32 protein-coding genes (1 of these 32 cut by a window edge) are annotated in these 44,829 nt (G+C 72.2%); 12 read left to right on the plus strand and 20 right to left on the minus strand.

Features of this window, described 5'->3' with window-relative positions; genetic code table 11:
* Together NFX44_RS24780 and NFX44_RS24785 are read right to left on the minus strand one after the other, a co-directional pair.
* Positions 1–832, minus strand: the 5' portion of a protein-coding gene (locus NFX44_RS24780) for a sugar ABC transporter permease (RefSeq protein ID WP_315974629.1). It extends 167 nt beyond the left edge of the window; the window shows 832 of its 999 coding nt (coding positions 1–832); the start codon lies at positions 830–832; its stop codon lies beyond the left edge, outside the window.
* On the minus strand, positions 829–2,115 hold the full coding sequence (locus NFX44_RS24785; protein WP_262285991.1) for an ABC transporter substrate-binding protein: 1,287 nt from the start codon (positions 2,113–2,115) through the stop codon (positions 829–831). The genes NFX44_RS24780 and NFX44_RS24785 overlap by 4 nt, the downstream gene beginning before the upstream one ends.
* Before the next feature lie 239 nt (positions 2,116–2,354).
* Between NFX44_RS24785 and NFX44_RS24790 the strand changes: the two genes are divergently transcribed.
* From NFX44_RS24790 to NFX44_RS24800, 3 genes are all read left to right on the plus strand, one after another.
* Positions 2,355–3,059, plus strand: a complete 705-nt coding sequence (locus NFX44_RS24790; RefSeq protein ID WP_262285992.1) for a VOC family protein — start codon at positions 2,355–2,357, stop codon at positions 3,057–3,059.
* A gap of 182 nt (positions 3,060–3,241) precedes the next feature.
* Positions 3,242–3,673, plus strand: coding sequence for a RusA family crossover junction endodeoxyribonuclease (locus NFX44_RS24795; RefSeq protein WP_262285993.1), 432 nt, complete (start codon positions 3,242–3,244; stop codon positions 3,671–3,673).
* A gap of 47 nt (positions 3,674–3,720) precedes the next feature.
* The gene (locus NFX44_RS24800) at positions 3,721–3,996 is read left to right on the plus strand and encodes a hypothetical protein (RefSeq protein ID WP_262285994.1); all 276 of its coding nucleotides are present in this window, start codon (positions 3,721–3,723) and stop codon (positions 3,994–3,996) included.
* 45 nt (positions 3,997–4,041) lie between these two features.
* Here NFX44_RS24800 and NFX44_RS24805 read toward each other — a convergent pair whose 3' ends face one another.
* Positions 4,042–4,737: a hypothetical protein gene (locus NFX44_RS24805; RefSeq protein WP_262285995.1), complete on the minus strand. Its 696-nt coding sequence runs from the start codon at positions 4,735–4,737 to the stop codon at positions 4,042–4,044.
* 724 nt (positions 4,738–5,461) lie between these two features.
* Between NFX44_RS24805 and NFX44_RS24810 the strand changes: the two genes are divergently transcribed.
* Entirely contained in the window at positions 5,462–5,989 is a 528-nt protein-coding gene (locus NFX44_RS24810) for a L,D-transpeptidase (protein WP_262285996.1), read from the plus strand.
* Positions 5,990–6,392: 403 nt separating this feature from the next.
* Here NFX44_RS24810 and NFX44_RS24815 read toward each other — a convergent pair whose 3' ends face one another.
* From NFX44_RS24815 to NFX44_RS24840, 6 genes are all read right to left on the minus strand, one after another.
* Positions 6,393–8,255: a BTAD domain-containing putative transcriptional regulator gene (locus tag NFX44_RS24815; RefSeq protein WP_262285997.1), complete on the minus strand. Its 1,863-nt coding sequence runs from the start codon at positions 8,253–8,255 to the stop codon at positions 6,393–6,395.
* Between the two features lie 418 nt (positions 8,256–8,673).
* On the minus strand, positions 8,674–8,967 hold the full coding sequence (locus tag NFX44_RS24820) for a barstar family protein (protein ID WP_262285998.1): 294 nt from the start codon (positions 8,965–8,967) through the stop codon (positions 8,674–8,676).
* A gap of 1 nt (position 8,968) precedes the next feature.
* Positions 8,969–17,599 (minus strand): DNRLRE domain-containing protein, encoded by an 8,631-nt coding sequence (locus NFX44_RS24825; protein ID WP_262285999.1) that lies wholly within the window; start codon positions 17,597–17,599, stop codon positions 8,969–8,971.
* Positions 17,600–17,702: 103 nt separating this feature from the next.
* Complete coding sequence (locus NFX44_RS24830; protein ID WP_262286000.1) at positions 17,703–18,635, minus strand: rhomboid family intramembrane serine protease; 933 nt, start codon at positions 18,633–18,635, stop codon at positions 17,703–17,705.
* 430 nt (positions 18,636–19,065) lie between these two features.
* Entirely contained in the window at positions 19,066–19,857 is a 792-nt protein-coding gene (locus tag NFX44_RS24835; RefSeq protein WP_262286001.1) for a DUF4184 family protein, read from the minus strand.
* A gap of 22 nt (positions 19,858–19,879) precedes the next feature.
* The gene (locus NFX44_RS24840) at positions 19,880–20,578 is read right to left on the minus strand and encodes an HAD family hydrolase (protein ID WP_262286002.1); all 699 of its coding nucleotides are present in this window, start codon (positions 20,576–20,578) and stop codon (positions 19,880–19,882) included.
* A gap of 211 nt (positions 20,579–20,789) precedes the next feature.
* Between NFX44_RS24840 and NFX44_RS24845 the strand changes: the two genes are divergently transcribed.
* On the plus strand, positions 20,790–22,127 hold the full coding sequence (locus NFX44_RS24845) for a hypothetical protein (RefSeq protein WP_262286003.1): 1,338 nt from the start codon (positions 20,790–20,792) through the stop codon (positions 22,125–22,127).
* 39 nt (positions 22,128–22,166) lie between these two features.
* Here the strand turns inward: NFX44_RS24845 and NFX44_RS24850 are convergent, their stop codons facing one another.
* Positions 22,167–24,869, minus strand: a complete 2,703-nt coding sequence (locus NFX44_RS24850) for a glucosidase (protein WP_262286004.1) — start codon at positions 24,867–24,869, stop codon at positions 22,167–22,169.
* A gap of 42 nt (positions 24,870–24,911) precedes the next feature.
* On the opposite strand from NFX44_RS24850, the gene NFX44_RS24855 reads away from it, so the two are divergent.
* The 5 genes from NFX44_RS24855 (at position 24,912) to NFX44_RS24875 (ending at position 32,350) form a co-directional block, all read left to right on the plus strand.
* Positions 24,912–26,855, plus strand: coding sequence for an amylo-alpha-1,6-glucosidase (locus NFX44_RS24855; RefSeq protein ID WP_262286005.1), 1,944 nt, complete (start codon positions 24,912–24,914; stop codon positions 26,853–26,855).
* A gap of 131 nt (positions 26,856–26,986) precedes the next feature.
* Positions 26,987–28,312, plus strand: a complete 1,326-nt coding sequence (locus NFX44_RS24860; RefSeq protein WP_262286006.1) for a glycosyltransferase family 4 protein — start codon at positions 26,987–26,989, stop codon at positions 28,310–28,312.
* 76 nt (positions 28,313–28,388) lie between these two features.
* A complete protein-coding gene (locus NFX44_RS24865) occupies positions 28,389–30,410 on the plus strand; it encodes a serine/threonine-protein kinase (RefSeq protein ID WP_262286007.1) in 2,022 nt (673 codons plus the stop codon).
* Positions 30,411–30,611: 201 nt separating this feature from the next.
* The gene (locus NFX44_RS24870; protein ID WP_262286008.1) at positions 30,612–31,421 is read left to right on the plus strand and encodes a metal-dependent hydrolase; all 810 of its coding nucleotides are present in this window, start codon (positions 30,612–30,614) and stop codon (positions 31,419–31,421) included.
* Between the two features lie 5 nt (positions 31,422–31,426).
* Complete coding sequence (locus NFX44_RS24875; protein WP_262286027.1) at positions 31,427–32,350, plus strand: amidohydrolase family protein; 924 nt, start codon at positions 31,427–31,429, stop codon at positions 32,348–32,350.
* 61 nt (positions 32,351–32,411) lie between these two features.
* Here the strand turns inward: NFX44_RS24875 and NFX44_RS24880 are convergent, their stop codons facing one another.
* A complete protein-coding gene (locus tag NFX44_RS24880) occupies positions 32,412–33,644 on the minus strand; it encodes an MFS transporter (RefSeq protein WP_262286009.1) in 1,233 nt (410 codons plus the stop codon).
* A gap of 73 nt (positions 33,645–33,717) precedes the next feature.
* Between NFX44_RS24880 and NFX44_RS24885 the strand changes: the two genes are divergently transcribed.
* Positions 33,718–34,596, plus strand: a complete 879-nt coding sequence (locus tag NFX44_RS24885) for a LysR family transcriptional regulator (RefSeq protein ID WP_262286010.1) — start codon at positions 33,718–33,720, stop codon at positions 34,594–34,596.
* A 9-nt stretch (positions 34,597–34,605) separates the two neighbouring features.
* On the opposite strand, the gene NFX44_RS24890 is transcribed toward NFX44_RS24885, so the two are convergent.
* From NFX44_RS24890 to NFX44_RS24930, 9 genes are all read right to left on the minus strand, one after another.
* Entirely contained in the window at positions 34,606–34,938 is a 333-nt protein-coding gene (locus tag NFX44_RS24890) for a TfoX/Sxy family protein (RefSeq protein ID WP_262286011.1), read from the minus strand.
* A gap of 94 nt (positions 34,939–35,032) precedes the next feature.
* Positions 35,033–35,794: a hypothetical protein gene (locus tag NFX44_RS24895; RefSeq protein WP_262286012.1), complete on the minus strand. Its 762-nt coding sequence runs from the start codon at positions 35,792–35,794 to the stop codon at positions 35,033–35,035.
* Positions 35,795–35,842: 48 nt separating this feature from the next.
* Entirely contained in the window at positions 35,843–36,445 is a 603-nt protein-coding gene (locus tag NFX44_RS24900) for an NTP transferase domain-containing protein (protein ID WP_262286013.1), read from the minus strand.
* A 150-nt stretch (positions 36,446–36,595) separates the two neighbouring features.
* Entirely contained in the window at positions 36,596–38,302 is a 1,707-nt protein-coding gene (locus NFX44_RS24905) for a bifunctional 3'-5' exonuclease/DNA polymerase (protein WP_262286028.1), read from the minus strand.
* A gap of 32 nt (positions 38,303–38,334) precedes the next feature.
* A complete protein-coding gene (locus NFX44_RS24910) occupies positions 38,335–39,288 on the minus strand; it encodes a carbohydrate ABC transporter permease (RefSeq protein ID WP_262286014.1) in 954 nt (317 codons plus the stop codon).
* A gap of 13 nt (positions 39,289–39,301) precedes the next feature.
* Positions 39,302–40,243, minus strand: coding sequence for a carbohydrate ABC transporter permease (locus NFX44_RS24915; RefSeq protein WP_262286015.1), 942 nt, complete (start codon positions 40,241–40,243; stop codon positions 39,302–39,304).
* Between the two features lie 22 nt (positions 40,244–40,265).
* Positions 40,266–41,681, minus strand: coding sequence for an N-acetylglucosamine/diacetylchitobiose ABC transporter substrate-binding protein (gene ngcE, locus NFX44_RS24920; RefSeq protein WP_262286016.1), 1,416 nt, complete (start codon positions 41,679–41,681; stop codon positions 40,266–40,268).
* A 25-nt stretch (positions 41,682–41,706) separates the two neighbouring features.
* Positions 41,707–42,456, minus strand: a complete 750-nt coding sequence (locus NFX44_RS24925) for an SIS domain-containing protein (RefSeq protein WP_262286017.1) — start codon at positions 42,454–42,456, stop codon at positions 41,707–41,709.
* Positions 42,453–43,415 (minus strand): MurR/RpiR family transcriptional regulator, encoded by a 963-nt coding sequence (locus NFX44_RS24930; protein WP_262286018.1) that lies wholly within the window; start codon positions 43,413–43,415, stop codon positions 42,453–42,455. The genes NFX44_RS24925 and NFX44_RS24930 overlap by 4 nt, the downstream gene beginning before the upstream one ends.
* A 153-nt stretch (positions 43,416–43,568) precedes the next feature.
* Here NFX44_RS24930 and NFX44_RS24935 point away from each other — a divergent pair, with 153 nt between their 5' ends.
* Positions 43,569–44,555 carry an N-acetylglucosamine kinase gene (locus NFX44_RS24935; protein WP_262286019.1) on the plus strand — a complete coding sequence of 329 codons (987 nt, stop codon included), beginning with the start codon at positions 43,569–43,571 and terminating at the stop codon, positions 44,553–44,555.
* Positions 44,556–44,829: the final 274 nt, after the last annotated feature.

A 44,829-nucleotide genomic window follows, 5' to 3' on the forward strand; every position in this document is an offset into this window, starting at 1 on the left:
AGGTCTCGTTGCCGCCGGCGGTGAGCACGAAGATGTTGTCGAACACCCGGAACGCGTCCAGGGTGCGGAACAGCAGAGCGACCAGGATGGCCGGCTTCATCACCGGCAGCATCACCTTGGTGAACCGCTGCCAGGCCGTCGCGCCGTCGGTGGAGGCGGCCTTGAGCAGGTCCTCCGGCACCAGCGCCAGCCCGGCCATGAGCAGCAGCGCCATGAACGGGGTGGTCTTCCAGATCTCGGCCAGCATGATGATCGCCAGCGAGCTGGCCCGCTCGGTCAGCGGGGCGCTGCCGTCGAACAGGTTGGCCAGGTAACCGGTGCCGGGCGTCCAGGCGTACCGCCAGGAGAAGGCCGCGACCACCGTCACGATGCCGTACGGGATCAGGGCCGCGGTGCGGACGATGCCGCGGCCGACCAGGGTCCGATGCATGATCAAGGCCAGGCCCATGCCGAGCACCAGCTCGACCACCACGGTGACCACGGTGATCAGGGCAGTCACCCCGAGCGCCGTCCACCAGAACTGGTTGGTCAGCACGGTGGCGTAGTTCTCCAGCCCGACGAACTCGCGCTCGTCAGGGAAGCGCAGGTCGAAGCGCTGCAGCGACAACCAGACCGAGTAGAGGATCGGGTAGGCGGTGACCAGCACCATGACCAGCGCGGCCGGCGCGCAGAGCAGCCAGCCGAGGCGCCGCTCGGCGCGCTTGTTCTCGCTCAGCGGCGGCTTCGACCGGCGGTGGGCGGCCCGCTGGGCGGGCACGGCGGCGTGCCGGCCGGAGGCACGCTCGGCGTCCGCCGCGACCTCGGCGCCGGCGGGCGTGGCGTTGACGCTCACGGCAGAACCCCCTTCGACTCGAGGGCGTCGGCGATGGCGTCGCGCAGCTCGTTGGCGGTCTGCTCGGGCCGGATCGCCGACGGCGGCGACAGGATCGCCGACATGACCGTGGAGATGCTCTGGTACGCCGGGGTCAGCGGCCGGACCGCCGGCTCCTTCAGCTCCTCCAGGATGGTGTCCTTCATGGGGTACGCCTTGTCCATCTCCGGGTCGCCGTAGACCGCCTCGATGGTGGGCGGCACGCCGTCGTTGACCGCGGAGAACTTCTGGTGCTCGGCGTTGCGGATGCACTTCGCCGCCTCGAAGGACTCCGTCGGGTGCTTCGAGTACGTGCTGACCGCCATGTTGACCCCGCCGATGGTGACCTTGCTGGGGGTGTTCGCGTCGATGCCCGGCACCCGCGCCCACTTGACCTTCTTCGCCAGGTCCGGGTTGGCCTCCTGCATGGCCGGATACACGAACGGCCAGTTGACCTCGAAGGCGCCCGCGCCGGACTGGAACTCCAGCCGGACCGGGTCCTCGGTCGCGTTGCTGAACGACGGCGAGGTCACGCCGGAGGTGGCGAACTTCTTGAGCTGGTCGAGCGCCCGCACCGCGCCCTCGTCCATCGCGGCCTTCTCGCCGTCGTCGCTGAGGATCTTCCCGCCCGCGCTCTCCGCCAGGGTGTTGTAGAGGACGACCAGGCCCTCGTACTGGGCGCCCATGGTGAGCACCTGGTGGGGCTTGCCCTGCTGCTTCAGCTGCTGGGCGGCGGAGATCATCTCGTCCCAGGTCTTCGGCGGTTCCTGGACCAGGTCGCTGCGGTACCAGAGGAGCTGCACGTTGGTGTTCTTGGGCGCGGCGTAGAGCTTGTCCTCGTAGCGGGCGGTGTCCAGCGGGCCGGCGAGCGTGCCCTGCTCCGCCTCGGTCTTGTCCTGGCCGGTCCACTCGCGGATCCACTTGGCGCTGGCGAACTCCTGGGTCCAGGTGACGTCGAGGCCGAGCACGTCCATCCCGGTGTCCTGCGCCGCGAGCCGCCGCACCATCTGCACCCGCTGCTCGTCGGCCTGCCGCGGGAGCACCCGGTAGACGATCCGGTAGCGGCCCTGGGCCTGGGCGTTGCAGTCGTCGACGACCTTCTGCAGGTTCTGCTCGGGCGGGTAGTACAGGTTGATGGTGGGCGTGCCGCCCTCACCGCCCGATCCGCAGGCGGCCAGCGGGGCCACCAACGCGAGTGCGGCGGCTGCCGCCGCCGCACGCCGGGCCGGCCGCCGCCGTGGGGCCGTGTCGGGGTCTGCCGTCATCGCCCTCCCCCTTTCTTCGGCGAAGAACCGGGGAGTCACCCGTGCCCCGGCGCACGGCGAGACGTCGGGGCACCGTGATCGGGCGGGCGCCCCGGGACGTTTCGTGGGCCGGACAGTGCCCTGCCTGCGACGCTGCGAAACCTGACGGTCACGAGACGGATACGACAGCCGCCGCTGGGGGGCGGATCACCGGCCGCGGCCCTCCCGTGGCTGTCCGACCCGGGCGGCATGATGGCCGGATGATCGCGCGCTTCAAGGACCTCTGCATGGACGCGGCCGACGCCCACCGGCTCGGCGGCTTCTGGGCCGGCATCCTCGGCGGGGAGCTGGTCGACACGGGCGACGGCGACGCCCGGATCGACCCCCGCGCCGCCGCCTCGCCCGCCGAGTCGATCTGGGTCAACACGGTGCCCGAGCCGCGCACCGGCAAGACCCGCGTCCACCTCGACCTGCGGCTGGCCGGTCCGGAGCCGGCCGCGCTGCTGGCGGCCGGCGCGCGACTGGTCCGTGAACCGGACGCGGAGATCAGCTGGTGGGTGCTGGCCGACCCGGAGGGCAACCAGTTCTGCGCGTTCGCGCCGCGCGAGGGCGCCCGGCCGGGCGTGTTCGAGCTGGTCGTGGACAGCGCCGACCCGGCCGCCCAGGCCACCTGGTGGGCGCGGGTGACCGGCGGCCGGGTGGAGACCACCGCCGAGGGCGCCGCGTCGCTGGTCGGCTCGGCGGGCTTTCCCTGGGACCGCTGGGTCTTCGACCCGGTGCCGGAGCGCAAGCGGGTGAAGAACCGGGTGCACTGGGATGTGGCGCTGACCGGCGCCGAGGTCACCCCGCTGATCGCGGCCGGGGCAACCCTGCTGCGCGAGCCCACCCCGGCGACGTCCTGGTGGGTGCTGGCCGACCCGGAGGGGAACGAGTTCTGCGCCTTCCCGACCCGTCCCACTCCGTGAGCGGCGAGCTACCCGGCGTGCGGCCGGTGGACTAGCGTTTCGGTAGCTCCGCAGCCAGCGCGTCGCCGTCGAAGTCGATACGCCTCCGGCCGACCCCCAGCCCGTCCGATCGGTTGGTTCTCGCGCGAACTCCCTTCTGCGGTCCCACCGGTTGGGCAGGATTCCCACGAGGAGGTGCCGTCGTGCAGGACACCCGCGCTCTCGCCCTGACGTTCGAGGTGAGCGGCCTGCCCCCGGTCAAGACCGAGGCCCTGTCCATCTTCGCCGCCGGGCACCGGCAGGCGACGAGGGTCCGCGCCCTGCTCCAGGCCGCCTGCACGGCGGCCCAGCGCACGGGGTGGACTCCGCTCACCGGTCCGGTCGAGGTGGACGTGACCCTGCGCTGCCCGCCCGGGCACCGCACCTCCGACGCCAGCACGCTGGTGGGCGGGGTCTGCGCGGTGCTCCAGGACAAGAAGCGGGTGGCGAACATCGGCCTGGCCCACCTCGGGGTGCTGGTCGACGTCGCCCTCTGGTCGGACGACCGGCAGATCCGCCGGCTGTCCTACGTCGAGGAGCCCGCCGAGGACTTCTCGTACCAGGTCCGGGTGGCGGCCGTACCGACGATGGTTTGACCGACGATCACGGTGGGGTACCGCGGTCGCCGACGAAGGGAGCGCCGATGCCGGAGCCACATGTCACGCTCGACCCGAGCGGGCTCGATCCCGTGCAGCAGAAGCTGCGCGGTCCGCTGGAGGAACAGCTGACCTCGGCTTTGCAGGCGGCCGCCGACCGGGTCCGCGCCGACTACGCGGGTGAGCCCGTGGAGGAGGTCTGCCGCCGGCTGCTCGACGAGACCCGCGCCGGGCTGCACCCGGACATCGCCGCCGGGTTCAACCCGGACATGGACGAGTTCTGCCGGGTCGCCGTGGCGATCGTGCGCGGCGAGGTCGGCTGACGCACGCGCACCCGATCGCGCCGGCCGTCCGGTCGGCGCGGCCGGTCAGCCGCGTCGCACGTCGACCGCGACAACGTGGGTGCCGTCCGGGCGGGTGGCCTCGCCCAGCCGCACCGGCAGCGTCCCGCCGGCCGGGGGCTGGAGCCCGAGCCCGAAGCTGAGGTGGCCCTCGAAGTCGCCGGCCGCGGCCCAGCCGCGCAGGGTCGGGTAGCCGATCCGTGCCGGCGGCAGGACGGCGGTGCCGGCGCCGCGCGTGTCGTGCGCCTGCGCCGGGTCGAACCGCACCGACAGGTACGCCGTCCCGGGCAGTTCGACGGGCGCGCCGCGGCCCTCCGTCGACACCTGCGGGACGTAGCCGACCTGGTAGGACGGCGTCGGGCCGCGGAAGGCGAAGGTGATGCGGCTGAACCCCTCGGTCGGATGGTCGCCGACCCGCACCTCGACCAGGACCGGCAGCGGCTCCCCGGGCGCCGGGGTGACCGGCACCCGGACCTGGTGCGCCACCCGGGCGGGCGTGCCGGGCACCGCCCAGTCGTAGGTCACCCGCCAGGCGCCCTCGACCGGCGTCCCGCTGGTGGGCACGGCCGGGGTGCCGGCGGGCGTGGTCGCGGCAGCGGTTGCCGGAGCGGTCACCGGCGCCGGCGCGGTCGTCGGGGCCGCGCCGTCGTGGTCGGTCGTCGTACAGGCGGCCGCGAGCAGCACGACCAGGCCGGCGAGCAGCGGTACGCGCTGAGGTGTCATGGCTCAGTGTCGCTCCTCCCGATGGCACGCGGCCAGGGCCGAACGCCTGGTCTGCCTGGACGCCTCCGGCGGATACCGGCTACCGCCGCTGGTCCGGAATCACGCGGCCGAGCTGTCCGAGATGCGCGCGCTGCACCCGCTGCCGGGTCTGCTGAGGAGCAGCATAGCAAGAGTGACGAAGGTCAATTCCATAGGCGGCGTGTCGGTGTAACGGAAATGCTGCGTCGAACGCCCCTGCGCTCAATCCCTGAGGAGCGGTTGACGCAGTGTGATCAGTCAACGATCCCTGGCGTACACAACCCTCAAGTCACCAGCGTGACCGATCAGGACATTGCCATTCGGGCGATGCCCCCGCCAGGCGTAATCATTTTCCGCCCGCTAGCCTCGCGTCATGCGGGGATCGTTAGCGGTGGTGTCGTTGGTCGGCCTGTTGGCATCGGGGGCGTGCGGCCCCGCCGCCCAGCCCAGCCCAGAGACGGCTACGCCGCCCGCTCCGATCGTCAACTTCGCGGATCCGCCGTCGGCCGTGGGTTTCGGGAGGGCGCCGTCCGCGTCCCCGTCCCGGTCGCCCTCACCGTCACCCTCCCGCTCGGCCGCACCTGACAAGAAGGTCGGCGCGACGGCGGCGAGTGCGTCTGCCGCCGCCGTCAACGAGGGCCCGAAGTGGCTGACCACCAAGGTTCCGTCCGGCACCCGGCAGGCGATCGTGGTGGACGGTACATCGATGAGCACCAGCTACGCCAAGCTCTCCGCCTACCAGCGGACCGCGAACAGCGGCTGGCGCCGGGCCTACGGACCGGTGTCGGCGAGGATCGGTTCGGGCGGATTCACCTGGAGCCACCAGGAAGGCGTACCGACCACGCCGATCGGCGTGTTCACACTGCCGCTGGCGTTCGGTTGGGCCGACCCCGGCACGAAGCTGCCCTGGCGTACCGCGACAACTGACTCCGTATGGGTCGACGACCCGGAGTCGAACTACTACGACACCTGGCAGACGGCACCGGCCAACGGCAGGTGGACCTCCGCGGAGCAGCTGCACATCAGCCTCTACCAGTGGGCCATCTGGATCAACTTCAACCCGCAGCACACCCCCAACGACGGCAGCGCGGTCTTCCTGCACCTGCTCGGCTCGGGAGCCACCGCCGGATGCGTCGCCGTCGACCAGACGAGCCTGCTGTGGCTGCTGGACTGGATCGACCCGGCCAACCAGCCGCGGATCGTGATCGGCCCGGACAGCGCGATCAACCAGTAACTGGACCGTGCCGTTCGCGCCCACGGCGGTAGCGCCGTCCAATCCTCGTCACGCATTGTCCGCAACATGCCGACGACTGCCTCCGCGGAGGAGAAGGGCAACTCCTCCACGAACTCACGCTGCGGCTCTGCTTCGGGTGCTCCACCGCGCCCTTCGGCCGTACGGGCCACCTTGCGTCGAGCCAGATTGGAGTACCTCAGCTACTTCGGTGGCACCGGCGTCGCTGCTCAGCTGGTGAGCTCCAGCGACTTGGACACCACCAGCGCGAGCAGCAGCACCGTCACCTCGCCGCCGACCGTCCCGGCCCCGGTGCCGCACGCCGGCAGCGGCATCTTCCTGCACGAGTTCAGCCGCGCCGAGGGCAACCGCTGGCGGCGTCGTCGACCAGCCCGGCGCCCCACACTCAGCGCGGCACCGGGGGCTGGACCGCTGCGGCCGCCGGGTCGGTCCCGGGTTCCACCCGCCACGTCGGCAGCGGGTGCAGCGTCGGCATCGTCGGTAGTTCGGCTGCGTAGTCCCGGACCAGATGGGGCAGCCGGTACGTGCCGGCGGCGTCCAGGTAGACCAGGTGGGCGTCGAGCAGCTTCTCCAGCGCCTGCCACACCCGCTCGGCCGGCACGCCGAGCCGGGCCGCGGTCTCCTCCGGCGGCAGTACCGCCTCCGGTTCACCGCCCAGTAGCGCGAACACCTGCCCGACCAGCTCGTCGTCGGCACGTACGGCGGCGAAACCGAGGTCGATCCGCTGCCGCATCGACAGGTCGTCCTCAGCCAGCAGGTCGAGCCGGCGACGGGGATCGCGCAGCTCCGCCACCAGACCGGCCAGCGTCTCCGACGGCCGCGCGGCCAGGCGGAACGCGACGGCACGCAGAGCCAGCGGCGACCCGCCGCACAGCCGGAGCAGTTCGCCGGCGGCGACGGGGGCAGCCGCCAGCCGCTCAGCGCATCCGAGCGCAGCCAGCAACGCCCGCCCGTCCTCGACCGGCATAGGGTCGAGATCCACCCGAGGCACGCCGTCCAGACTACGCAGGTGGCGCTGGGTCACGACGATGAGCGCCGAGCCGGGCCCGGCTGGGACGAGCGCGCGCACCTGCGCGGCGTGAGTGACGCCGTCCGCCACGATGAGGATCCGGCGCTCCGCCAGAAGCGACCGCACCCGGCCGGCCCGCTCGCAGGCCCGTTCGGGAATCGCCGCACCGTCGACGCCGAGCGCCCGGAGCACTCGCGCCAGCACCTCGTCTCCGCTGAAGGACGGCTGATAGTGCAGGTCGACGTAGACGTGACCGTCCGGGAAGCGGACGGTAACGGCATGCGCCGCCCGCACCGCGAGGGAAGTCTTGCCGCTGCCGGCCGCTCCGCTGATGACTGCGGCCGCCGAGGCGGGAGCCGACAGTGCCGCCAGCACCTCGGCGTGCTCCCGAGTACGTCCGACGAACGCTCCCAGCGCCGCCGGCAGCTCCCGGGGCACGGGCGGGCCGCCGCCCCGCTTCACATCCTCCCGGACTGCCACCGTGGGGGACGGCGCCTGGTGCGAGAGCTCGAGCGAACGGTCGAGGACCGCGCGGTGCAGGCGCTGCAACTCCTCCCCCGGCTCGATGCCGAGTTGGTCCCGCAGGGTCGCTCGCGCATCCCGATAGGCGACCAGCGCCGCGGGCACATCGCCTCGGCGGTAGAGCGCCACGATCAGCTGCCCCCAGCTCCGTTCCCGCAGCGGGTGGGCGGAGAGCAGGCGGCGGAGCTGGGGCAGGACGGCACTGTGCGCGCCGACCGCGAGCTGCGCGTCCATGAGGTCCTCGAAGACCTGGAGCCGCTGCTCCTCCAGGCTGGCCCAGTGGTTGTCCAGCAGGGTGCCGCGAGACAGCCCGTCACCGGCCGTCCCGCGCCACCGGTCCATCGCCGAGGTCAGCGCGTCGATGGCGCCGGCCGGGTTGCGCTCGCTCAACCTGGACCGGCCCTCTTCGGCGAGCCGCTGGAAGTCGGTCACGTCGAGCTCGCCCGGCGCGAGACGCAACTCGTACGCCTGTGGCCGGGCGAGCAGCCGGTCCCCCACCGCCTGGCGGAGGGCGGCGGCGTGCGAGCGGAGGTTGGCCACCGCGGACGAGGGCGGGTCGGACCACACCATGCCGGCCAGTCCGTGCAGCGACACCGGCCGGTTCGCCTCCAGGGCCAGACCAGCCAGGACGGTGCGGCGCTTCGCCGCCCCGGGCGTCAACTGCCGGCCGTCGACCCACAGTTCCATCGTGCCCAGTAAACGGACGTGAATCTCCATGCGTCCTCCCCCGTCGGCCATGAGCGCTGCTCACGCTAGGCGACCGGCCGCGCACGCAACAAGAAGGATCGTTATGGATAATGAGTGACGAAAGTCAATGCGAAACGCCGCGTGTCGCTGTAACGAGAAAAGAGCGGTGAACGCTGCGAGCCCGCCTGAAATTCGGGCCCAGGCCGTATAGCCATCGCCTGTCACCGTCCTCGCCACGAACCTGAGGGACGATCGGCGTGATCTGATCAGTCTACGGTCCGCCGACGGACGGGCCAATCGGCCGACCGGGGGGCCGCCCCAGCTTTTCGCACCTGACGGACGCGCGGAACCGTGACCGATCAGGAACATCGCCAGCCTCAAGAGGGCCTTCGCCCGAGGAAGCCGCTGCCGCCGAGCCCGCGTGGCGGGCCCGGCGGCAGCCGGGGTTTCAGTCCGTGATCACCAACTCGAAGCGTTCATCGTCTTCTCGTCGTCGATCCCGCTCCTCGGCTCTTCGCAGGATCGCCACGATCCTCTCGAAATCGCCTTTTCCCATCCCTTTCCTACTGACACCTGCATGCGTCCAGATCAGTCGCACCGGACGCTCGACGTCGAAGCTCACGCGGTCCCAGAGAGCGTCCAGGTTCTTCCCGTAATAGGGCCCGAAGTCAAGCAGTCGAGCTATCTCGGCATGAAACTCGGCTTCTGACCTGACTCGCCGACCATCCAACTCAACCTGCATGTCACTTCCAGTTCGGGAGCTGATAGAACGACCCGTAATGATCAGCCGTGACAAATGCCAGGCCGTCGTTCGAATATACCAAACGGTTACCAGGCTGCTTCGCTCGGCTCATCGTGTTCTTGAGGCCCACATCTGCCTCATAATAGACGCGGCCGGGTGCCGACGGCAGCAGCCTGGTCGAATTCTCATAAATGTCGCCACCGATCTGGGCGCCGGGCACGTAATTGTTCAGCGCCTTCCCCGGCTTGTATCCGGCGGCCTCCGCCGCAGTCTTGGTGACGTAGTTACCCGGAAGTTTGCCTGTCGCCCTCAGGGACTCGATCAACGGGTTAGAAGCCTCCGCCACCCCCAGCTGCGCTACGTAGCGGGCATGAGCAGCGGCGTTGGTGGCTCCGCTGGCGACTTCCTCCGTCTTGCCGGCCTTTCCGGCCCCACCACCGAGGAACAGGGTTGCCAGGTCGAAGACCGCTCGGCCTGCCGCATGCGCGTCCCTGCCGTTCTTGATGTCCTCCTCATAGGGCTGCTTGATCCCGTTCCAGAGCTGCCCCGGGTTCTTGATCGCGTCACCACGCGCTTCCGCTCGTGCCTTCGTCTCGGCTCGCGTCTGCTCGGACACGAACGGGCTGCTGCCGATGAACACGTCGTAGCCGAGCTGACCTAGCCCGCTTGCCGCGTCCTTTGCGCCGTCGACAAAACCGCTGCCGAAGCCCGCGAGGTTGTCGACGAACTCGTCCCAGGAGTGTCCGTCGATCTCGATGGCGCTGATGGGGTTGCCGCCGCCGAAGGCGTACCGGTTGCCGGTGAACGGGTTGAGGCCGAGGTTCATGTCGGCCAGGGCGCCGTTGTAGCTGTCCCGGGACAGGAACCGGTTCAGGCCGGGGCTGTAGTCGCGGAACCCCATGTCATACGAGCCGGAGTTCTGGTCCCACCGCTTGGCGTTGAACCGGTACGCGTTGTACGGCTCCTTCGTCGGATCCTGCGCGTCCGGCTTGTCGATGCCCGTGAACTGGGCGTCGTCGTTCTTGCCGTACGCGGTGTATCCGTAGGTGGCCTTCGTGTCACCGGTGTCGTCGGTCAGCTGCTCGACATCGGTGTGCGGGTCGTAGCCGTAGTAGGCGTTCTCCGCGGTCCCGTCGTCCTTGTGCGTGATCTGGGACAGCCGCTGTCCCCACGGCGAGTACTGGTACGACTTGGTGAGCTTGCCGGCGACCTCCTCGTCCAGCACCTCGCCCGACAGGCCGAGGTAGTTGAAGGTGGTGGTCTTCTCCTTCGCGCCACCGGCGTCGGTGGTCTTGGTGGCGGTCCGGTCCAGCGGGTCGTACGTGTACTTCGTGGTCGACGTGCTCGTGCCGTTGTTCTTGCGGTTCTCGACGACGTGGTCGAACCCGTCGTAGACGTTGCGCTCGAGAATCGTGCCCGCGGCGGTCACCGTGTCGAGGCGCCCGAACGGGTCGTAGTTGTACGACGAGCTCGCACCGCCGGCGCTGGCGGTGAGGAGCCGGTTCCGGTCGTACTTGAACGTCGTCGTGGTGCCCTTGAGGGTCTGCTCGATGACGTTGCTGTTGGCGTCGTGGATGTAGGTTTCCGTGCCGGCGGCGTCCCCGGTCTTGGTCAGGGTGGCCAGGCGGTCCCGCGGGTCGTAGGTGTAGGTGCTGGTGGTGTTGAGGTACGCCGAGTGGTTGTCGGCGTTCATCTTCCTTGCGACGTCGCGGCTGCGGTTGCCGTTCAGGTCGTAGGTGTAGGTGTGCTCCGACACCACCGTCGCGTTGGACTTCTTCTCCACCTGGGTGTTCAGCAGCCCGTCGAGGTAGTACGTGTAGTCAACGGTGTTGCCGTTGCCCTTGGTCTCCCGCAGCTTCTCGCCGCGGTCGGTGTAGGTGAAGGTGCTGGTCTTCCTACCCGGATCCGTGGCGGACTTGCCGTTCACCACCTCCGACACCAGGTCTCGCGGGTCGTAGGTGTAGCCGGCGTACTGCTTGTCGTGCGTGGTGGTCAGCGGTGCGCTGTTCTCGTTGTAGGTGAACGAGGTGGTGTTGGTGACCGTCCCACTCTTGCTCTCGGTGACGCTCTGCACCTGGTTCAGGTCGGTGTAGACGACCGAGTAGTCGTCCACCCGGGCGCCGGGTGAGGCGTCCGTGATCGTCTTCAGGTTGCCGTTCGGGTCGTAGCGGTAGCGGTAGTCGTGCTTCTCGTTGTCGGCCTCGCCCGTGTTGTCGCGCACGAGCTTCACGGCGTCCGCGACGACCGTGCCGGTCGCCTGGTCGGACAGCGACACCTTGTGACGGTTGCCCTCGGTGAAGCTGTACGAGCCGAGGCTCACCCAGGTCCCGGTGTTGGTGGTCTGGTTGACCGTCTTCGGGGTGTCGCCGCCGCCGTGGCTGATCGTGTACTTCGCGTCGGTCGCCGCGCCGGTCACCTGCGGATAGCGGGCGAAGACCTCGTACGTGCCCGCCTGCGGCACGTTCAACTGCCAGGTGAACGTGTTCGCACCGGTCCCAGCGGGCCGGGTGGCGTAGTCGGTGCCGTACTTGCCGGTGGCCGAGTTGGCGACGGTCCAGGTCCCGGTCGCCGAGGCGTTGTTGAACTCGGAGTTGTCGACCAGGACGACCTGCTTGCCGACCGGCACGCCGTCGTCCGAGCGGGACTTCAGCTTGCCGTCCGGGAAGTACGACCAGCTCATCGTCCGGTTCGACGAGCCGCCGGCCGAGGTGACCGTCCGGGCCGTCTGGGCACCGAGCTCGTTGTAGTCGTACGAGGTGACGATGTCCCACGGGTCGGACGAGGACTTCGTCCAGCCGTTGTCGTAGTAGGTGTACGTGGTGTCGTTGCGGACCGTCTGCCCGGCCGACGGGGGCGCCGACAGGGTCGTCAGCCGGCCCACCGCGTCGTACTGGTAGGTGGTGACATCCGCCGTGGTGTAGCGGCTGTCGTCCTTGTCGTACGCGCTCCGGCTCTCCTTGACCCGGTTGAGCTTGTCGTAGGCGGTCACCGTGGCGAAGTCGTCCGGGTCGTCCGTGGTGGCGACCCCGCGGGGGCTCGTCACCTTGGTCTGATTGCCGACCTCGTCGTACTCGTACCTGGTGATGCGGTACGTGATGGTGCCGTTGTCGTTCTTGTGCGGCACCTTGACCTCGGTCGGCTTGCCCCGCTCGTCGAGGGTGACCTCGGTGGTGTTGCCGAGCTGGTCCTTCGTCGCGGTGACCAGACCGTCACGGTCGTACGTGCTGCTGGTGGACTTGCCGAGCGCGTCAGTGGACTTGGTGACCCGGTGCGCCCGGTCGTACTCCAGCTTGGTGGTGTAGTCGGCGGTGTCGGCCGTGGCGTTCTTGCGCGGGTCGCCGACGGTGACGACGTTGCCCACGTCGTCGTACTCGTAGGTGATCTTGTGGTTCTTGGCGTTGGTCACCGAGGTGAGCTGGTAGATCTCGTCGTAGCGGTTGGTGGTGACGTAGTCACCGGCTTCCGAGGTCAGGTTGCCCTTCGGCTCGGTGGTGGTGAGGAGGTTGCCGACCTTGTCGTAGGTGAACGACGTCTTCCGCTCCGGGTCGCCGGCGACGTCCACCGGCGCCTTGGTCCAGGTGAGCTCGTCGGCCTCGTCGTAGGAGGCCGTCGTGACGGCGCCGTTCGGCGCGGTCGACACCGTGACGTTGTCGTTCCCGTCGTACGCCGGGGCCGGGGTGATGATCCAGTCACCGCCGCCCTGGTTCCTGGCGACCTTGTTCTCCAGCGGACGGCCGAACGTGTCGTACGTCTGCGTGGTGTCGTGGGTGAGCGCGTCGGTCACCTTGAGGACCTGGCCGCGTACGTCGTAGACGAACTTCGTCTGCTTCTGGTCCGCGTCGGTGATGGTCTGCGGGTAGCCGTTCGGGTCGAAGCCGTTGTACGCCGTGGTGTTGCCGTTGGCGTCGGTCGCCGTCAGCATCTGGCCCCAGGCGTCGTACGTGTACGTGGTCTTGTAGTCGTCCGGGTCGGTCGTGGTGTTGCCGATCGGGTCGACGACCCAGGACAGGTCACCGTCGGCCTCGTAGCCGAAGGTTGACTTGCGGCCCTTCGGGCTGGTCTTGCTGATGACGTCGGCGACGTATCCGTTCAGCTGGTACTGGTAGGTCAGCGTCGTGCCCGGCCAACCGTTCTTGACCGCCTCGGCGTCCCTGACCTCCGTCGGGTAACCGGTCTTCTGGTCGTACGTCCAGGTCGAGACGGCGTCGTTGTTCTCCGTGAGCGTGGTGACGTTGTGGTCACCGTCCCAGCCCAGCTTCGTGACCTGGTTCTTCGCGTTGGTCGTCTGATACGGGCGGCCGTAACCGTCCATCCGGTAGGCGGTCGCGTGGTTCTCCGCGTCCGTCACCGTGGCGTCGATGTTGCTGCCCTGCGGACCGTCCGGGTCGACGTAGCCGAACTGGCTGAGATAGCCCAGCCGGTCGGTGTAGGACTTGGTGGTCCAGTGGAACTTCGGGTCGTCGCCGGTCTGCGGGTAGTTGTACGTCAGGCCGGTGGCGTTGCCGCGCGGGTCGGTGACCTTGACCAGCTTGACGTTCTTGTTGCCCTGGGTCATGTCGTAGGCGAACTTGAACGTCTTGGCCGCGCCCATGGCGCCGGTGGAGCCGTAGCCGTCGACCAGCTCACCGAGCAGGCCCTTGTCGGTGTACGTGAAGGTCATCTTCCGGCCGGAGATGTCGGTGACCTGCCGGACGTGGTCGATGATCTTCGGGTTGGTCAGGTTCGTCGCGTTCGACACCCGGGTCCAGGTGGTGTCGTTGATGTAGTCGTAGGTCTGGCCCTTGGCGTAGTAGTCGATCGTCAGGGTCTTACGGCCGGCCGGGTCGGTGATGTAGCGGAGGAACTTGGTCGGCTTGTTGTTCGACTTGCGCTCCTCGTAGGTGAACACCATCGTGTTGCCGTTGTTGTCCACCGTGCTGGTGAGGAAGCCCTCGCAGTCGTAGTAGAACTGCGTGCGGTCCGGCTTGGTCAGCCGCCACGCCTTCGGCTCCTGCGTGTTCGGCTTGCAGTCTGAGGCTGTGACCTTCTCCAGGTAGAGGTGCACACCCTTCGGGCTCTTCCACGTCGAGGTGGCCGAGTCCCAGGTGAACCAGTGGCTGGTGCCGTCACCGTCGGTCAGCGTGATCTTCGTCGGGTTCGGGTTCGGGTGGAAGTCCAGCGGACTGCCGAGCCGCATCAGCGACGAGGCCTGCAGCGACCAGCCGTACCCGGCGACCGTGTCGCTGGTGTCGAGGGAGTTGTAGGCCAGCCGGACGAAGGTCGACAGGCCGCGCCCCGGGTTGCTGAACGCGTCGTACGACCAGACCGTGTTGCCGGAGTACAGGTTGTTCATGAGGGTGCCGCCGGCGCCGGTGTTCTTCCCCGCGTACGAGTAGAACTTCTCCAGCCCCAGCTGGTCGGAGGTGGGCTCGACCACCGCCACGTTCTGTGGCAGCGCGGCGATCGGTGCGCTGTCCGACAGCCACTTGCCGGTCAGCTTGTTGCGCAGTTGCCAATTCAGCACGTAGTCGGTGCGCTTGTTTCCCTCGGTGGTGCTGGAGGGCGTCCTGACCTGCGCGGTCAGGTCGACCGTGCCACCGGCCGGGATGTCGGCCGGCAACGGCGTGGCCGCCACGGCCGCGGGCTCGTCGACCACCTCACCGTTGGCCCGGGTCCACTGGTACGCCAGCTCCCAGTCGGTCGCCTTCCACGCCGCCTGCGTCGGGTTCGACACCGACACCGGGGCGGTGTAGGTCGACGCCGGGGCCAGGTTGGTCGGCGTCTGCGCGGCGTAGTAGGTCGACTCGGGGGTCTGCTCCAGGTAGGTGACCTCCAGCGTCGGCTCGAACATCGAGTCCTCGGCCTCGGAGGCGAGCATCATGGCCCGGGCGTTCTGGTTGACCTCGTCGCGCATCCGCAGCAGCAGGCCGAAGTTGGTCGGCGGGGCGGCCACCCAGCCCTTCACCGGGGTGGTGACGTCCCACGTTTCCCACTCGGGGTCGTTGGCGAAGCCGTTGAAGCCGGCCTTCCACGACGTGTCGTAGTCACCGCCCGCCGTGGTCCAGCGGTTGACGCCGTCGTAGGTGTCCCAGGTCGCCTTCGTCTCGTCGGTGAAACCGCGGGTGAGCTTGTAGACGTCGACGTACTGGGTCCGGTCCGTACCGGGGTAGAGCGAGGTGTTCCACATCCGCAGTTGGGCGCCGGTCACCTGCGCGGTGGTCGGGATGGCCCCGGCCAGGCTGGACCACTTCACCACGCCGCGGGTCACCCCGTAGGTGTCGGAGTTGTTGCCGACACCGATGTAGGGGTCGCCGTCGTAGACGTTGACGTTGGTGGTGTTCTTCAGCTTCGACAGGGTGGTGTCGGTGACGCCGGTGCGGAAGATCTTGGTGATCTGGCCCGCCTTGGGCAGCATGGCCGGCACCGTCGGGCCCGCGATGAGCTGCCCGTCGGCGGTCTTGACCGCCACCATGTAGTAGTAGAACTGCCGATCCATCGGATCGGTCTTGTCCGCCGGGGTCGGCGTCGCCGTGGTGTCCTGGAACGCCCGGGTGCCCGACGAGACCGGGGAGATGAGTGTCGCGGCGCTCGGCGTGTAGACCTGGAACGGGCTGCGGTGCACCTGGTACTCGACGATGTCGTCGCCGGTGCCGGTCGCGCCGTCCGGGTCCTTGTAAGCGGGCCAGTCCAGCACCGCGCCGGTCGAGGTGATGGTGGTCGGCGGGTTCAGCGTCACGCCGGGCCGGCCGTACGTGACGACGAGCTTCGGCAGGTTGTAGTCCCGCCGGTCGTTCATGTACGCGTACTCGGAGGCCTCGAAGATCGCACCGCCCTGCTTGGCCAGCGACTCGTTCTTCGCCTTGAGCATCACGCCGTAGTTCGGCTGGGTGCCGTTGATCCACTGCTGCGCGGCCGCCCGGATCGGGAACGACAGCCAGGTGCTGGAGTGCGAGGCCTCCTTCAGCGCGCCGTTCTTGCTGAACCGGACGGCGTCGGCGATGACCGCCTTGTTCGCCTGGTCGCCGAGCACGACCTTGCCGGTGGTGCCCGCGTCGAACTGGTAGAGACCCAGGTTGTACCAGCCGCCGGTGCCGTTCGGCTGCCGCTGGTCCACCTTCACGGTCTTGGTGGCGCCGCCCTTGGAGTAGATGGTGTACGGCGCCAGATCCGCCCGGTCGGAGGCGCCGACGTAGTGCGCCTCGACCTTGTACTCGCCCGCCTCGGTGATGTTCGGCGTGTAGGTGTAGGTGTCTCCGGTGACCGCGTCGCTGTTGACGCGGTAGTCCTTGCCCACGGCGTACGCGGTCAGCGTGCTGGTGGAGGCGGACCAGGTGCCCTTCGCCGTGGCGTTGGTGTCGCCGTCGTCGACGGTGACGATGTTGCCGGGCAGCGAGGTGTCGCCCTTGGCGCTCATGGTCGCCCAGGTGGCGGAGCTCTCGGTCCAGCCGGCGGTGAGCCGCTGCGCCTCCATGGGCACGTTGTTGGCGTAGAGGCCGTCGAGGCTCTGGTCGTAGTAGACCGACAGCTCGGCGTCATCGATCGTGGTGCCCGCCGGGATGGGGCTCACGTCGAACTTCAGCAGCGAGCGCCAGGTGGCGCTCTCGCCGGTGCCCACCTTCAGCTGGTACGTGCTGGCGAAGTTGGTGGTGGTGGCGCCCGACGAGATCTGGACGTCCTGGCCGTCGGTCGGCACCGGCTGGATCTTGATGGTCGGGTCGATGACCACCGGATAGGTCCGGGCCCGGTCGCGCAGCCAGGCGGCGTCCGCGGAGACAGTCACCGTCGTCTGCCCGTACGTCTGCTGGACCCGCTGACTGACCGCGGTGCTGGTGGCCGACTTCTTGGCGCTGTCGTACATGTACGGCGCCGGCATGACCAGCTCCGGATCACCGCCGTCGGGGCGGACGAACGCGATGGAACCGTCGGACCGCTGCTGGGCCACCAGGCCCTTGGTGTCGAGCGTGAAGGTGTACGACACCGGGCCCGCCGGGGCCCGGTGCAGCACGATCTTTTCCTTGAGCGCGCTGGCGGTCACGTCGTAGACCAGATCGGCCCCGCCGGCCAGGCCCGCATAGGTCACCGTCGAGCCGGCGACCTTGGGCGCGGCGCTCTTCGTGCCCCCGGGGAGGCCGAGGCCGACCGCCCGGCCGTCCCGCTCGAAGCGCACCAACTGGTCGGTCCGGGCGCCGAACCGGCTGGTGAAGCTGTTGGTGGTGTTGGCCGCGACGAAGCCGCCCCCGCTCGCCGGCTTCACCGCGGTGTCGATCGGCTGGAACCGGCCCTTGGCATCGCGGTAGTTCACCGGCACCGCCGACAGCTCGGCCTGGAGCCGGCCGTCGGACAGCTGGTAGACCCGGCCGTTGGCGGTGCGCTTGCCGGGCACCTCCCGGACCCGCTTCGGCGGCGGTGTCTTCTTCGCCGCCGGCGGCTTCTCGCTGAGCGAGAGCCCGGCACTGACCACCTCGGGCTTGGTCCGCCCCTGTCCACCGTCGACAAGCCCACGCGCCGCGTCGCCCAGCCGGTCGAGCAGTCCGCCGTCCGCCTCGGTGGTGCCGGCGGCACTGCGGTCCAGCAGGACCTGCGACCCGCCGAGCGTGGCCACCAGAGCCAGCGCCAGTCCCCCGATCAGGGGACCTCGTGATCGTCTTTTCACCCGTAACCCTCCGGTCCGTTCTTGGCAGACAGAACGGGTGAAGGCTAGGAACGATCGATATACGGCCGGCTATCTCTCAGCTACTTCGGTGGTGCCGCGTCGCTCAGCCGGTGAGCTCCAGCGACTTGAGCACCACCAGCGCGAGCAGCAGCACGGTCAGCGCGACCACCGTCGCCGTCTGGACGGCTGTCCGCCGCTTCGCCGGGGCGTACGCGAACCCGAAGCCGACCAGGCCGCCGGCCAGCAGGCCGCCCAGGTGCCCCTCCCAGGAGGTCCAGCCGGCGGAGAGCACCATCCAGATCACGAACGGGACGAGCACCCGTTGCGGCTCGATCGGATGGTGGTGCAGCCGCCGGGCGAGCACCACGTAGCAGCCGGCCAGGCCGTAGACCGCGCCGGAGGCGCCGACCGCCGACTGGTCCGGGGAGACCAGGAAGCCCAGGACCCCGCCGCCCAGCGCGGAGAGCAGGTAGACGGCCAGGTACCGGCCGTGCCCCAGCCGGTCCTCGACCACCCGGCCGAGCACCCACAGCCACCACAGGTTGAACGTGATGTGCAGGAAGCCGAGGGCGCCCTGGGTGGGCAGCAGGTGCAGGAACGACGAGGTGAGGAGGCGGTACCACTCGCCGTGCGCGATCCCGACCGGCTCGTACCCGGGGCGGGCGACGCCGTCGTCGACGTAGCGCTGGCCGGCGTCGTCGACCAACCCGGTGCCCAGGCTGTCGAACTGGTCGAGCACGGCCGGATGGACCAGCTCGACCAGGTACGCCAGCACGATGAGGGCGATCAGCGCGTACGTCACCAGCGGGCGGGTGACCGGCCGGCCGCCGAAGACCGTCCGGGCCTGGCGGACCGTGCGGTTGTCCGCCCGGACGCACTCCGGGCAGCGGTGGCCGACCGGCGCCTCGCGCATGCAGTCGGGGCAGATGTGGCGGTCGCAGCGGCTGCAGCGCAGCAGCGTCTCCCGCTTCGGGTGCCGGTAGCAGGTGCTGGCGGCGTTCTCGGCGGGCGGCTGGCCGGTGCTGGTCATGTCCATGCGGATGCGGTCCTGGCTGTGGGGGCGGGCGGGAAGTTTCCGCTGCCGGATCCTCGCACGGAGTCGGGTCGGCGCACCGCCCCGGTCCGGTCGGTCCGCACGGGTCGTGGAGGTGGCCGGACGGGTCAGGACCGGGTCCGCAACTCCCCGGTCCTGACCCCAGCCGTCCGGCGTGGTAGCGGTCTTCGCCGTCTGCAGCACGGCGGGCGTGGCACGCCGCCAACGCCGGGCTCAATACGGCGAGCCGGCCCGCCTGCACTCAGCTCCACGGTGCCCAACTACCGGACTTCGGCGCGCCCCCGACTCACCCCGAAGAGGCGTGGACGCGGGCTCAGGTTAGGCAGGTTCTCGCAGGTGGAACAAGGTCAGGCGGGCCCGGGAGAATGTGATTGATACCAACGTTGAAATACGGCATGTCGGCGTAACAGGGTCAGCCGGACCAGCGCTGTTGGCTTTCGAGGCGAGGGCTGCGCGCCACGTCCGGCGGGGGCCCGGTCAGGGCCCCGGCCGCGGCCGCCCCGGCGATCAGCGCGACCGCCGCGAGGTGCAGCAGGCGCACCCCGGCCGGCGCCGGGACGGTGGCCGCCGGCAGGCCCGGCAGCAGGATCGTCCCGAGTCCGGTGACCGCCAGGGCGACCCCCCAGAACATCCCCGGCCGGGCCGGCGGCGCCGGCGGACGGACGCCGTCGAAGATCTCGCCCCGCCGGGCGGCGCGCACCGCCAGGACGGCGACCAGCAGGCCGCCACCGACTGTGCCCATCACGTCCGCCACCTGCCACCAGTACAGCCCGGTCAGGGCGTGGAAGTCGGCGACGCCGAGCAGGCGTGGCCACCGGCCGCTGTGGGTGACCCGGTCCCAGGCGACGTGGCTGAACGCGCCGAGCAGCGCCGAGCAGACGGTGACCTGCCAGGGGTGCCGGACGCCGGCCAGCGCGGCGTGGTCGGGCCAGCCGAACAGCCGCTGGCCGGGCAGGTGCACGGCGATCCCGGCGATCACCCGGCGGACGATCCAGGCGTAGGCGAGGGCCACCGGCAGGCACCACCAGAGCAGCCCGCCGAGGGTGTGCGTCCGCAGCCCGAGGGCGAGCCCCGTGCCGGTGAACAGGTAGCCGACGTCCGGCGCGACCGCGCCGGTGGCCAGCGCCACCCCGTCGAACCAGTGCGGCCGCCAGAGCTTCAGCGGCAGCACCGGCGCCAGGTGCGAGGGGAAGGTCAGCGGCACGCCTGGGACGTTACCCGCCGGATCAGAAGTGCCGGACCAGGTCGGGGAAGGCGGCCAGCCGGATCACCCCGGGGTCGGTCGGGTCCAGCTCGTCGTGTTCCAGCACCCAGGTGTTCTCGTTGGGGATGAGGACCGCGTTCAGGCCGGCGGCCCGGGCGGGCAGGATGTCCGAGCGCGGGGAGTTGCCGACCATCCAGGCGGCGGCCGGGTCGAAGGCGTGTTCCCGGGCCAGCCAGCGGTAGGTGTCGACGTCCTTCTCCGGCACGATGTGTGCGGCACGGAAGTGGTGCAGCAGGCCGCAGGCGTCGAGCTTGCGCTGCTGCTCCTCGCGCTCCCCCTTGGTGAGCAGCAGCAGCTCGTGCCGGGTGGCCAGGTCGTCGAGGGTCTCCGCCACGCCGGGCATCAGCTCGACCTGGTGGCCGACCAGCGCCGCCGCCAGGTCGTCGATCTCGGCGCGCTCCCGGTCGGTCGCCGGCCGCGCCCGCAGCTTCTCCAGGCACTCCCCCAGGCTGCGCAGGAAGACCTTGCTGCCGTAGCCGTGCGCGACCGCGTTGGCCCGCTCGATGTCGTCGAGCACGGTCCGGATCTCCGTCCGGTCCAGCGTCGGATGGTCCAGCCAGGTGAGGAAGTCGTCGATCACCCGCTCGAAGAGGAGGTTGTTCTCCCAGAGCGTGTCGTCGGCGTCGAAGACCAGCACCGCGGCCTCCCGGCGCTGTGGCATCGCGTACTCCTCCCGTGTGGCGGACCGGGACACGGTACTGCCTCCGGTTCGCCCCGGCAGCCGGATTTCCGGCCCCCCCGGTCGGGTCCGGGACCGACCAACAAGATCATCCCGGACCGGACGGACGGACCGTCCGAACTGGCCGAACGCCGCGCGACCAGCGGCGGGAACCCGACTGCGCCGAACCGGGTCGAGGCGGCATGCTTCGGCGATGACGACCTCACGCGATCAGCCCCGCGCGACCCCGGCCCGGCGCCGGAGTCGCCGGAGGGCGGCCACCGCCGTCGTGGCCGCGCTCGCCGCCGCGGGCGGCGCGCTCCCCCCGTCCCCCGCCCTCGGGGTCAACGCCACACACTCCACCGTGGTCGGCGCCAACCCGGCGGACTGGACGCCGCACGCGCTCGACGGGACCGTGTACCGGATCCTCCAGATCGGCAACCGGGTCTACCTGGCCGGCTCGTTCACCAAGGTCCGCAACGCCGGGCAGACCGCCCAGCTGGCGATGCCGCGGCTGGTGGCCTTCGACGCCACCACCGGCCGGATCGACACCACGTTCCGGCCCGTGGTCAACGGCACGGTCAAGGCGCTCGCCGCCGCGCCCGACGGCCGCTCTCTCTACCTGGGTGGCACGTTCACGACGGTCAACGGCGTGGCCGCACCGCGGGTGGCCCGGGTCGACGCGGCCACCGGCGCCCGGGTCGCCGGGTTCGCTCCGGCCGCGCTCAACAACCAGGTCAACGACATGCGGCTGGTCGGCAACCGGCTGATCCTCGGCGGGGCGTTCCAGACCGTCGGCGGGGTGACCCGGCGCGCCCTGGCCGCGTTGAACGCCACCACGGGCGCTGCCGACGCCTCGGTGAACCTGCGGATCGAGGGGGCCCGGAAGACCACCAGCGGCGCCACCTCGCCGGTCAAGATCGAGGCCCTGGACGTCTCCGCCGACGGCCGGCGGCTGGTCTTCGTGGGCAACTTCAGTTCCGTCGCCGGCGTGGCGCGCCACCAGCTCGCGGTCGCGAACCTGAGCGACGCCGGGGCGACGCTCTCCGGCTGGTCGACGCTCCGCTACCAGCCGCCCTGCGCCGCGTCCATGCCCACCTACCTGCGCGGGGTGGACATCTCCCCGGACGGCGCCTGGTTCGTGGCGGTCACCACGGGTGCCGCGTTCCCCGGCACGCTCTGCGACGCGGCGTCCCGCTTCGAGTTCGGCACGGAGACCGGCGGCAGGCAGCCGACCTGGGTGAACTACACCGGCGGCGACACCCTGCTGTCGGTGGCGATCACCGGCGCGGCGGTCTACGTCGGCGGTCACCAGCGCTGGCTGGACAACCCGCTCGGGCGTGACTCGGCGGGCCCGGGCGCGGTGTCCCGGCCCGGGATCGGGGCGATCAACCCGACCACCGGCAAGGCGCTGGCCTGGAACCCGACCAAGGCCCGGGGCGTCGGCACCCAGGAGCTGTACGCCACCGACCGGGGGCTCTGGGTCGGCAGCGACACCACCACGGTGGCCGGCGAGTACCACGCCCGGGTGGCGTTCTTCCCGCTGCCCTGAACGGGTGGGGCGCGGCGGTCCCCGCCGCGCCCCACACCGTCAGCGGCGCAGGGTGAGGATCAGGTCGGCCACCAGGGCGGTCCACCCGGTCTGGTGCCAGGCGCCCAGGCCGGCGCCGTTGTCGCCGTGAAAATATTCCGGGAAGCAGATCAGGTCCCGCCAGTCCGGGTGGGTCTGGAAGAGCTGGGCCGCGCCGTAGATCGGCCGCCGGCCCCAGCCGTCCCGGGTGAACAGCGAGATGAGCCGCGCGGACAGGTCGTCGGCGATCTCGTCGAGGGTGCGCTTCACCCCGGACCGGGTCGGATATTCCACCTGGAGGTCGTCGCCGAAGAAGGCGGCGTGGTCCCGCAGCGCGCTGATCAGCAGGAAATTGGTCGGCATCCAGATCGGGCCGCGCCAGTTGGAGTTGCCGCCGAACAGGCCGCTCGTCGACTCGGCCGGCTCGTAGCCGACGCTGAACTCCTGGCCGCCGAGCGTGACCGTGAACGGCTTGTCCAGGTGGGCGCGGGAGAGCGTGCGCAGCCCGTACTCGGACAGGAACTCGTCGGTGTCGAGCATCCGGGCGAGCAGGCGCACCACCTGGTCGGGGCCGACCATGGACAGCAGGCGCTGCTGCCGGCCGTCCGGGCCGAGCCGGCGGGCGCCGATCACCTCGGCGTACTCGGGGCGGTTGGTGAGGAACCAGCGCAGCCGCGCGCCCAGCTCGGGCAGCCGGCGCAGGGTGCGCGCGGTGAGCCGGGTGACCGCCGCGAGGGGCAGCAGCCCCACCACCGAGCGGACCTTCAGCGGCACCTTCGTGCCGTCGGCCTGCCGCAGCACGTCGTAGAAGAACGCGTCCTCGTCGTCCCAGAGCCCCTGGTCGTACGCGGCCGCGGCGATGTACGCGAAGTGCTCGAAGAACTTCGTCGCCGTGTCCACGTACGCCCGGTCGTGCTCGGCCAGCACGACGGCCATGTCGAGCAGGTTGAGCGCGTACATGGCCATCCAGCCGGTGCCGTCGGACTGCTCCAGCACACCGGCCACCGGCAGCGCGGCGGAGCGGTCGAACGGACCGACGTTGTCCAGCCCGAGGAAGCCGCCCTCGAAGACGTTGTTGCCGCCGGTGTCCTTCCGGTTGACCCACCAGGTGAAGTTGAGCAGCAGCTTGTGCATCACCCGGGCCAGGAACTCGTGGTCGCGGGAGCCGTCGATCTCGAACACCTTGAGCGCCGCCCAGGCGTGCACCGGCGGGTTCACGTCCCCGAACGCCCACTCGTACGCCGGGATCTGCCCGTTCGGGTGCAGGTACCACTCGCGGAGCAGGAGCAGCAGCTGCTCCTTGGCGAAGCCCGGGTCGACCCGGGCGATCGTGACGCAGTGGAAGGCCAGGTCCCAGGCGGCGTACCAGGGGTATTCCCACGGGTCCGGCATGGAGATCACGTCGAAGCTGTTCATGTGCCACCAGGCGCTGTTGCGCCCGTGGCGGCGGCCGGCCGGCGGTGGCGTGGAGCCCGGGTCGCCCTCCAGCCACCGCTTCACGTCGAAGTGGTAGAACTGCTTGCCCCACATCAGCCCGGCGATGGCCTGCCGGGCGACCAGCGCCTCGTCGGCGGTCGCGGCGCCCGGGATGACGCTGTCGAAGAAGCGGTTCGCCTCGGCGCGCCGCGCCCAGAGCACCGTGTCGAACCCGTCGCCCAGGTCGGCCGGGGGCGGGGGGTCACCCGCCGGGGGCGGTGCGGTGCGGGTCAGCCGCAGCCGGATCTGCCGCTGCCCGCCGGCGGGCACGTCCAGCACGTAGTGCAGCGCCCCCTTGGTCCCCTCCCGGTCCGGGTTGACGGTGGCCGCGCCGGCGACCACGTGGTCGTTGATCCCGTCCTTCGGGTACGCCGACCGCCCGGGCAGCCCCCACAGCCGCTCGGCGTTGGTGTCGTTGTCACAGAGCAGCGGCGTGGGCGCGCCGTCGCCCTCCAGCAGGAGCTGGCCGAGCACCCAGTGCTCCCCCACCAGCCGCGAGCCGGCACCGGTCAGCTTCGGCACCCGGTCGCCGCCGGGCAGCCCCCAGGCCCAGGTGTTGCGGAACCAGAGGGTGGGTAGCACGTGCAGGGTCTCGTCGGTGTCCCCCCGGTTGGCCACCGTGATCAGCACGCACAGGTCGGTCGGGGACGCCTTGGCGTAGTCGACGGTGACCGCCCAGTAGCGGTCGTCGTCGAAGATCCCCGTGTCGACCAGCTCGTATTCCGTGTCGTCCCGGCCGCGCAGCGCGTTCACGGCGACCAGCTCGTCGTAGGGGAAGGCGGCCTGCGGGTAGTGGTAGCGCCAGCGCATCCAGGAGTGGGTGGGCGTGGAGTCCTCGTACCACCAGTACTCCTTCACGTCCTCCCCGTGGTTGCCGCCGTCGCCGCCGAGGCCGAACATCCGCTCCTTGAGGATCGGGTCCCGCCCGTTCCACAGGGCGAGGGCGAAGCAGAACGTCTGCCGGTCGTCGCAGACGCCCGCCATGCCGTCCTCGTTCCACCGGTAGGCTCGGGACCGCGCGTGATCGTGGGGGAAGTAGTCCCAGGCCGTGCCGTGTTCGCTGTAGTCCTCCCGTACCGTCCCCCACGCCCGCTCGGACAGATAGGGACCCCATGCGCGCCAGTCCTGCTCCCCGGCGTCGGCCTGGGCGAGCCGGTGCCGCTCGGGGTCGGGGGTCGCGGAGGTCGGGCGGTCAGTGATCACCTGCACATCTTCGACGCCCCCGGGGTACTTCTCCACAGGGGCCATTGTCGTCGTGGCGGGTGACACCCCGCCGGTGGTGGAGGAAAGTTGATCGACATTCGCTTCGGTCCGCAGGTCTGCGGGGAGCTGTCCGCCTCGTCGACGCGGGAGTGGCTGGTCACCGACGGGCGGGGCGGCTACGCCATGGGCACGGTCGCCGGGCTGCGCACCCGGCGCTACCACGGGCTGCTCGTGGTGGCCGGGGAGACGCCCGCCGCCCGCAAGGTCGGCCTGGTCAGCCTCGACCCGGCGGTGACCCTGCCGTCCGGGCGGCAGGTGCGGCTCGGCGCGCACGAGTGGTCCTCGGGTGTGGTCGACCCGCGCGGCTTCGAGCTGCTGGAGCGCTTCGACCTGACCGACGGGGTGCCCCGCTGGCGCTGGCGGGTCGGCGACGTGGTGATCGAGCGGGAGATCGCCATGGCGTACGGCCGGTCCTGCGTGGCGGTGGTCCACCGGTTGGTGTCCGGCGGCCCGGTCCGGCTGGACCTGGCGGCGGCCTGCACCTGGCGCGACGCGCACGGCGAGCGGCGGGCCGACGGCCCGACCCCGCGGCTGGAGGAGGTGGCCGGCGGCGCCGTGGTGGAGGGCGCGTACCGGCTGGCCGGGCCGGGCTGGACCCCCGAGGGGCAGTGGTGGCTCGGCGTGCGCCACCGGGAGGAGGGGGCGCGCGGGCTGCACCCCGACGAGGACCTCTGGTACGCGGGCCGGTTCTCCGGCGCCCTCGACGAGCCGGGCGCCGAGGTGTCCGTGCTGGCCTGGGCGGACGACCTGGCCGAGGAGCCCCCGCCGGCCACCGCGCTGGTCGAGGCGGCCCGGCGGCGCCACCGTGCCGTGGTGGCCGCGGCGAAGCCGGACGACGACGTCGACGCGACCCTCGCGCTGGCCGCCGACGCCTTCGTGGTGCACACCGCCACCGGCCCCGACGTGGTGGCCGGCTATCCCTGGTTCGGGGCCTGGTCGCGGGACACGATGACCTCCTACGAGGGGCTCTTCCTCCGCACCAACCGCGGCGACGAGGGCCGGGAGCTGCTGCGGGCGTACGCGGCCACGCTGTCGGAGGGGATGCTCGCCAACACCGCCGACACCGGGCGGGTGGAGCACAACACCGTCGACGCGACGCTGTGGTTCCTGCACGCGGTGCACCGGCACGTCACCGTCACCGGGGACACCGACCTCGCCGTGGAGCTGCTGCCCGCGCTGGAGGCCGTGGTGGCCGCGCACGTGGCGGGCACCCGCTACGGCATCGGCGTCGACCCGGCCGACGGGCTGCTCACCCAGGGCGGGCCGCCCGACGTCGCGCTCACCTGGATGGACGCCCGCGTCTACGGGGTGCCGGTCACCCCGCGCACCGGCAAGCCGGTCGAGGTCAACGCGCTCTGGGTGAACGGGCTGGCCGGTCTCGCCGAGCTGGCCGAGCTGACCGGCCGGGACGCCACAGCGCTCCGGGCGCGGCACGCGCGGGCCGCCGCCGCGTTCCGGGAACGCTTCCCCACGCCGGCCGGCTGGCTGCACGACGTGGTCGACGCGCCGGCGCCCGCGTACCCGCTCGGCGGGGCGCCGCACCACGACGACGACCTGCTCCGCCCCAACCAGTTGCTCGCCTGGTCGCTGCCGTACGCGCCCCTCGAACCGGACGAGGCCACCCTGCGCCGGGTCACCGAGGGGCTGTTCACCCCGCTCGGGCCGCGCAGCCTCTCCCCCGACTCCCCCGGCTTCGTGGGCCGGCACCGGGGCGGCCCGGCCGACCGGGACTCCGGCTACCACCAGGGCACGGTCTGGCCCTGGCTGATCGGGCCGTTCGTCGACGCGTACCGCCGGGCCGGCCTGCCCGTCGACGACCTGCTGGTGGGGCTGGAGGGGCACCTGACCGAGTACGGCCTGGGCTCGGTGAGCGAGACCGCCGACGGGCTCGCCCCGCACGCCGCCACGGGCTGCCCGTTCCAGGCGTGGTCGGTGGCCGAGTTGCTGCGTGTCCGGCGCCTTCGCGGCTGACGCGTTACAGACCGGCAACCGGCGCGTCGCCGCTGGTTATCGAGCGCTGGGCAGGATGGGCTGCGACCCCACGACACGCCCGACGCGGTGCGCTCGGGCGGGTGCGGGAACCACAACTCAAAGGGGGCCGCATGTCCGCTGACGCCGACGTGATCGACATCCAGCCCGCCCGGCGCCAGCGGGTGCTGATCCTCTCCTGGGAGTACCCACCCGTGCTCGTCGGTGGCCTCGGCCGCCACGTGCACGCGCTCTCCGTCGCCCTGGCCGCCGCCGGCCACGAGGTCACCGTCGTCGCCCGGCACGCCGAGGGCGCCCCCCTGGAGGAGTACGCCGAGGGCGTGCGCGTCCTGCGGGCCGCCGAGGACCCGGTCCGCTTCCCGCTGGCCACCGGATCGCTGCTGGCCTGGACCATGGCGTTCAACCACACCCTCACCCGGGCCGCCCTGCGCGCCGCCGAGTCCGGCGACTACGACGTCATCCACGCCCACGACTGGCTCGTCGCGCACACCGCCGTCACCCTGGCCGAGCACCTGGACCTGCCGCTGGTCACCACCATCCACGCCACCGAGGCCGGCCGGCACCAGGGCTGGCTGCCCGAGGAGATGAACCGCACCATCCACGGGGTCGAACACTGGCTGAGCAACGCCTCGACCCGGGTGATCGCCTGCTCGGGCTACATGCGTGACCAGGTGGGGCGGCTGTTCGACGTGCCGGCCGGGCGGATCGACGTGGTCCCCAACGGGGTCGACGACCGGGCCTGGCACGCCCGCCCGCGCGCCGTGTCCGCCGCCCGCGCCCGGTTCGCCGCCGGCGGCCCGCTGGTCGGGTACGCCGGCCGGCTGGTGTACGAGAAGGGCGTGCAGCACCTGGTGCACGCCGTGCCGTACCTGCGGGACCGGCACCCCGGCCTGCGGGTGGTGATCGCCGGCGACGGCCCGTACCGGGACGAGTTGGTCGACCAGGCGCGCCGGCTGCACCTCGCCGAGACGGTCCGGTTCGCCGGTTTCCTGGACGCCACCCAGCTCCCGGCCGTCCTGGCCGCCACCGACGCGACGGTGGTCCCCAGCCTCTACGAGCCGTTCGGCATGATCGCCCTGGAGGCGGCCGCCGCGGGCGCGCCCCTCGCGGTCGCGGAGACCGGCGGCCTCGCCGAGATCGTCGAGTCCGGGGTGACCGGCGTGACCTTCCCGCACGGTGACCCGGACGCGCTGGCCGGCGCGGTCGACCGGCTGCTCGGCGACGAGGTGTTCGCCCGCCGGGTCGCCCGCCGGGCCCGCACCGTGGTCGCCGAACGCTACGCGTGGTCCGCCATCGCCGCCCGGACCGCCGGCAGCTACGTCGCCGCCCGGCGGGAACACGGCGCGTTCCAGGCCCGCCGGGCGTCGGCGCTGCTGGCCGGTGGCCGCCCCGCCATCGCCATCCCGGAGGGCAATCTGCTGGCCGGCGCCGCGAGCTGAGCGTGCCGCCCCGCAGGGGATAGGTGTTGTCCGATCCGTTGGTTATTGTGGACATCGACCAGCGGTGAGGAGTGCGGTGCAGCAGGTAATGATCGCCGGCCGGTACCGCCTGCTCGACCTGGTCGGACGCGGCGGGATGGGTCGGGTCTGGCGGGCCCGGGACGAGATGCTGCACCGCGAGGTGGCGGTGAAGCAGGTCGTGCCACCGGGCTGGCTCGCCGCGCACGAACGCGACGAGGTGCGCGGTCGGACCCTCCGCGAAGCGCGGGCGACCGCCCGGCTCAGCCACCCGAACGTGGTCCGGGTCTACGACGTGGTCCGGGTCGACGGCGACCCGTGGTTGGTGATGGAGTACGTCCCGTCCCGGTCGCTGCAGGAGATCATCGACTCGGACGGGCCGGTGGACCCGCGCCGGGCCGCCGGCATCGGGCTGGCGGTGCTGGCCGCGCTGCGCGCCGCGCACGAGGCGGGCGTGCTGCACCGGGACGTGAAGCCCGCCAACGTGCTGCTGGCCCGCGACGGCCGGGTGCTGCTCACCGACTTCGGGCTGGCCGTCTTCGACGGCGGCGACGGGATGATGACCCGCCCCGGCCTGGTCCTCGGCTCACCCCAGTACGTGGCCCCGGAGCGGGCGGCCGAGGGGGTGTCCAGCGTCGAGGCCGACCTGTGGTCGCTGGGCGCCACGCTGCACGCGGCCGTCGAGGGCCGCTCCCCGTACGCCCGCAGCACCGCCATGGCCACGCTGGCCGCGCTGGCCAGCCAACCGCCGGACCCGGCGCCGCACGCCGGCCCGCTGGCGCCGGTGCTGGTCGGTCTGCTGCGCCGCGATCCGCGGCACCGGCTCGGCCACGACGACGCGGCCCGCCTGCTGGCCGCCGCCACCGCGCCGACCGTCGACGTGCCGTGCTGGCCCGCAGCCGGCGGCGCACCGCCCGCCACCGCGCCGGGTGGGGACGGCGACACCGCGCCGGGCAGCGGGTCGGGCTGGGACAGCGGCGGGGCGGCGGCCGTGCCACCGCCGGAGCGCGCCTTTCCCGACGTGATGCCGCCGGCCGCCGCCGCCCGCGAGTGGAGCCGCGCCGCCCGCCGGAGCGAATGGGCGCCCCCGGACGACGAGGCCACCCTGCCGCTGGCCCCGAGCCAGGCCGACCGCGGTGGCGGCTCCTCGCGGCCTGCGTCGGACGCGGCCGGCCTGCCCACGTCGACCGGCGGGCCGGCCGGCGCCTTCGCGATCCCCAGCGGCGCGGCCGGCACCTTCGCCGCTTCCGGTGGGGCGGACGGCACCGCCGCCAGCACCAGCGGGGCGGCCGGTGCCGCCGACGGCGGGGACGGCCCGACGGCCTTACCCGCGGGCGAGGCCGAGTGTCCGAGCCGGCGGCGCCGGGCGGCACTGCGCCGCTTGGCGCTCGCGGCGGCGGCCGTCGTGCTCGCCGTGGCGGCGGGGGTCGGCACCGCGCTGGCGGTCACCGACGACCACGACGGCCGGCCGGCCGGCGACCCGCACGGCGAGGGGCCGGGCGAGCCCTGGGGACACCCGGCCGGACCGCCGGGCGGCCCGCCCCCCGGTGTCCCACCGCCCCCGTTCCCGTGTGTCCGGCCCGAGGCGACGGGCAACCCGGTGCGGGCCGGCTCGCCACCCGCCGACGCGGGGCTCACCCTCCCGGCCGGCTGGGTCTGGTACGCCGACTCCGCCGGCTTCCGGGTCGCCGTGCCGGCCGGTTGGCTGGAGCTGAGGTCCGGCAGCACCACCTGCTTCCAGGACCCCGCCACCCGGCGGATCCTCGGCGTCGAGCCCTACCCGGGCGGCGATCCGCTGGGCCAGTTGCGGGCGGCCGAGCGGGATCTGACCACCGACGGCCGGCTGCCCGGCTACCAGAGGGTGCGGCTGGCGGCCGCCGGCGGCGGCGCCGAGTGGGAGTGCCGCTGGACGGCCCCGTACGGGGAGCGGATGCATGCGCTGCGGGTGCTGCCCGGCGACGCCGGCGGGTGGACGCTCGGGTGGACCACCTCCGACGCCGACTGGTCCGCCTCGGCGGGGCAGCTCGCGCTGATCCGGGACAGCTTCCGGTCGGGCCGGGCCACCCGAGCGGCCGGCTGACAACCCCGGCGTCCCATCACCGACAGATAATCCGGTCCCGCCGGCCCGGAACGACATAATTCCTGATGATCCGGCGTCGCCCGCCGGGCGGCCCGTGGACCCCCCTCCCCAGTGGACCGTCCGGGTGATGCCCCGCGACCCGACGGCTAACTACAGTGGCGTAGTTTTGTCGATCAAGATCTCTGGGGAGGGCGAGCCGAGATGATGGGACCGTCCCACGCGCTGTCCGGCGCGGCGGTGTGGCTGACCGGCTCCTGGGCGCTGGACCAGTTCGCCGACTACCACCAGACGCCGCTCGCACTGGCGGTCGGCACCGCGGTCTGCGCGGGCGGGGCACTCTTCCCCGACCTCGACCTGTCCGGCAAGGTGACGCGCAACCAGGGCGGCGCCACCGTGGCGCGGACCTTCGGCGTGTTCAGCCTCTTCATCGCCGAGGTGATGGAGAAGATCTCGCTGGGCGTCTACTACGCGACCAAGCTGAGCCGGGACCCGCGCCGCAACAACGGGCACCGCACGCTCACCCACACCATCCCGTTCACCCTGCTGGTCGGCTGGGGCACCACCGCGCTCTGCGCCGCGTACGGCAAGTGGGCGGTGGTCAGCATCCTCTTCTTCATGATCGGTCTGGCGCTGCGCGGTCTCTTCGACGAGTGGGCCGAGCGGGCCGGGTGGGTGGTCGTCACGCTCCTGTCGGCGGCTGCGGCCTGGTTCACCTTCGCCAACCTGCCCGGCGACCGGGGCTATCCCCTCATCGGGACGGCGGTCGGGGTGGGCTGCTTCGTGCACATTCTCGGCGACATGATCACCAAGGCGGGGGTGCCCATCCTCTGGCCCATCCCGATCAAGCGGCGGATGTGGACGATGGTCGGGCTGCCCAACGGCATCGCCCTGCGCACCGGGAGCAAGGCCGAGACGATCGTGCTGCGCGCGGCGCTGACCGTGCTCGCCGTGCTGGCCGCGGTGGGGCTGGTCGCACCCTCGGTGCTGCACCGGTTCAACATCGAGGTGTGACGAACCTGGTCGACGACGGCGCGGGGCCGGCCGAGCACGCGACGCCGCCGGTCGAGGACGCGGCGGTGCCGGAGTTCTGGCAACGGCTCGGCCTGCCCGGGCTCGCCGACGTGCACACTCACTTCCTGCCGCCCCGGATGCTGCGCAAGGTGTGGGCGTACTTCGACGCGGCCGGGCCGCTGGTCGGCACCGAGTGGCCGATCCGGTACCGGTGGGACGACGAGGCGCGGGTGGCGCACCTGCGGCGGCTCGGCGTACGGATGTTCAGCGCGCTGGCGTACCCGCACCGGCCCGGCATGGCCGAGTCGCTGAACGCGTGGACGCTGGACTTCGCGGCGCGTACCCCGGGTTGTCTGCCCTCGGCGACCTTCTTCCCGGAGCCGGCGGCCGCGCGCTACGTGGCGGACGCCCTCGCGGCCGGCGCCCGGGTGTTCAAGGTGCACGTCCAGGTGGGCGGCTTCGCGCCGACCGACCCGGCGCTGGACGCCGTGTGGGCGCTGCTGGCCGAGGCCGGCGTGCCGGTGGTGGTGCACGCCGGACACGCCCCGGTCGGCACGGCGCACACCGGTCCGGAGTCGTTCGCCGCGGTGCTCGCCCGGCACCCCGGGCTGGCCGCGGTGGTGGCCCATCTGGGCGCGCCGGACTACACGGCCTTCCTGGACCTGGCCGAGCGGTACCGGCACGTGCGGTTGGACACGACGATGGCGTTCACCTCGTTCTTCGACCGGTTCGTGCCGTTCCCGGCGGCGGAGCTGCCGCGGCTGCGCGAGCTGGGCCTGGCCGGCAAGGTGCTGCTCGGCAGCGACTTCCCGAACATCCCCTACCCGTACGCGGAGCAGCTCAACGCGCTGGCCCGGCTCGACCTGGGCGACGACTGGCTGCGGGCGGTCTGCTGGGGCACCGCGGCCGCCCTGTTCGACCTGGGCTGACGGCCGGTCAGGCGAACGGACGTGGCTGCCCGTCTGGCGAGGAGTTCCAGCAGTCCGGCGATCAGACGGCCACCCGGTCCCGCCCCACGCGGTCGGGAGCGGGCTCCGCCGCTCGGAGCCGACTCGGCAGCGGGCGCAGCCAGGGTCCGGCGAGGAGCCCGACGGCGACCTGGGCGGCGCCCGCCACGACCAGCGTCGGGCCCGCGCCGGCCAGGCCGATCACCGCCCCGCCGCCGAGCAGGCCGATCGAGACGGCGCCGTCGTGCACCAGGCTCTCCACGGCGAAGGCGGCCCGTCGTTCCGCGCCCTCGGTGCGGGTGGTGATCAGGCGGTTGACGGCGCCGATGCCCAGCGGCATGGCGAGGCCGCCCACGGCGGCCACGACCGCGATCAGCGGGAGCGACGCGGTGAACACGGGCAGCGCCGCGAAGGTCGCGCCGAGCAGGATCCAGCCGGCCGCCGTCGTGGCCAGCGGCGGCAGCCGGGGTACGAGCGCGGGAGCGACCAGCGCGCCGGCGAGCGAGCCGGCGCCGTAGCCGGTCATGCCGGCCGAGATGAGCAGCCCGGGCCGGCCCGTCTCGGCGCCGAGGATGGCGAGACCGAGGGTGAAGGCGAACCAGGCGAGGCCGCCGACCCCGGCCATGGTCACGGCACGGCGTACCTCGGGGTGCCGGGCCAGCACCTGCCGGAGGGCTGGTGCGCCGGTGGCGTCCTCGGCGGCGGGCGCGGCGCCGCCGCGGACGGCCAGCAGCAGGATCGCGCCGAGGGCGACGCCGGCCGCCTCCGCCCAGAGCAGCCGCAGCGGCCCGCCGGCGGTGACCGCCCAGCCGGCCAGTGGCGGCGCGAGGACCATGGTGCTGCGGTGCGCGAAGTCCTGCCAGGCCAGCATGCGCGTGGCGACGTCGGCGCCGTCGCAGACGTCGGCGAGCAGGGCCCGCTGGCCCGGTCCGCTCAGCGTGGTGGCGGCCCCGGTGATCAGCCCCGCGGCGGCCAGGTGCAGCGGACCGACCGCGCCGACCGCCGCGCCGACCGGGATGACGAGCAGGCCGAGCACCTGGATCGCGAGCACCCCGGCGAGGGCCCGCCCGGTGGTCAGCCGCTGGCGGAGGCCGCGCGCCCACCAGGCCGAGGTGAGCATGGGCAGCCCGACCGCGCCGCCGACCAGGCCGGTGGTCCAGGCGGAGCCGGTCTCGGCGAGCGCGACCAGGGGCAGCGCGACGGCGGTGGTGCGCTGGCCCAGCCAGGTGACGAAGGTGGTGGTGAGCATGGCGGCGATGTCCCGGCGGAAGTTCACGGGTTCGATGATGTGGCCCCGTCCCGACCGCCGGTAGCTGGTGAAACGGCGGCTCAACTCATAACCTGGGCCTATGAGTTCCCTACCCACGGTCGAGGATCTGCGGCTCGTGGCGGCGCTGGCGCGGCACGGCTCCCTCGGCGCGGCGGGCCGCGAGATGCGGATCAGCCAGCCGGCCGCGAGCGGCCGGCTGGCGGCGCTGGAGCGGCGGATCGGCGAGCGGCTCTTCGACCGGGACACCACGGGGGCGCGACCGACCCCGGCCGGCCGGGCGCTGGCCGCGGAGGCGGCCCACGTGCTGGATCACCTGGACGGCATCGTCGACCGGACCCGCGCGGCGGCGCGCGGGGAGGTGCTGAGCGCCGGCACCTTTCCGAGCCTGGCCGCGTGGCTGTTCCCCGCACTCGTGGACCTGCTCCGGGGCGCGACGGTGCACCAGGTCACCGATCACGGTGACCGCCTGGTCGAGTGGGTCGGCGAGGGCTCGCTCGACGCCGCCTTCGTCACGGTCGCCAACCAGATGCGGCTGCCGGCCACGGCCGTCGCGGCACCCGTGGCGGCCGACCGGCTGGCCCTGCTCACCCCGCCCGGGGTACGGCTCGGACCCGGGCGCCGGCCGTTCGCCGGCCTCGACGTGGTGGCGCACAGCTACGACGCGTCCGCGGACGCCCTGCACCGGCGGCTCTCCGCGCTGGGCGCCCGGCCGAAGCCGGCGGCCACGGGCGAGACGGCGGTCCGGATGGGCCGGCTGCTCGGCTGCCCGGTCGTCCTGCCGCGTGGGCTCGCGCTCGCGTACGCGGCCCCGGACGAGCAGGTCGCTGCGGCGCCGGTGCCGGGCCGCTTCACCCTCTTCCTGGTGACCCGGCGACCGGCGCCGGCGGCGCTGGCGGCGGTGGCGGGCGAACTCGCCGACCGGCTCGGTCTCGATCGGCCGTCCGGCGGCCGGCCCTAGGCGCGGGCTCTACTTCGGCGGCAGGGTCGCCGCGAAGCGGACGCCGCGATCGACCCACCGGGCCAGTTCGGCGTCGCCCGCGCAGGCCGAGGGGTCCACCGTGATCCAGCCGCGCATCGGCCGCCCCCGCATCACCGTCGCCTGCGCGCCGGGCTCCGCCTCCAGCCGTTCGGACTCCGCCGGGTCGACGCGGACCATGAGGCCGCCGGCACCGCGGACGACCACCGCCATGTTGCCCTTCACCATCATCGCCAGGCCGCCGAACATGCGCTTCTCGGCGAGCCCGGGCTCCCGCCCGAGCAGTTCCCGTACCCGGTTCGCGAGGTCCTCGTCATACGGCATCCCCGCATCCTGGCACCCGGCGGAGCCTCGGTGGACCACCCGGACGGACAGATCGGGGCGAAGCGCCACCGGTGCACCGGCGAACTGCGGCCGGTCACGGCCGGGGCAGGTCGGCGCAGAGCTTCCGCGGGAAGGCCGGCTCGACGGTTCGGACGCGTCCGCAGCCGCCCTCCGTCGAGCCGGCGATCGTGGCCCAGCCACGCGGGCCGGCCCAGCGCAGGAAGTAGCGGCGCACGCTGACCGAGGCGTCGCAGCCCGGCCGCGCCTCGGCGCCGCACGGCACCGGGTCGAACGGCACCGTCATGACCAGCCACGTGCCGTCGCAGCGTTCCGGCGAGCCGACGGAGTGCCGGGACACGTCCATCCCCCGGACCGCGACGCTGATCCAGGCCGGGTCACAGTGGTCCGTCGGCATCGGATCGCAGCCGAAGGTCGCGTGGCAGCGGTGGTACTCCGCGCCGTCGCGCTTCCACGGCTCCTGGTTCAGCACGACGATCCGGTCGGCGATCGGCCCCGGCGTCGTCAACGTCACCTCGCCCGGCGTGTGGGTGGGACAGGCGCCGACCACCCCCGACAGGCGCGAGTCCTGCACCACGTTGGCGTAGATGCGGTTGTTCTCCTCGGTGAGGTAGGTGATCCGCGGATTCCGGGAGCACCCGTCGGCCTCGGCGAGGAGCGCCACGGTCAGCGCGAGCGAGCGCGGGTCGGCGCCGACCCGGACGGCGGTGACGTCAGCCTGGTAGGTGGTCCAGCCGGTGTCCGGGGCGGGGCCGCCGTCCGTCGCGGGCAGCTGGCCCGGCCTGGCGCACCCGACGAGCACGGCCAGGCACAGCAGGGCGGTGGCGAGTCGACGCATGGCCCCGAGTCTGGTCGGGCCGCCCACGTGGCACATCCGTACGGATACTCAGCCCACTTCGGACGCGACCCGCTGCTCCGGGATGTTGAGGCCGTAGAGGGCCATCAGTTCCGGGCTGTCGATCCGGCTGCCGTCGGCCACCGAGTCGCAGGCGATGTCGACGATCTGGTCCTTGTGCGCCAGCAGGTACGGCCGGGCGCCCACGTCGGCGCTGGCCAGGGTGGCGATGCCGGCCCAGTGCCGGCGGCCGAACAGCATGGGGTAGCCGCGCAGCCCGTCGTAGGTGGCGCAGACCAGCACGTCCGGGTACGGCAGGGCGGCGACCCGGCGGACCGCCGCGGCCGTGAGCCCGGGCATGTCCACCGGCACCACGACGACGGCCTCGATGGTCTCGTCCGTCAGCGCGGCCAGCCCGGCCCGGATCGAGGAGCCGACCCCGGTCCCCCAGGCCCGGTTGACCACCACCGTGGCCGCGGCCAGGTCGGTGGTCTGCCGCACCTGGTCCGCTGCCGCGCCCAGCACGACGACGACCTCCACGCAGCCCGCCTCGGCCATCGTGTCGATCATCCGGCGGACCAGGGGCTTCTCCCCCTGGTGCAGCAGCGCCTCGGGTCCGCCGATGCGGCGACCCCCACCTGCGGCGATGATCATTCCTGCGATCCGGTTCAGCGGTGCCCCCTCGACCTGGGGGACGGGCCGGAGGCAGCAGCGCCCGGTCCGTCCCGTCGTACGCACACCGGGCCCAACGAGCGCGCCGGGGGCGCGGTAGCGGGTAGCGGGGCAAATCGGAAAATTGCGTGGCTATGCCGCGTCGGCGTAGCAGTCCACGACGGAGAGGTCGAGCGGGAAGCGGACCGGGGTCTCGCCGAAGAGCAGCCGGGTGGCCCGCGCCCCGGCCTCGCGCACCGCCGCGACGACCGGCTCGGCCGTCTCGGCCGGGCAGTGCACGATCACCTCGTCGTGCTGGAAGAAGACCAGCTCGGCCCGGGTGCCGGCCAGCTCGGTGCGGAGCGTGGCCAGCAGCGTGGACGCCCACTCGGCCGCGGTGGCCTGGATGACGAAGTTGCGGGTGAACCGCCCCCGCGAGCGGGCCGCCCGGGCCCGTGGGCTCTGCGGATCCGCCCCGGTGTCGACCACCGCCTCGTCGCCGTCACCGAAGCCGACCGACCCCGGCGGAGGGCAGGTGCGGCCCAGCCACGACCGCACCAGCCCGCCCGCCTCACCGGTGCGGGCCGCCGCCTCGACGTGGCCGAACGCGGTCGGGTAGTTCTTCTTCAGCACCGCCAGCGCGGGCAGCGCGGCGCCGCCGGTCTGCCCGTACATGGCGCCGAGCAGGGCTACCTTGGCCCGGGCCCGGTCACCGGCGAACGCGTCCCGGGCGAGCGCCGCGTAGAGGTCACCGGCGCCGCCCGCGGCGGCCAGCCGCTCGTCGCCGGAGACCGCGGCGAGCACCCGCGGTTCGAGCTGGCCGGCGTCGGCCACCACGAACGTCCAGCCCGGGTCGGCCACCACGGCACGCCGGATCACCTTCGGGATCTGCAACGCACCGCCGCCCCGGGTGGCCCAGCGGCCGGAGACCACACCGCCGGGCACGTACTCCGGGTGGAAGCGGCCGCCGGAGACCCAGGCCTCGCGCCAGGCCCAGCCGTGCGCCGTCCAGATCCGGTAGAGCTCCTTGTATTCGAGGACCAGCGGCACTGCCGGGTGCTCCACCCCCCGCAGCGACCAGGCCCGGGTGTTCGGCAGCTCCACGCCGGCCCGCGCGAACGCCTTCAGCAGCTCGGCCGGGGAGTCGGCGTGCAGCTGGCGGACGCCGAACGCCTCGGCGATCCGCGCGGCCAGCTCGGCCAGCCGGCGGGGCGGCCCACCGACCGGGGACGCCTCGCCGAGCAGGTCGGCCAGGATCGCGTCGTGCACGTCGGCGCGCCAGGGCAGGCCGGCCACGCCCATCTCGGCGGCGATCAGCGCGCCCGCCGACTCGGCGGCCACCAGCAGCCGGAACCGGCCGGGGTGCCCGGTCCGCGCGACCCGGGCGAGCTGGTCCGCGTACACCCTGGTCAACGCCGCGATGCCCGGACCGGGCGGGCCGGACGGCGCGTCGAAGAGCGCGCCCTGGCCGTGGCCGGGCGGCTCCGGCGGGCGGGGCGCCGGGTCCGGCGGGACCGGCGCCCCGGTGAGCCGCGCCCAGGCCGCGGCGAGCGACCGCGGCTCGCCCCAGCGGCCGGCGTGGCCGAGCAGCAGCGCCTCGGTCAGCTCGACGTCGTGGCACCGGTCCAGCCGGACGCCGGCGCGCAGCAGCGCCGGGTAAAGCGTCGCGCCGGTGGCCCACACCCAGCGGGGCCGGTCGGCGGCCTCCCGGGCGGCCACCGCGGCCGCCAGGTCGGCCACCGGCTCGGCCGGGCCGGTCGGGCGCCCAGCGTCGTCCAGCGGTTGCAGCACCCCGCCGCCCCGCTCGTCCGCCACCACCGCCACCGGCACGGACGCGATTCTGCCCGGCCCCTCCGACAGGCGGCGGAGGGACCGGGCAGCGGGTCGCCGAGCTACTTGCTGACGCCGGCCGTCAGGCCGGACTGCACCTGGCGCTGGAACACGATGTACACGATCAGGACCGGCAGCATCGCCATGGTGACCCCGGCGAAGAGGCCGGACCAGTCGGACTTGTAGCCCTGGTTGACCGACAGCTCGATCAGCCCCTGGGCGATCACCTGGTGCTTCGGCTCACCGGCCACCGACTGCATGAGCAGGGTCGGCAGGTACCACTGGTTCCACTGGCCGAGCACGTTGAAGATGCCGATGCTGATCAGGCCGGGCTTGGCCATCGGCAGCATCACGCTGAAGAACGTCCGGGTGTGCGAGGCGCCGTCGACCATGGCCGCCTCGGCGATCGAGTCGGGCAGCGTCCGGAAGAACGAGTGCATGAAGAAGACCGTGAACGACAGCGACCAGGCCACGTAGACCAGGATCAGCGTGAGGTGCTTGTTCGGGCCCAGCAGCGGGAACACCACGTTCATGTTGTAGACGCCCTTGAACAGCGGCACCGCGGCGAGGTAGATCGGCAGGGTCAGCCCCGACAGGAACATCCAGTAGATGAGCCGGTTGCCCCGGAACTCGTAGCGGGCCAGCGCGTACGCCGCCATCGAGCCCAGCAGCATCGTCAGGGTCACGCTGAAGACGAGCACGAGCAGCGTGTTCAGGAAGAAGCTGTCGATCCCGGCCGACCAGGCCCGGGCGAAGTTGTCCCACTGCAGCGAACTGGGGAGCAGCGACAGCGGCTCGCGGATCACCTCCGAGTCGGTCTTCAAGGCGGACATCACCACCCACAGCAGCGGGTAGATCACCATCACGGCCCACACCACCAGGAACAGGTGTGAGAAGCCGTTGAATATCCGGCCGCCGATGCCGCCGGAGGCTCGCGCCCGCCGGTCCGCCACCGGGCCGGCCGGCGGCGCCGCGCCGGGTCGCCTCTGGTCGGAGGTGTGGGTCACCGTGCTCATCGTCCAGGCCTCCTCAGAACTCGATCCGCTCACGACGGGTGATCCTCAACTGGACGGCGGCCAGCAGGATGGTGAAGATGGCCAGCGCCACGGCGATCGCGCAGGCGTAGCCGAACTGGCCCTTCTGGAACGCGTTGAACTGGATCACCGAAGCGAAGATCTCGCTCGCGTGGTTCGGGCCGCCCTGGCTCGGCGTCATGACGAAGACCAGCGCGTACATGTCCAGGGCGATGAAGCCCAGGTAGACCCAGGCCACCGAGATGGTGTCCCGGAGCAGCGGCAGGGTGACCCGGAAGAACGTGTGGAACCGGCCCGCCCCGTCCAGGATCGCGGCCTCGTAGATGTCCTTCGGGATCGACTGCATGGCCGCGGAGAAGAGCACCATGTAGAAGCCGGCGCCGCTCCACACCGCGATGAGCAGCAGCCACCACAGCACCGCGGGGATGCCGAGGAACGGCTCCGGGTCGGCGGTGAAGGCGATCGGGTTGTCGGCGTCGACCAGCCCGATCTTGATGAGCAGGCCGTTGATCAGGCCCTGGCTGTCGGTCCGGTAGATCTGCTGCCACATGACGGCGATGACCACCAGCGACAGCACCTGCGGGAAGAAGAAGATGACCTTGTAGAGGGCGGAGCCGAACACCCCGCGGATGCCGGCCCTGTCCTCGCGTCCGCCCACGTTGAGCAGGAACGCGAGGAACAGGGCCAGCGCGATGGTGAACAGCGGCACGGTGACCAGGAAGAAAACGTTGTGCCAGAACGCCTTCCGGATCAGTTCGTCGGAGAACAGCCGGACGTAGTTGTCCAGCCCGACGAAGCGCTGGGAGTCCGAGTACCCACCCCAGTCGGTCAGCGAATATCCCGCCGCCTGCACGAACGGCCACACCACGTAGAACAGGTACAGCGCGACGGGCAGGGCCAGGAAGCCCGTGACGAAACGCGCGACTCCGTGCCGCATAGGACTCACTCTCTCCGTCGGATCAGGCGGTGCGGGTCTGCTTCTTGATCGACGAGTCCTTGGCGACCTTGTCGGCGGCCGCCTGCATCTTGTCGACGAACTGCTGCGCGGTGAGCCGGCCGGCCATCAGTTCCTCGGAGAGGTTCTGGCTCTCCTTGTCCAGGTCGGCGTAGAAGTCCTGGAACTTGACGGAGATGAGCTCGCTGCCGCCGTTCTTCATGAGGTTGTTGGCGCTGGAGAGCGCCGTGTCCTGCACGTTGTCGCCGGAGCCCTTGGTGGAGGCCAGCGACTTGGTCAGCTCGGCGAACTTGGCCGAACCCGCCTTCGACAGGATCGCCCGCAGGAACTCCTTCGCGGCCTCCTTGTTGGGGGCCTTGCTCGGCACGACGAAGCCCTCACCGGACGCGGCGAACACGTCCTTCGGCGCCTTGTCGTCCGCGTTGTGCCAGTAGTCCGACAGGGTCAGCTCGAAGCCCGGCGGGATGGTCGCCGCCATCTCGTTCTTCAGCCAGGTGCCGACCTGGATGAACGCCGCCTTGCCGTCGAGCCAGGCCTGCTGCGACTGGGTGTGGTCGAGCTTGCCCGGGAGGAGCAGCTTGTCCTTGACCAGCTTCTCCCACGGCTCCAGCGCCTTGAGCACGCCGTCGGCCTTCCAGGCGTTCTCCTTCAGGTTGTCGATGTCGACGATGACCTGCTTGCCGGCGGTCTTCCAGATGCTCGCCATGAGGCCCCAGCGCGGGTAGTAGCCGTGGAGCGCGTCGTGCACGTACGGGGCCATGCCCTTGGCCTTGATCTTCGGGGCCAGCGCGAAGAACTCGTCCCAGGTGGTCGGCGCCTGCCAACCCTCCTTCTTGAACAGCGCCGCGTTGTACCAGTTGCCCCACACCGTGTACGCCACGTTCACGACGTAGAACTTGCCGTTCTGGGTGCCGTCGCCGACCGTGCCCGGCAGCAGCGAGTCCGCGACCGTGCCCTCGCTGTCCCAGGCGGGCGCGGTGAGCAGGTCGTCGAGCGGCTCGATGGCGCCCTCGTTGATCAGGGTGCTGCGGTCCATCATGTCGGCGCCCGAGTTCATGACCAGGTCACTCGGCTGCGTCGCCATCTTCGGCTGCTCTTCGGTCTTGATCTTCTGCGTCGAAGACATGTTGACCGTGACGTTCGGGTGCTTGGCGCTGAAGATGACCTTGTCTTCCTTGGCCCACTGGTCGCCCAGGCCGCCGTTGAAGATGACCACCTTGACGGCGCTGCCGTCCTTCACACCGAACGGGTTGTCCTTGCTCTTGGCCCCGCCGCCGCCGTTGTCGGACTTCTCCGGCTCGCTGCCGGCGCAGGCGCTGAGCAGGCCCATCGCCGGGGCGGCGAGGAGGCCGGCCGCGGCGGCCCGCTGGAGCAGGGTCCGGCGGCTGAGGTCGCCGATGTTCTCGGGGGTAACCGACATCTTTGTCTCTCCTTGTGGTGTCGGGTCAGGCGGTCCGCCGGAGGCGCCCGGCGTACCGCGACTCGAGGGCGAGGTTGTGCTCGTCCCCACCGGGGACGTTGGCGGAGAGGTAGATAGGGGGCACCTCTCCGGCCAGGTGGAACCGTCGTACGACCTCGGCGGTCAGCAGCTGCGCCAGCAGCGCCGCGGTGACCGACGAGACCGCACAGACCGCGCCGCCGCCCTCGAGCGGCAGCAGTGCGTCACCGTACGGCGCGCCGTTGTCCAGCACGACGTCGGCGAGGTCGGCGAGCCGTTGGCCGGACGGGTGCCGCGGGGCGACCCGTGCGGTGTGCTCGACCGAGGTGACCGCGATCAGGGGATGGCCGTGTTCCCGGACCAGCGTCGCCAGCTCGACCACCGAGCCGTTGATGCCGGACTGGGAGGCGACCACGAACACGTCCTCCGGCTGCGGCGCCGCCAGGGCGTAGAGCTGGTGCGCCACGGCCGGGTCGCGTTCCAGCTTCGGGTCGGCGAGCACGTCGCGGGGCGCGTCGCCGTGCAGCACGAGGTCGTGCAGGGAGAGTCGGTTGGTCGGGACCAGGCCGCCGGCCCGGGCCACCAGCTCGGCGGCGAACGCCTCGGAGTGGCCGGCGCCGAACGCCTGGAGCACCCCGCCGGCACGCAGGCCGCCGGCGATCACGTCGGCCGCCCGGTCGACCGCCTCCGCCTGGGTGTCGACAAGCCGGTCGAGCACCGGGCGGACGGCGTCCGCGTACCGCTGGGCACTGATCATGAGGTGGCCCCCTTCTCGGCCTTGTGCCCGTCGACGGCCTGGGCGGTACGCCGGAAGGCCGCGTGGGCGCGGTCGTGGGTGCGCTGCGCCACCGCGATGTAGAGCAGGTCGAGCACGACGAGCTGGGGGTGCCGCGCGGAGAGCGCGTCGGGCCGGAAGGTGGTGGCCTGGCTGGCGGTGACCAGCACGATGTCGGCCAGCTCGGCCAGCGGCGAGCGCGGGAAGCCGGTCAGCGCGACAGTGGTCGCCCCTCGGCTGCCCGCCTCCGCGAGCATCTCGATGGTCTCCCGGGTCTGCCCGGTGTGCGAGATGCCGAGCGCGACGTCGCCCACGCCGAGCAGCGCGGCGCTCGCCAGCCCCTCGTGCACGTCGCTCCAGGCCCAGGCGGCCACCCCGATGCGGTGCAGGCTGAACTGCATCTCCTCGCCGACCAGGGCGCTGCCGCTGGCGCCGAAGATGTTCACCCGGCTGGCCCCGGCGATGGCCACGGCCGCCCGCTCCACCTCGCCGAGGTCGAGCAGGGCGGCGGTGTCGTGCATGGCCCGGGTGTCGGCGGCCATGATCTGGTCGAGCACCCGGGACAGCGGGTCACTGGGCTGGATCTCCCGGCCGATGTCGACCGTCCAGCCCGCCGAGCGGGCCCGCCCGGTCTCCGCGGCGATGCCGAGCCGCAGGTCGGCGTAGCCCTCGAAGCCCATGGCCCGGCAGAACCGGGTGATCGTGGCCGGCGAGGTGCCGCTGCGCTCGGCCAACTCCACGATGGTGGCCCGGGCCGCTGCCTCCGGGTCGCTGAGCACGTGCTCGGCGACCCGGCGCAACGCCCCCGTCAGCTCCCCCGCCCCGGCCCGGACCCGGGCCAGCACGCCGTCGGAGGAGACGGCCACCGCACCCCGCCGGTCGACCGCGTCGGCGTCGACCACCGCGGTCCCCGCGGGGGTGTCCACCTCGTGATCAACCATGGGACGCCTTTCGGAAAAGAGTGTTAACTGTTAGTGGTAAAAGTTCTTACTGAAGGCCCCTCCGTGTCAAGAGCGTGGGCGAAGTTTTCAAACTGTTACCTGGCGCACAGCGCGGATCTTGCGCCCGGCAGCCCCGCCGACCAGCATGAGGGGATGTCGGACACCGTCGTGATCGGCCTCGACGTCGGGGGTACGTCCACCCGCGCCGCCGCCCTCACCCTCGACGGGGTACGCCTCGGCGTGGGCCGCGCCGGCGGAGGCAACCCGACCAGCCACGGCGCCGAGCGGGCCGCCGCCGAACTCCGCGCCGCGCTGCGCGCCGCGCTCGCCGACGTCGACCCCACCCGGGTCCGTGCCGGCGTCATCGGGCTGGCCGGGGCCGGCCGGCTCCTCGCCGACCCGCAGGGCCGGGCCGCCTTCGACCGGGCCTGGGCCGACGCCGGCCTGCGCTGCCCCTACGCCGTCCACGGCGACGCCCTCGTGGCGTACGCCTCGGGCACGGCGGCCCCGGACGGCACCGTGCTCATCGCCGGCACCGGCGCGATCGCCGCCCAGGTACGCGACCTGCGCCTCGATCGCACCGCCGACGGCCACGGCTGGCTGCTCGGCGACGCCGGCTCGGGGTTCTGGCTGGGCCGGGAGGCGGTCCGCCGCCTGCTCGCCGACCTGGACCGGGCCCAGCCGCCCGGCGACCTGGCGCGCCAGGTCCTCGCCGAACTGACCGGCACCACCGAGGTCGCCGCCCGCCCCCGCGCGACAGCGGACGCGGTGGTGCAGGCGGTGACCCGGCGACCGCCGGTCGAGCTGGCCCGGCTCGCGCCGCTGGTCGCCACCGCGGCCCGGAAGGGCGAACCGACCGGCCTGGCCCTGGTCACCGAGGCGGCCGCGCTGCTGGCCGAGAGCGTCTCCCGCATCCGGCCGCCCGGCGCGACCGACCCGGTGGTGCTCGGCGGTGGCCTGCTCACCGGCGACACCGCGCTGGCCGCCGCGGTCCGCGCCGAACTGGCCCGCGGGTGGCCCGACGCGCCGCTGCGCAGCGCCGGCGACGGGGCGGCGGCGGCCGCCTGGCTCGCCGCCCGCGACCTGCCCGAGGTCACCGACCCGGCGACCCTGCACGCCCTGCTCGTCCCGCCGACCTGACCCCCCGGCGCCCGGCTCGCGCCCGCTCGGGATCCGGGAGGCCTGTCGTTCGCCCGACCGGTGAGCCGCCAAGATCCGGCGGTCAGGCGCTCCGCCGGCCGGCGCCGCAGCGGCCGCGGGAACGCGCGCGCGTGGTCGAACCCCAGGGAACACCGCTACCGGCGACCGTGACGGGACCCTCGACTCGATGGTCAGAATCGGTCAGCGACGCGGGCCGGAAACCCGCTCACCGACGTGGCGTGCCGAGGGGGCCGACACGAAAGCGGCGGGGCTG

The sequence above is a fragment of the Micromonospora sp. MA102 genome (genome assembly GCF_025460765.1).
Taxonomy (GTDB): Bacteria; Actinomycetota; Actinomycetes; order Mycobacteriales; family Micromonosporaceae; genus Micromonospora; species Micromonospora halotolerans.

What these genes read in the sequence shown, in the direction of transcription:
- NFX44_RS24785 (WP_262285991.1), bottom strand. Translation starts at nt 2,115, where the DNA reads ATGACGGCAGACCCCGACACGGCCCCACGGCGGCGGCCGGCCCGGCGT.
- NFX44_RS24790 (WP_262285992.1), top strand. Translation starts at nt 2,355, where the DNA reads ATGATCGCGCGCTTCAAGGACCTCTGCATGGACGCGGCCGACGCCCAC.
- NFX44_RS24800 (WP_262285994.1), top strand. Translation starts at nt 3,721, where the DNA reads ATGCCGGAGCCACATGTCACGCTCGACCCGAGCGGGCTCGATCCCGTG.
- NFX44_RS24805 (WP_262285995.1), bottom strand. Translation starts at nt 4,737, where the DNA reads ATGACACCTCAGCGCGTACCGCTGCTCGCCGGCCTGGTCGTGCTGCTC.
- NFX44_RS24810 (WP_262285996.1), top strand. Translation starts at nt 5,462, where the DNA reads ATGAGCACCAGCTACGCCAAGCTCTCCGCCTACCAGCGGACCGCGAAC.
- NFX44_RS24815 (WP_262285997.1), bottom strand. Translation starts at nt 8,255, where the DNA reads ATGGAGATTCACGTCCGTTTACTGGGCACGATGGAACTGTGGGTCGAC.
- NFX44_RS24820 (WP_262285998.1), bottom strand. Translation starts at nt 8,967, where the DNA reads ATGCAGGTTGAGTTGGATGGTCGGCGAGTCAGGTCAGAAGCCGAGTTT.
- NFX44_RS24830 (WP_262286000.1), bottom strand. Translation starts at nt 18,635, where the DNA reads ATGGACATGACCAGCACCGGCCAGCCGCCCGCCGAGAACGCCGCCAGC.
- NFX44_RS24840 (WP_262286002.1), bottom strand. Translation starts at nt 20,578, where the DNA reads ATGCCACAGCGCCGGGAGGCCGCGGTGCTGGTCTTCGACGCCGACGAC.
- NFX44_RS24845 (WP_262286003.1), top strand. Translation starts at nt 20,790, where the DNA reads ATGACGACCTCACGCGATCAGCCCCGCGCGACCCCGGCCCGGCGCCGG.
- NFX44_RS24850 (WP_262286004.1), bottom strand. Translation starts at nt 24,869, where the DNA reads ATGGCCCCTGTGGAGAAGTACCCCGGGGGCGTCGAAGATGTGCAGGTG.
- NFX44_RS24860 (WP_262286006.1), top strand. Translation starts at nt 26,987, where the DNA reads ATGTCCGCTGACGCCGACGTGATCGACATCCAGCCCGCCCGGCGCCAG.
- NFX44_RS24870 (WP_262286008.1), top strand. Translation starts at nt 30,612, where the DNA reads ATGATGGGACCGTCCCACGCGCTGTCCGGCGCGGCGGTGTGGCTGACC.
- NFX44_RS24885 (WP_262286010.1), top strand. Translation starts at nt 33,718, where the DNA reads ATGAGTTCCCTACCCACGGTCGAGGATCTGCGGCTCGTGGCGGCGCTG.
- NFX44_RS24890 (WP_262286011.1), bottom strand. Translation starts at nt 34,938, where the DNA reads ATGCCGTATGACGAGGACCTCGCGAACCGGGTACGGGAACTGCTCGGG.
- NFX44_RS24895 (WP_262286012.1), bottom strand. Translation starts at nt 35,794, where the DNA reads ATGCGTCGACTCGCCACCGCCCTGCTGTGCCTGGCCGTGCTCGTCGGG.
- NFX44_RS24900 (WP_262286013.1), bottom strand. Translation starts at nt 36,445, where the DNA reads ATGATCATCGCCGCAGGTGGGGGTCGCCGCATCGGCGGACCCGAGGCG.
- NFX44_RS24910 (WP_262286014.1), bottom strand. Translation starts at nt 39,288, where the DNA reads ATGAGCACGGTGACCCACACCTCCGACCAGAGGCGACCCGGCGCGGCG.
- NFX44_RS24915 (WP_262286015.1), bottom strand. Translation starts at nt 40,243, where the DNA reads ATGCGGCACGGAGTCGCGCGTTTCGTCACGGGCTTCCTGGCCCTGCCC.
- ngcE (WP_262286016.1), bottom strand. Translation starts at nt 41,681, where the DNA reads ATGTCGGTTACCCCCGAGAACATCGGCGACCTCAGCCGCCGGACCCTG.
- NFX44_RS24925 (WP_262286017.1), bottom strand. Translation starts at nt 42,456, where the DNA reads ATGATCAGTGCCCAGCGGTACGCGGACGCCGTCCGCCCGGTGCTCGAC.
- NFX44_RS24930 (WP_262286018.1), bottom strand. Translation starts at nt 43,415, where the DNA reads ATGGTTGATCACGAGGTGGACACCCCCGCGGGGACCGCGGTGGTCGAC.
- NFX44_RS24935 (WP_262286019.1), top strand. Translation starts at nt 43,569, where the DNA reads ATGTCGGACACCGTCGTGATCGGCCTCGACGTCGGGGGTACGTCCACC.